Genomic DNA, 57,671 nt, shown 5'->3' on the forward strand with positions numbered 1-57,671 from the left:
CAGCAAGTGTTGGGTGGACCCCGGCAACGAACAATCCGACCCAAACCAACAAACCTGGCACCACATATGGCGATGCCGCACCGATCCCCATCCGCTGGAATCCCAAGACCCCGAGAACGCCAACGGCTGCGATAGCAAGGCCGCCTAATTGCAGAGTTTCGGTGTAAAAGACGGCGATGATCAAAATCGCAATGATGTCGTCGATGATCGCTAGAGCGAGTAGGAACACTCGCACATTGACCGGGATTCTTCGTCCAAGCAGGGCGAGGACGCCAACAGCAAAGGCGATGTCCGTCGCGGTCGGCACGGCCCAGCCGTGTCCCCGAGCAGCATCATTGTTGAGGCTTAGATAGATAAGCGCGGGAACGAGGACGCCACCGGCCGAAGCAATCAGCGGCAGAACGGCCTGGTCAAAGCGGCTCAGTGCGCCCTCATGAACCTCCCGCCGAATCTCCATGCCCACAACAAGGAAGAAGACGGTCATCAATGCGTCATTCACCCAGAAATGCAGCGACTGGGAAAAGACGTACTCACCAAGGCCAATGGTGACAGGGAGAGTCCAAAAGAGGTGGTAACTCGGGGCCGCGGTCGAATTCGCCCAGATCAAGGCCGCGGCTGCTGCAACGAGAAGCACCGCGCCGCTTACTGCCTCAATATGCAGAAATCGGTTAAGTGTGTTCGCAGCCTGTTCTGCCAATCGCTGAGCTGTCGGAAGATCGCCGAATTTAGGATCGTGGTTCATAGGCGCAGATCGTCCGCGTGGCGGCCCGACCATCGCGTTACCTGACGCCGCCCCAATGCAGCGAACACCCATGCGTCCCTATACAGGGTAATGGTGGCAATTCAACGTCGGGACGAGACCCTGGAACAAGGGCCAGCGGCAGATGGCTGTAAACTGCCGAGGGTCTTCATTTTGACTGTGCTCTAGATGCCTTGGCTGGCTCAGTGGCGCGCGACAATTCGCCGGCCAATTTTCGATAGGCTTCCATAGCCGTCAGCTTCAGGTCGCGCGAGAGTCGAATGGCAGATAGCAGGCAGAATTGGCGATGATTGCTCTGTGCCGGCTCCGGCAAACGGAAACGATCAACAAAATCGACCAAGTGTAGGTTGATGGCCGCTATCTCTCCTTCAACGAGCTCGATTTGCCGGTTGAGCACGGCCACAGCTTCACTGGGCGGAAGCAACCGCAATGCCGCCATCTTTACGCTGAACTCGTCCCGGACAGGCACATGGGTCGGACCTTTTCTCGCCCACTCCTTGAGAGCTTCGAGGCCGCGCTCCGTAACCTCGTAGACCTTCTTGTCCGGTTTGCTTTCCTGCGCAATGTCCTCGAACGTGACATAGCCGTGTTCCGCTAGCAGCTGCAGCGTCGGATAGACTTGGCTGTGCTTGGCCTCCCACATGTAATTGCGCGGGGGGCCCATCAATTGAGTCAGCTCATAACCGGTATGAGGATGGTGGGCCAAGCTCGTCAGAATGACATAACCAAGCGTCGGAATTGCTGGAGGAGTTGCCGCAGGGGCCTTCCGTTTTACGGTCGTCTTCTTCTTCGCCATCGCTAGTTCCAAGCTCGCCTAATCTCCAAGCACAATCACGCTCTTACGGAGCATTCAGTGACCTTGCCCTGACCCTGCATAGTCTGGAGGGCGAGCTTTTACCATCGGCAACATTTGACATATGCACATTCGCCTGTTACTCACATATGTAATATATGACATATGGAGGAAATCGATGCTTCCCGGCGTCGAATGCCCACTAAGCCCCGTTGCGCAGCCGGCGTTCGGGTTATTGCGAGGGCCTCTGAAGAATGAGTGGCATGCCCGCAGAGGGACGTTCCGGAGAGCAGCGCGCCCGGCCAATTCTCAAAAATGCAGGGCAGGGGCATGCCTCTTGGAAAGCCTCGGTCGCTGCCGAAACACCACCTCTAGCGCCGCAGCCCATTGACCGGTGCGGCCAGACGGTCTCCGGCGAGCAGTTCAATTCAGGAGGAATGTCCGTGGAAACGATCGATACGCCCGTCTTGATAGTCGGCGGAGGGCCGGTCGGCTTGTCGCTTGCAATCGATCTCGGTTGGCGCGGTGTCGAAGCGCTGCTCATAGAGCAGGAGCGGCCGACGGCCCGGATGGTTCATCCTCGCATGGACAATGTCGGCATTCGCACTATGGAATTCTGCCGACGCTGGGGAATTGTCGAGGCCATCGAAATGGCCGGGTTTCCTCGCGATCTGCCGGTCAGCATCGTCTATGCGACGGGGGTCCTCGGCCACGAACTGGCGCGCGATGTCTACCCTGATAAAGCGCACGCGGTCCCGCCACCGTTTAGCCCGCAAAAGCACGAGCTATGCCCTCAAAATTTTTTCGACCCCGTACTCCAGAACGCAGCTTCGAGCTACTCGACCAACCAGTTGCTGTATCAGCACCGCCTAGAGGAATTCGAGGACAAGGGCGACCACGTCATCGCTCACGTGCGCCCGCTGCTTGGTGGCGAACCACTATGCGTGCGTGCGCAGTACCTTGCCGCCTGCGATGGGGCAAGCAGCACAGTCGCACAGCGACTCTCGCTTGGTCCGACAAACAGCAAGGTATTGAGTTGTAGCACGAACATCTTCGTTCGGTGTCCGGCTCTGGCGCAGAAGACGCTCGCCCAACGGGCGTATCGGTACGTGTTAGTCGGGCCTGAGGGGGTTTGGGGAAGCTTCGTCAATATAGACGGGCGCGATACCTGGCGGCTTCAACTGCTCGGCGACGAGACCTGGCCCAATTGGAGCGAGGCGCAGATCAACACTTTTGTGCGACGAGGAATCGGAGCCGATGTTGACTACGAGGTGCTCTCTTGGTTGCCGTGGTCCCGTCGTGAGATCACTGCGCCGAAGTTCAGCTCCGGGCGCTGCTTCCTCGTCGGCGATTCGGCCCATCAGCTCTCTCCGACCGGCGGATACGGCATGAATACGGGCATTGCCGAGGCGGTTGATCTGTCATGGAAGATCGCAGCTGTGTTGGAGGGGTGGGGCGGCCCCACACTCCTGGAAAGCTACGACACAGAGCGGCGCCCGATCGCCATGCGCAACGTGTCGCAGGCGTCCGCGAACCTAGCCGCGATGCGCTCGGTTCCTCCAGAGCCGATGCTGCTCGACCAAGGCCCTGCGGGCGAGACGGCGCGGCGCGCAACAGGAGCCTATACCCAGCAGGCCATGCAGCGGGAATGGAGGTCGTTCGGAATTCATCTTGGGGCGGTCTATCGCAATTCGCCGATCGTCGTCGCTGAATCGTTCGAACGAGCCGAGCCCGATGTCGCGAACTTCGTGCAAGTAGCCGAGGCCGGCGGCCGCGCACCTCATGTTTGGCTCTCGCCGGGCCACTCCACGTTAGACTTATTCGGTCGTGGGTTCGTGCTGCTGGAGTTCGCATCGGAGGTGGGTGCTGCTGTGGGCGGTCTGACCCGTGCGGCGCACGCGGTTGGGCTGCCAATCCGTCATCAGCTCATCCCGGAGCCAAACACCATCGCCGTCTACGGGCGCCGCTACGCTTTGGTCCGCCCGGACGGACACATCAGCTGGATTGGGGACGCTATTCCTGAAGAGCCGGCGCGGCTCATTGATCGCATCCGCGGCGCGGGCGGCGTGCAGGGCACGTCGGCATTAAGAACGCTTCCCTTGAGCATGGGCAGCGTGGCCTCATGAGTCTGACCGGCAAAACCCTGTTCATTACCGGCGCAAGCCGAGGCATTGGGCTCGCCATTGCGCTGCGAGCCGCGCAAGACGGCGCCAACGTTGCAATTGCAGCCAAGACTGTCGAGGCGCACCGGCATCTTCCCGGCACGATCTATTCTGCCGCCGAAGCCATCGAGCGAGCTGGGGGCAGGGCGTTGCCGCTGGCCGTCGACGTCCGTGATGAATCCTCCGTCGAGGCCGGCGTTGCCCAAGCGGCAAAGACGTTCGGCGGCATCGACATTTGCATCAATAATGCATCAGCGATCCATCTGGCCGGCACCCTACAAACGGATATCCGGCGCTTCGACTTGATGGCTCAAGTCAACGCACGCGGGACCTTCATCACTACCAAGGCATGCCTTCCGCACCTGATGAAGGCAGCTAATCCGCATGTCTTGATGATATCTCCGCCGCTTGACATGACGCCCAAGTGGTTCGCGCCGCACACCGCCTACACCATGGCGAAGTTCGGCATGAGCATGTGCGTGCTCGGCATGAGCGCGGAATTTGCCGATCGCGGTATTGCTGTCAATGCTCTCTGGCCCCGAACCGCCATTGCGACGGCTGCCATCCAATTTGCATTGCTCGGAGAGAACGGAATGCGTCATTGCCGCAAGCCGGAGAGCATGGCCGACGCAGCCCATGCCATCCTCTCAAAGCCTGCGCGCGCCTTCACGGGCAACTTTCTGATTGACGACACGGTGCTCTATGACGAGGGGGTGCGCGAGTTTACGCATTATAGCGTGGATCCGGCGCTGCCTTTGATGGGAGACATGTTCGTTCCGGGCGACTTGCCGGCCCCACCCGGCGTGCAGATCAGCTCCGCTATCGATACCGCACGGAGCTAATGCCGGCGTGCCGGAAAGTCTTTTGCGCCAGCGCATCCAATGGAGTTGCGAATGAGTAATTCCTCTATCTCGCTCGATGATCGTTATTCCAAGCGCGGCGGAACAGTTCTCCTCGGCGGAGTGCAGGCGCTCGTCCGCCTGATGCTATTACAGGCCGAGCGAGATCGGATGAATGGCTTGTCGAGCGCGGGTTTCGTCAGCGGTTATCGGGGTTCACCCCTTGGTACGCTCGATGCCGCGTTTGCCTCTGCGAAGCGGCTAACGAGCGACCAAAAGATTGTGGTGCAGCCGGCGGTCAATGAAGAACTCGCGGCCACCGCCGTGGCCGGTACGCAGCAGATCCATCAATCACCCGGCGCCCGGGTCGATGGTGTTTTTGCGTTGTGGTACGGCAAGGGCCCTGGACTGGATCGCGCGGCGGACGCGATTAGGCACGGCAACTCGCAAGGTTCTTCGCCGAACGGCGGGGTGGTCGTCGCCGTGGGTGACGATCATCTGGCAAAATCCTCAACGGTCGCCTGCTACAGCGACGAGACTGTCGCCAGTCTCCTCCTCCCGCTGCTCTACCCGGCTGATCCCGGCGAGATCGTCAGCTATGGACTCCACGGCTTTGCCATGTCGCGGCTGACGGGATCTTGGGTTGCGCTAAAAGTGCTGACGGAAGTGGCCGACAGTACACGCACCGTGCCGGCCGCAGAATTAGGTAATTTGCCCGTTCGGCCCGACGTCACTGTGCCGGACATTGGCCTGCATAACCGCTGGCCTGACTTGCCGCTCGATCAGGAACGGCGGCAGCATGAATTCCGTTTGCCGGCTGCGCTTGCTTATGTCCGGGCAAACGGTCTCGATCGCGTCGCGGTGAGGCCTAAGGACGCGCGGGTCGGTTTCGTCGCGGCCGGCAAATCTTGGAATGATTTGCGCGAAGCACTCGACCTGCTGGGCCTTCACGATTCACGGCTGATCGAGCTCGGGCTGGCTCTCTACAAGCCGGCGATGATCTGGCCGCTAGAGCCTCAGGGCCTCACAGCCTTTGCCGAAGGCCTGCAGGAGCTCGTCATCGTGGAGGAGAAGGCGCCGCTGATCGAGCGCCAAGTAAAGTCTATACTCTACGGCCGGTCACAGGCTCCCTCGGTTTGGGGCAAATGTGGACCGGAGCAACACCCGATGTTTTCTGCAACGGGCGATCTAACGCCCGAGCAGATTGCTGTCCAGATCGCGGCGGTCATCGCAAGGATATCCGGTGATCAGGTCGTAGCAGCACGAGGCGAACGCTTGCGCCGGCACACGAACCAACGCGGATTTGCAGATGTGCCCGCATCCCGGCGTCCATTCTTCTGTTCCGGGTGTCCGCATAACCGGTCGACAGCCGTGCCAGATGGCAGTCGAGCTCTCGCTGGGATTGGCTGCCACGGTTTAGCCGCGCGCAATCGCCCTGACACGTTCAGCTATTCCCAGATGGGCGGCGAGGGAATCCACTGGCTCGGCCTCGCTCCGTTCACCGACGAATCGCATGTGTTTTCGAATATGGGCGATGGCACGTATTTCCATTCAGGCCTGCTCGCAATCCGCCAGGCGGTCTCTGCTAAGCTGAACATCACCTACAAGCTGCTCTACAACAGTGCTGTCGCGATGACAGGCGGTCAAGCAGTCGATGGCGACCTTTCCCTCGAGCGGCTTCTGCGCCAGCTCCGGGCCGAGGGCGTCAGCACAATAATTTTGGTCACCGATGATCTGGCGTCCTATCGTGAGCATGCCGAGGTCCACTCCCTGGCGGGAGAGGTGGTGGATCGCGACGAACTTGATGCCGTACAGCTCAAATTGCGAGCCCAACCGGGTGTAAGCATCATCGTATATGACCAGATGTGTGCTACCGAGCGCCGGCGGAAACGCAAACGTGGCCAACTGAAGGAAACCAGCCGCCGCGTCTTCATCAATCAGCTGGTCTGCGAAGGCTGCGGCGATTGCTCGATCAAGTCAAACTGCCTATCCGTGGAGCCGGTCGACACTCCACTAGGTACGAAGCGAAGAATCAATCAATCGAGCTGCAACACCGATCTCAGTTGCATTCGAGGCTTCTGTCCCAGTTTCGTAACTGTCGAGGGTGCCCGTGTGAACCGCGGGCCAAAACCGCAGCTTACGATCGACCAACCATTGCTGCCCCTGGTGAGCGCTGCGCCGCCGCAACACAGCCGCATTCTTCTTGCCGGCGTAGGTGGGACCGGAATCGTGACGACGAGCGCGGTGCTGGCAATGGCCGGACACCTGGCAGGTCGAGGGGCCGCGGTGCTGGACCAGATCGGAATGGCTCAGAAGGGCGGGGCGGTTACAAGTCACGTTCATCTTGGCGGCCCCATTCATGCTTTGCGGATTCCAGCGGAGCACTGTGACCTTCTCCTGGCTTGCGACCAGATCGTCGGCAATGCATCGGACGTGATGGCATCTCTCAACCGAGGGCGGAGCCGCGTCCTCGCCAATGCTGACGTGTCCATCACTGGAGATTTCGTCACTAATCGTCAGGCCGTCGTGAATTCGAGTTTGCTGACGAGACGGCTGAGCACACAAGTTGAACCGGAACATTTCGCGGTGTTTCCCTTCACGGCTTTGGCACAATCTTTGTTCGGCGATTCGATCGCCGCCAATTTCATGATGATCGGGTGCGCTTATCAGAAAGGCTGGCTTGGCCTTAACCTTGAGGACCTCCACCAGGCGATCGAACTCAATGGCGCCGCCAAGGAGGCAAATCTCGCTGCGCTTGAGTGGGGGCGTCGGTTAGCTTCCGACCCTCAATTCGTCTTTGTTGCAGCAGGCCTGGCCGAAAAGACTGAGCAGCGCACCCCTGAGGCGGAGATCCAAGATCTTACGACATTTCTTCGCAACTATCAGAGCAATGACTACAGCCAGCGTTTCCTTGATGTCATCAACCACATCCGTGAGGCGGAGACTAAGGTTCATACTGGCCATTCGCTAACGCTGGCTGCTGCGCGATCCCTGTTCAAGCTGATGGCCTACAAGGATGAGTACGAGGTTGCCAGACTCTATACGAGCGGAGAGTTCGAGCGGGCAGTCCGATCTCAGTTTGATAGCTTCGCAAAGCTGTCAATCTATCTTGCACCGCCTTTTCTGTCTCGCCGCGACAAGACAACGGGAGAGCCGCGCAAGATCCGGTTCGGAGCTTGGATCTTGCCCGTCTTCAGAATCTTGGCGGCCTTGAAGATCTTGCGCGGAACACCCTTCGACGTCTTCGGAAGGAGCGCCGAGCGCCGCACCGAGCGTGCTCTGATCGCCGAATTCATCGATGCCTTGAACCGCTTACCCCGTCGATTGTCAGCGGCATCGCTTCCACAGGCTGTCGCCATTGCTGAGCTACCGCTCGAGGTGCGTGGCTTCGGCCACGTGAAGCAAAAGGCGATCGAATTGTTCCGGCGGCGCCTTGGGGAGGCGCTCGCAGGTTACGAAAATGCGGCGCCTCACTTGGACGCTAGCGCGCGCACTACGCTAAAGGCATGAAAACCGAGGTGACAAATGACGAAGCGTTTCCCTGACGATCCGATTTATCATGGCTTCGACGCTCCTGGCCGTGTAGAGGCACACGTGTTCGATCTTGACGTTGAAGGACGCATTCCAACCGATCTCGACGGCACCTTTTTCGTGTAGCTCCCGAACCACAATGGCCGCCGAGCTTGGCCGTGACATCTTTTTTAACGGCGATGGCATGGTTGGCGCCTTCCGTTTCAAGGATGGTCATGTCGACTTTACGTCGAAATATGTCCTGACCGACAAGTTCGTTGCGGAGCGGGCGGCGCGCCGCGCCCTCTACGGCGCCTACCGCAATCCGTTCACTGACGATCCATCGGTTGCCGGTACTATCCGAAGCACGGCCAATACCAACGTCGTCGTTCACCATGGGCTGTTGCTCGCGCTGAAGGAGGACGGACCGCCGGTCGCGATGCGGCCAGATACGCTTGAAACGATCGGTAACTACCGTTTTGACGGAAAGATGACCAGTCAGACATTTACGGCTCACCCCAAGATCGATCCGACCAATGGCGAGCTGATTGGCTTTGGTTATGCCGCCAAGGGTGTGACGACCACCGATATCGCCTATTACGTCATCGATCGCGGCGGACACGTGGTGCATGAAGCTTGGTTTAATGCGCCGCGGGCAGCGATGATACACGACTTCGCCGTGACGGAAAACTATGTCGTCTTTCCCGTGAGCTCGCTGACGTCGGACATCGAACGCCTGAAGCAGGGCGAACCGGCCTTTGCCTGGCAGCCGAATGTGGACCAAATCTATGGGGTTCTGCCCCGCCGCGGCAGCGGAAAAGATATTCGTTGGTTTACAGTGCCGACGAACGGCTTCCAGGGCCACACCATCAATGCATGGGACGAAGGACACAAAGTCTATCTCGACCTGCCCGTCGTCAATGACAACGTGTTCTGGTTCTTCCCAGAATATAGTGGGCACGTGCCTGATCCCCGGTCCCTGCGTCAAGCCATGACGAGATGGACATTTGATCTATCTAGCAACAGCCCCGTTCCTCAGGCCGAGATCTTTACCCAAACGATGGGCGAGTTCCCCCATGTGGACGAGCGTTACGCCACGCGGCCCTATCGTCATGCCTTTCTCGCCCTTATCGACCCCTTCGCTCCGTATGACGCGGATCGCTGTGGCCCGCCCTCGGTCAACGCTTTCCTCAACGGCCTCGCTCACCTGGATATAGCGACCGGAAAGAGCGAGCGCTGGCTACCCGGTCCCACCTCGTCTGTCCAAGAACCGGTGTTTGCTCCCCGATCCCCTAATGCGCCGGAGGGAGACGGCTACGTCATTGCGCTCGTCAACAGGCTCGACGAAAGGCGGAGCGGCCTCGTCATCTTGGACACTCAACATTTTGCAGATGGCCCGGTCGCAGTCGCTCACTTACCGCTGCGGCTACGCAACGGCTTGCACGGCAACTCGGTGCCTTCAAGCGAGCTCACTGCACCAAACTGACACGGCTCCACTACGGACAGCAACCAGCTGACCTCAGCCACAGGCAACCACAAGAGGATGTAACATCTCTTGTGGTGACCTGCCTGTGGCTGATTTCGCTCGTGAGGCGACCGTCGCGCCAGGGACGGCGATCTTGGACGGCCTTGCATGTTGCCGCTTCAGCATGACGGGCGTTTGATCATTCACGAACAAGCGCCCGCGCTCAACTCCAGACAAATGCTGCATGGCGCCATATGTAATAGTTGACATATCGTCGAGCCCTGATAACCTAGAACTATAAGTCAAAAGTGTCATATGAGGAATCTGTCCCCATGAGCGTCCAATCGCTACCCGCCGACCTGCACAAGGCAACCTCCGCGCTGCCTTCGCCGCGCGTTTCGGAGATCGTTCTGCAAACTGCACAGTACGAGCTGATGCGCGACTGGTACTCATCTGTGCTGGGATTGAGCTGGAGCATCACAAATCCTGGCGGTGCCCCGGAAAACCGGCGCCGTTTCGCCGGCTCGCCCAAACAGACCCGAGCTAGCGACGTGCGATCCTGTTTCATGTTCTTGGACCGCTCGCCGGTTCATGGGCAGGTCCTGGCGCTATTCGAGCTGCCAGAGCTATCCGACTCGCCCAGCCGCGATCCCGGCTTGAATCACTTTCAATTTCGTCACGCAAATCTGGCGGCGCTGCTGGATCGCGTGGAATTGTTGCTCGGCGCTGGTCTGCAAGCCCACCGCGCTTCCAACCACGGTCCAGTGACAAGCTATTATTTCTCAGATCCAGACCAGAACGTCGTTGAGCTTTGCTGCAACAATTTTGACGACGCCGAGAAACTCAAGGCCTTCATCGACTCTGACGCTTTCAAGAACAATCCCTCTGGCATTGATGTCGACCCGAAGGATTTCTTGGCGCGCTTCCGCGCCGGCGAGCCATTAGACCAGCTGCTTAAGATCTGAGGGCCCATGCAGCGGGATAGGCTAGAACGAGCGGCGGATATCCTCGAGGCTCAAGCGACGGTCTTGAGCTTCATGGAGCATTTTGACTATGGCAATGCCGAGGCCGCTGCAGGGCTCTTCACAGAAGATGGTGTCTGGCACCGCGGCGATGGCCTTGTACGCGGCAAGGGCATGCTTGTTGATCTTATCAATCGCCGCGATCGCAACCTGGTCGTCCGACACCTGATCTCCAACATCAGATCGGAATGGCTGAACGAAGATCGCATTCTTATTCACGCGTACGTAACTCTGCTCAGCCAGCGCAGTGAGACCACTCCTCAACAGTTTCCTCTGCCATTTGATGGCGTAGCAGGATTTGGCCGTTACGAAGACGAGCTGCATCGGAGCGACGGGCGCTGGTTGATCGCAAGAAAGAAAACGGTGACCGAACTCAAGAAAAAATAAAACATGAGCTGAAAAGGGGAGGAAGATGATGACGAGCGTTAATACGCCTGCGCTGCCGGCCGTTGGCGACCTGTCGCCGCAGGTTCAGCTACGTGGAATAGAGGCAACAAAGGTCGTGCTCGGTTCCGGAATTGGCATGTTGACCAATTTCGGGCCGATCGTAATCTATACTTTCGGAACATTCCTGCTGCCAATTGTCAACGATACGGGCTGGTCGAGGGCCAGCGTGGCTGCCGCTCTTGCGCCAGCTGCTCTCTGCTCCGGCTTCTCGCAGCCAATCGTCGGGTGGCTGGTCGACCGATATGGGCCGCGCGTCTTTGCAGGCTTTTCTTTCGCTTTGTTTGCGCTCGGCCTGATTGCACTCGGTCAACTTCCACGTGATCCCTTAAGTTTTGCAATCTTTATGGGCCTGCTCGGACTCCTTGGCGCGGGGCAAGGGATCACGGCTTTCACCTACATAGTCACTCGGACTTTTTCGACCTTTCGTGGGTTTGCGCTCGGCATCATTAATGCAGCCTCGGCCGCCGGCATCATGTTAATGCCCGCGATCGCCACCTTTTCCATTGCAGAATACGGCTGGCGCAACAGCTACGCAGCGATCGGCGCTGGGGTCGCAATCCTTGGCGCAGTAGCCGTCATCTGGCTCATTCCCGGCAAGGAGCGCTTTCAGAAGTCCGCCGCTTCCGCGCAATCCTCCAAGCTTGTCTTCGGTGAGCTTTTGTCTGCTCCAATTTTTTGGATGCTTGCGTTGGCATTCCTACTGATGACGCTCGCCATTCAAGGTATGATTGTCCACATGACACCGTTGTTGATCGATCGCGGCTTTCGGCCCGTCGATGCGGCGGCTGTGATGGCGACATACGGCATGACGATGCTGGTAGCCCGCTTCTTGCTCGGGTCCATGCTTGATCGATGGTCTCCACGGTTGGTAGCGGTCGTTGGTTGCCTCGGTCCTGTGGCTGCCGGACTGCTGTTGGTCTCGACACGGCAGACTTCTATGGTTTATTTGGCCGCAGCTCTTCTTGCGCTTGGAGCGGGAGCAGAGTCGGATCTCATCCCATACACTGTCGCACGGCAATTCGGCGTTGCCCAGCTGGGGCAAAAGATCGGGCTGTTTATCGTCGTGTTCGCCATTGGCGTAGCCATTGGCCCGCTGATGTTTTCCGCGGTTCAAGCCTTGCGGGGAAACTACGACATCGCGCTCATCGCCAGTAGCGCCCTGATGCTGGCGGCGTCAGTCATCTTTGCTTTGATCCCATCCGCCTCGTTAAGCCAAAACGGCGAAAAGAGCGGCTGAGTCAGCCTTCATCAGCGCCTCAAAAAAAGAAGGTATCTCAATGAAAGTAGCTCGATTTGCTCGGAATGGCTCGGTCAGCATCGGCCTTGTGAAGGGCGACGGCATCATCTCCCTGTCGCCGTTTGATAAAGGCCTATCTGATATCGATGAAGTAGTGGCTGCGGAAGGCTGGGCTCGCGCAGAAAAGCTTATGACACGCGAGCCTGACCTGAAGATTGGTGACGTTGAGTTTCTTCCTCCCCTGTCTGCTAGGGCCAGGGTGTTCTGCGTTGGCTTCAACTATAAAGCTCACGTAGACGAGACCGGAAACGAGGCGCCTGCTTACCCGACTTTTTTCCAGCGAACGCACGAGAGCTTCGTTGGGAATCGCCAGCTGCTGCTTCGGCCTAAAGTGTCTGAGCGCCTCGATTACGAGGGGGAGCTTGCTCTCATCATCGGCCGGACGTGCCACAGAGTGGAGGAGGGAAGGGCGCTCGACTACGTCGGCGGGTACACCTGTCTAAACGAGGGCAGTGTCCGAGATTACCAAAAACACTCTGCCACTGGCATGACGGGCAAGAATTTCGATTCGAGCGGATCCATAGGACCCTGGATCGTGGCGGCGACTGACGTCCCGCATCCGGACCGCCTCGCGCTTTCCACGCGCTTAAACGGCGAGGTGGTTCAACAGGCATCGACGAGCCAGCTGATCTATGGGTTACCGCGGCTTATAAGCTATCTGTCCAGTGTTCTCAGGCTCCTGCCAGGCGATATCATCGCGACCGGTACTCCAGCAGGAGTTGGGTCGCGTCGCGTTCCGCCGCGTTGGCTGCGCGCTGGCGACCGGGTCGAGGTGGAGATCTCAGGCGTCGGAATTTTGGAAAACGCGGTGATCGACGAACCGACGTGAAAGCTCGCCCGAAAGCGGCCGCTTAAAACCTTCCCGATAGGCGGACCCAACAATCTGCTTTCAACAACGGCCCGCGGTTAAGCGCGCCAATACGACCTTACCAATTCAGCGCACGGAGGTGTTCATGCCCGCAGCCATGATGAAAGCTGTTCAAGTCGAAAAGCCGGGAGGACCCGAGGTCCTCAAATACATCGATCTGCCAATTCCCACACCGGCGGCTGGGCAAGTCCTCATTCGGACCGACACCATCGGGGTCGGGAAATACGATGCGCTGGTCAGGACTGGACGCTACCCGTGGCCCGTGGAGTATCCGGAGGTGCCGGGGATCAGTGTAACCGGCTATGTTGAGCGGGTGGGAGATGGTGTTGAAGGCTTCTCCCCGGGCCAGCCCGTTCTCGCATGGAAGTTTTCTCGCCGATGTTACGCCGAATATGTCGCCTGCGATGTCCACGAGATCACGAAGCTGCCTGAAGGCATAGACATTGAGGGCGCGGTCGCAATTCCCGACTATCAGGTCGCATGGGGCATGTTGAATGACGCTGCAGATCTGCGCCGGGTAAAGGTCGCCTCCATCAACGGAGCTACTGGCGGCGTCGGCTGCGCCATGATCGATCTTTGCCGCGCTGCTGGGATACAGCTGATAGCTGTCTGCCGGGCCCCGAACAAGGCAGCGTTCGCCTTGGAGCGGGGTGCAAGCTATGCGATCGACAGCAGCTCTGAAGCGGTTGGTGCCCGGATCTTGGATATCACCAAAGGTACGGGCGTCGACTTGATGTTCGACCAATTGGTCGGTCCGGATTTCCGCGACAACATCAAGCTCGTTGCTCCCTTGGGACAGATCGTCACGTTCAATGCGCTGTCGGGACTTCCATCGTCCGACCTATTCGCGGACTTGCGCAAGAACATGGACCGCAGCATCTCAGTGCGTGCTTATAGCGTTCACGTCTACGATCCATTTCCTCAAGAGCGCGTACGGATTGCGTCAGAGGTCTTCAAACTCGTGGAAGCAAGAGCCATCAATCCGTCCGTGACGGTGCGATTGCCGCTTAGGGAGGCTGTGCAAGCGCATCGAATGCTTGATGGCCGGGAAGTTATGGGCAAGCTGGTGTTAAAGCCGTAGCGAGGGATGCATCACCGCACACCCGAGACGCCGTGATTCGCCGCCTTCCATTTCCTGTCGATGGCAAGGAGATGCGGCGCAATCGACGACACGACAATTCTATACATAGGCATACCGCCACCAAGATGCGTCCCGGACTTAATGATGAATTAGCGAGAGCGCGATAGGTTCTCGGAAACTTATGCGAAATGTGGGGTACGCATGCGAATCGGAAAGCTCTTTGCGCTGTCGATGCTGACGGTGACCACGTTTGCGGTTATTCTCGGCGCCGAGGTTCTGCTTCCGCAGACGCGCATCTTCGTTAGTCGCTCCGAATCCATCAAAATGGTCGAGGCTTTCGGCGCGGTGCTGATGGTCAGTCAACACCTGGCGGGCCTTCGTACACCCTACATCACGATCTTTCAGGAAACGCCCGCCACGCCGACCCAGATCGAAGCGATGGGCAAGGCGTCGAGCGCCGCCGATGCGGCCTTCGACCTGGCCCGCAACAGTTTGCTGGCCCTTGATGGTGGCGAACCGATGATCCAAAGCCTGGACCGTACCGGGCGCCGTTTCAAGGATGTTCATGCGGCGGCCGATCGGGCCGTGCGCGTATCCCTCGGATCGCGCGATAGTGCGGTGGTCAAAGAACTCCTTCCCACTGTTGCCGAGATGATCGGCGCGATCGAGCCGATCCTGAATCGGCTGGAGGGGCAGGTGGTCAGCGCCGATTCTTCACTTGCAACGCTGCTGAGCCTGGCGCGAACCGCGCAGGATTTGCGGGTGACCGCCGGCAGCCACGCCTCGCCACTGTCGCCGGCCTTGAGCGCCTCGCGTCCGCTCACTCCCGCTGAATTTGCGCTGATGGATCGTATGCAGGGCCGCTTAGATGCCGACCGAGAACGCATCGAGGGCACGATCGACCAGCTCGGCAATCCGCCCCGCCTTGCCACGGCCATGAAAGCGGCCGTCGAAGCCTATTTCGGAAAGGCGATTCCGGTCGTCGAGAAGGAAATGCCGGCGGCCAGAGGCGACGGCAAATACAGTCTCAGTCCCTCCGACATGGCCAAGGTCATTGTGCCCGCTATCCAGATGTTCTTCGGCGTCCGCGATGCCGCCTTGGCCGAAGCTGCCGAGCGCGCCTCGGCGGTCCGTGACGGCGCGCTGGGGATGCTGGTGCTTGCAGGAGTTGCAGTGCTGGCCCTGCTCGGTACGCTCGCTGGCGTGACCATAATGCTGCGCCGACGCGTGGTGACGCCGCTAGGCCAGCTTGCGGAGGTGATCGGCACTCTTGCGGCCGGAAACCATGACGTCGAGATCCCATCGACCGGCCGGAATGATGAAGTCGGCCAAGTTGCCGGCTCGCTACAGCATTTCAAAGACAAGCTAGTCGCCCAAAAGGCTGCCGACGCCGCGGCCGCCAGCGAAGCCGAGGGCAAACTCAAACGCGGCCAACGCTTGGACCAGATTGCGCGCGAATTCGAGGCCATGATCGGCGATGTGATCAGGACCGTTTCGTCCGCCTCCGCGGCGTTGGAAGCGTCGGCCGGTATGCTGACTAGCACGGCCGAGCAATCCAAACAGATCACGGCTGCCGTGGCTGGCTCCTCCGAACAAGCTTCGACCAACGTGCAGACCGTGGCGGCGGCCGCCGAGGAGATGTCGTCGTCCGTCGACGAGATTGGTCGCCAAGTGCAAGATTCAGCCCGCATTGCTGGCGAAGCGGTGCTGCAGGCGGGACGGACCAACGAGCATGTCGCCGAACTCGCCAAGGCGGCCCGTCGGATCGGCGACGTAGTCGAACTCATTAGCCAGATCGCAAGCCAAACCAACCTATTGGCCCTCAACGCCACTATAGAAGCGGCACGCGCCGGGGAGGCCGGCCGCGGGTTCGCGGTGGTGGCGTCGGAGGTCAAGGCTCTGGCCGAGCAGACGGCCAAAGCAACCGACGAAATCGGTCAGCAGATAACAGGCATTCAGAGCGCAACCCAGGACTCGGTCGGCGCGATCAAGTCGATCGGAGACACCATCGGCCGCATGTCAGAAATCGCCTCCACGATCGCGGCGGCGGTTGAGGAGCAGGGCGCGGCAACGCGCGAAATCTCCCGCAACGTGCAGCAGGCGGCGCATGGTACCCGACAGGTTTCGGCCAGCATCGTTGATGTACAGAGGGGCGCCAGCGAGACCGAAACGGCGTCATTCAACGTGCTCGCCGCCGCGAAGTCACTGTCCGGCGAAAGCAACCGGCTAGAGACCGAGGTCGCCACATTCCTGGAAGCGATCCGCGCAGCCTAACGGGCCTAACACGGATCACCTGTCCTCGCCGGAACTCTCCGGGCTGAACGTCTCATTGCTCGTCTTGAACGGGCACTCACCACAAGGTCACCTGGACACACCGTCGATAGTCATGTCGGGATAGCACTCAATATGTTTGCCTCGAGTTCGTTGCGGAAACCCCGCAGACTCTGATCGTCCGCTGGATAACAATTGAGTGACAGGTCAGCACCCACACTAGTCACGACCGCCGCCTCACAAACTTTGCTGGCGGTGCAGCTGTGAGCCGTGTCGTGGAAACGTTGCGATCACGACGTGGCTGGGCAGCCTCCTACTTCCTTTTGGTAAACTCAGGCGGCGACGACATTCTCTTTTTCGCCCGTCGATCGGCTACTAATTCAGCAGCCTGCTAGGCGTTTTCGGGACACATCACTGCGCTAATGACGGCGATCAGCTCCTTGCGGAATTGCTTGTCGTCTTTAGCAACCGGCGCAAATCGCGCGATGAATTGCCGGTTAGCCATGGACATCGACATCGCGCCGAGGGCGGCAAAGAATCGCAAGTTCGGATCGACTTTCCGGCTGTTGCCACTCCGATTGACTGCTGCGATCAAGGGTACCAAGGTTTCTCGGAGTGGCTTAGTTAGGGCATTGTGAAAGAACTCAAATCGCTCGCTCTGGTCGATCCCGGCAACCTCGTTGATGACAAATCGCGCAAATTGCGGCTTACGCTGGCCCACATTGATCAATTGTTCAATCGTAAGCTCTAGGCGCTCCCTCGAAGACACTTCTGCCCCATCCGATCGCACGGATGCGAGCAGAGCCATCGCCTCCCCCGAAAACGACTCGATTACGGCCTTCCATAGTTCGAGTTTTGATCCGTAGTGGTAAGAGATCAGGGCGACATCAACTTTCGCGGCAGCAGCGATTGAGCGGAGGTTTGCCTTTTCGAAACCGTGCTCGGCAAATGCGTCGAGCGCTGCATCGAGAAGGTTGTCGGCCTCTAGTTCTGAGCCCTTCCGTGGTCGACCGCGCGTTCTCACGGCTTTTCGAGACATCCCTCCTCCTCCATCGACCATTCCGACCTCTTGACGTTTAGAACGATGCAACTAAATATTCAACGCCTGTTGAATATTACGCCTTGGAGTTCTTTGGCGGGGCGCTCAGACAACTTGAAACTTTGAGTTAAATCAGCATGTTGCAAATGCCCAGCGAAGAAGGGGACCTAATGCCGCGGCTGGCCAACAGGGCGCAATTCCGCACGTCGCTCGCGCTCGTCGCGACCGTGCTTACAGCGTTCCCGAACTCGATGGCGCGAGCGGGTGACAAGTCTTCGGCGCTGTTGCGCGTGACCGTCGCCACCGCCCGCCGGCAACACATCACGCCAGACCTTCCCCTCACTGGGACGATCCAGGCTCGCATCCTTTCGAACATTGCATTTCAGACCAGTGGACGAGTTGTCCGTCGCGACGTCGAGGTTGGGCAGTATGTCAAAGCAGGTCAAACTCTCGCGCATCTTGAACGGACCGAGCAGCAGACCGATGTTACCAGTGCTGAAGCAGCGCTGAATGCTGCGAATGCGCAGTTGCTGGAAGCCCAACGAAATTTCGAGCGACAACAGTCTCTGCTTAGCAGTGGCTCTACCACACGTGAGCGATTCGATCAGGCGTTAGCCACGCTTCGAACAGATGAGGCGCAGGTCAACAGCGCACAAGCTGCCCTGAATACGGCACGCGAGCGGCTAACCTACACGGAATTGAAGGCAGGACGGGACGGCATCATTGTCTCACGTAGTATCGAAGTCGGCCAGGTTGTGCAGGCCGGACAGACGGCTTTCGCCCTTGCCGAGGATGGCCCGCGGGATGCGGTATTCCAAGTTCCCGAGATTCTTGTCACCAATCCGCCAAACGACAGGACTGTCGACATCACCTCGCAATCGATGCCGAATGTAACTGTTGCCGGCTCTGTGCGCGAGATCTCGCCGATTTTGGATCAGGCCACCGGCACCGTTACGCTCAAGGTCGCGGTCGAACGAGCGCCGGCCGATTTGACACTCGGTTCGGCCGTCGTCGGTAGAGCCCGTTGGGAGTTATCGCCTGCCTTTGTCATTCCATCGAGCGCGCTGTTTGCAGCCAACGGTAAGCCCGCAGTCTGGATATTGGATAGCGAGAACAAGGCCCGGCTTCGCGGGGTCGTCGTGCAGGAATATCTCACTGGAGCGGTCGCGTTGGCCGCCGGATTGGAAGAAGGCGAGCGTGTCGTAACTTCCAGCGTACAACTGCTGTATCCAGGGAAGGTTGTCGCGGTCGCCTACGGAGCCGAGCCATGACGTCGCCCGCACCCACGGTCTTGCGGCTGCTACTTTTCGCCTGCGCCGCGGCGCTTTCCGGGTGCGAGGAGAAGAGCCTCGAATCGCCCGTCATTCGTCCCGTGCTCACCATGGTTGTGCAACCGGCCTCGTAGAGGATCGACACCTTCACCGGAACGGTGCAGCCTCGGTACCAGGCCGAGCTTGGCTTTCAAACAATGGGGCGAATGAGCTCGCGCGACGTCAATGTGGGAGATCTCGTTGCCAAGGGGCAAAGACTCGGGTCCCTTGATTCGACCGTCGCGCAGCTCGCGATCGTCTCAAGCCAGGCCGATCTGGCCAACGCTCGAGCGGTCCTTGCCAATGCCGAGGCCACTCTGGAACGAAAGCACAAACTGTTCAGCACGGGCAGCGGGACACAGGCGGACCTCGATGCGGCAACAGCAGCCCAGCAGAGCGCCCAATCACGCGCCACGCAAGCTGAGGCGAGTCTGCAGAAGGCGACCGAACAACTCGGCTACACGACCCTAAACAGCAGCTATGACGGTGTCGTCGTCTCCTGGTCCACGGAAATCGGCCAGGTCGTCTCGGTAGGCCAGACGGTTGTCACCATCGCTCGCCCAACTTTTCGCGACGGTGTGTTCGACATACCGGACGACCGAATTGGCCAATTCATCGAAGGTTCATCCTCTCGGGCATCGCTCCTCGTCCAGGATAGCATCGCAGCCAAGGCGGTCGTCCGTGAGATCGCGCCGCAGTCGGACTCCTCGACCAGAACTCGGCGCATTCGGTTCACCATCGAAGATCCACCTGAAGCGTTTCGGCTGGGAACCACGATCCGCCTCGCGGCTGCACAGGAGGGCCAAATGGAGATTCCGGTTAGTGCTCTTTTGAAAATCGAAGGTCAGGACGCCGTCTGGATCGTGGGAGCAAACAAGAGGGCTCTAGCACGTCCTGTGATGCTCGGCGCCCACAGGGGAGACCGCGTGGCAGTTACATCCGGCTTGTCGATTGGCGATCGCGTCATCACTGCCGGCGTGCATTCCCTCTCCGAAGGACAACTCGTCAAACTTTTGCAAGAGAATCAGTCGTGACCTCCTTCAATCTATCTGAATGGGCCCTAAAGCATCGCTCGTTCGTTTGGTTCCTGATGATAGCGTCCGCGATAGCGGGCCTGCTCGCCTACCGCAGCCTCGGTCGCGAGGAAGATCCTCCGTTCACCATCAAGACTATGGTGATCCAGCAACAATGGCCCGGCGCGACGGTTGACGACATGCTCAATCAAGTGACCGACCGGATTGAAAAGGAGGTGAAACAGATCGGCGCGGTCGACTACGTCAAGAGCTACACGACGCCCGGTCAGACCACGATTTTGGTCAATCTGAAGGACACCACCAAGCCAAAGGACGTGCCGTGGCTATTCTATGAGGTCCGCAAACATGTTCAGGACATCCAGTACACCCTGCCTTCAGGCGTAGGCGCAGCCTCCTTCAACGACGAATTTGGCGATGTCTTCGGCAACATCTACGCGTTTACGTCCGACGGACTCAGCCCACGGCAATTGCGCGACTATGTCGAGCGGGTGCGCTCGGAACTTCTCACCGTGCCAAGCATCGGCAAGATCACGGTGATCGGAGCACAAGATGAGGTCATCTATCTCGACATCTCCACGCGCAAGCTGGCGGCACTCGGTCTTAATATGCAGTCGCTCATCAAGACACTGCAAAATCAAAACACAGTGCAGCCGTCAGGCGTCGTACAAGCGGGCCCAGAACAAGTTTCGCTGCGCGTAAGCGGTCAATTCGCTTCGGAAGAGGCCCTTCGAAGCACCAACCTGCGCATCGACAACCGCTTCCTTCCGCTTAGCGACGTCGCGACCATCACCCGTGGATATCGCGATCCACCCGATCCGCTATTTCGTGTCGATGGAAAGCCTGCGATCGGGCTCGGCATCGCGATGATGGCCTCTAGCAATGTGCTTCAATTTGGTGAGGCGCTGAGAGCAAAGATGCGCGACATCTTGGCCACGCTTCCGGTAGGCGTCGAACTCCACCTGGTTTCCGATCAGCCGAAGATAGTTGAGCAGGCAGTCGGCGGCTTCACCGAAGCGCTCGTTGAGGCCATAGCCATCGTGTTGGTGGTAAGCCTGATCAGTCTTGGAGTGAGGGCAGGGCTGGTGGTCTCGTTCTCAATTCCGCTCGTGCTGGCGGTCGTGTTCGTCATCATGCAGTATTTTGGAGTAACGCTGCAGCGCATTTCCCTAGGTGCGCTGATCATCGCGCTTGGACTGCTCGTCGATGATGCAATGATAACAGTCGAGATGATGGTGCACCGCCTTGAGCGCGGGGACAATCTCTATAACGCAGTGACCTTTGCTTACACCTCGACCGCATTTCCGATGCTAACCGGAACCCTGGTAACTGTCGCAGGCTTTATCCCGATTGGGTTCAACGGCTCATCGGCTGGCGAATACACCTACACTCTGTTCCTCGTAATCGCAGCATCGCTACTAACCAGCTGGGTGGTAGCCGTTCTGTTCGCTCCACTGATCGGCGTCATGGTCCTTCCAAAAACCATGAAACATCACGACCATATCGGTGTCGGCCGGCTATCCCGCTACTTTGTCGTTCTACTGGAGGCCGCGATGCGCTTCCGCTGGGTCACAATCGGCGGAAGCCTCGGTCTGCTCGCGGTGGCAATCGTCGGTATGGGATTTGTGCAGCAGCAGTTCTTCCCGTCGTCAGACCGGTCCGAGCTGCTCGTCGACTTGACGCTTCCGCAGGGCAGCACGATCCTTGAGACCAAGAAGCAGATCGACCAGTTCGAAAAAGGGCTGGCCTCCGATCCTGACGTCGAAAGCTGGAGCTCTTATGTTGGGCAAGGTGCGATCCGCTTCTATCTGCCACTCGACCAGCAGATGGCCTTTAACTATTTCGGCCAGGTGGTCGTCGTAGCCAAGTCACTTGAAGCTCGCAATCGGATCGAAAGCAGATTGCGAAAGACCGCGGCCGATCAATTCATCGGGATCGACGTCTTCATCCACCCGCTCGACCTTGGACCTCCGGTTGGACGTCCGCTGCAATACCGCCTCAGCGGGCCGGACATCCAGCAATTGCGCGCCAAGGCACTGGAGATCGCCAAAATCATGAGCGACAACCCGCATCTTGACCCTCCGACATTTGATTGGAACGAGCCAGGCAAGGTCGTTCAAGTCGAAATAGCGCAAGACAAGGCGAGGCAGCTCGGGCTCGACTCCGTCGATGTTGCCTCGATACTGAACGGCCTTGTCGGCGGGACGTCCATTACACAGATGCGCGATAGCATTTATCAGGTCAACATCGTTGGGCGCGCCGCAAACGACGAACGCAGCCGAATCGAAACGCTGCAGTCGTTGCAGATCCCGACTGGCAATGGACAGGTGGTCCCGTTGCTCTCGTTCGCAACACTTCGCTATGACCTGGAGCAGCCCATTATTTGGCGACGCGACCGTGTCCCAACAATCACGATTCGAGGCACCATCCACGATGGCACGCAACCGGCAACTGTCGTCCAACAGCTTGCGCCGGCTATCGAGACCTTCGCCGCGAACCTGCCGGCGTCGATGAAGATCGCAACCGGAGGCGCCGTCGAGGAGAGCTCAAAGGGTCAGGGTCCAATCGTTGCGGTCGTGCCTGTGATGCTGCTTGCGATGGCGTTCTTCATTATGGTCCAGCTGCAAAGCTTTGCGAAGCTGTTCCTTGTCGTAAGCGTGGCTCCCCTCGGCTTGATCGGCGTTGTGTTCGCTCTCCTCGTATCCGGAAAACCGATGGGTTTTGTCGCGATTCTCGGTACGTTAGCCCTTATCGGGATCATCATTCGCAATTCGATTATCTTGATGGCGCAGATCGACGAAATGCTTGACGAGGGTCACGATCAATGGTCGGCAGTCGTGCTGGCAACACAGCATCGCATGCGGCCAATCCTGCTGACGGCCGCCGCAGCAAGCCTCGGCATGCTTCCGATCGCGCCGCAGGTCTTCTGGGGTCCTATGGCGCTATCGATGATCGGTGGCATCATGGCTGCGACCTTCCTGACTCTCTTTTTCTTGCCGGCGCTTTACATCGCCTGGTTCCGTGTAGAAGCCCCACTAAAGGACTCTTCTTCGCGCCAGGAGGAGCCCAGCAGGCTCGCCAGGGCCAGCTCACCATAGGGAAGCCCGAGCGCGATGCCACAAGGCCTTTGGCGTCCTGCTTGGTAACCGCCACGCTCCGCGCCGGTTTGTACCGGGAGTTCGTGATGCCTTTCCCTGCACCGGATCCGACCGTAGAGCTCTTCGGGCTTGGCGATCCGGTGCACGACGATCGGCGATTGCCGGCAGCGTCGCACGACGTTCACCGCGCTTTCACAATCCACGAGCGTCGTGAAATGATGTCACCGCCGTAGCTGTCGAGCTACCGAGTGATGGTCCTTAGGAGAATCAAACAATCGATCGCGAGACCGAGCACCAGAACGACGTTAAAAAAGCTCGCCACATCATCGTCCTGAATGTCTCTCCCGTAGCGTCCACGGCTATCGAAAGCGCAGCGCCACTGAATTGATCAGGAGCGTGGCACATTGGTCTCGTCTCAGAATGCCGGTGACGCGTCGAACTCGGCCCAGCTACAGTCGACGTGGCTCGGACGTGCGTTTCCGACCGTGCTTATGAAAGCGCACGGCGCAACATGGGTATGGTCGAGAACAAGACCACTGCTAGCAATGTCGTAGACCTTCTTATCAGGTCTGCTCTCCTGCCAGACGTTGTCGAATGCGACGACATCAGCCGTCCCAATCGGCGTATTCTCGTGGGCACAACAAAAGCCCCAAGCTTCAAATCTGGCGCTCTTTGCGGTTCTGCATAGTTGCCGGCCACGCGCATCCATACGTCAGATTTGACATATATGTTCATGCCTGCTAGCCAGTAAGTAATAAATGACATATGGAGGAAGGCCGTGAATTGCCGCTCGGGGGTGGACGCACCTGACCTGTTCGGAATGACGTCCGAACTCTGCACCAAACGCTCTGACCGGTGCTGGGTATCCTCAATTGCTGATCAACGGTGAAGCCATTTTCGCAAGCAGCTGCGCTTTGTGCAGATGCCATTGGTAATTGGCCGCGATGGCTAGTTGAAGCAACGGGCAATCGTCCCGTCTAGAGCTCTCATCCATGATGCTCTCGATGGATAGCAAAGCACTCTGTGAGGCGCGCGCCGGCAGCTCAAGAGTTTCGATGGCAGTGGGGAGCGAGCGTCGCGGCTCTCCATAGCTGTCGGATGCCTTCATCATGCCTGCATCGGTGCGGAGCTGCAATTCACGAGGGCCGACTATCATACGGGAGGAAAAAATGGCGCAGATTAACTCGTTGGGGTCAAAGATTTCATTAGTGACAGGGCACATGGCTGGGATGATAGACCAGCCCGCACTTCCGATTTGGGTCGGTGTTCTGATCTCGGAATATGCGTTTTCACCGGCGCGAGCGGGGGCGCTTCCGACCCTCTTTCTAGGAGCCATGGTCTTTGCAAGCGTTACACTATCGCCATTCTTCCATCGCGCTCCGGGGCGCTGGATGCCGACGCTGGGCTTCGGCATCAGTGCCGGGACCTTCTATGTGATGGCCGGCTTCACCGAATTTAGCATTCTGGCAGTTGGCCACTTCGTCGCTGGATTGGCGACAGGAGTCGCACGGATAACCCACATCGTGTCTTTGCAATGGGGGGGTTAACGCTTGGAGTCTTCGCGGTAATATTGCTCGGCGCATCGGCGACTCTCATCACGAAATTCGGTCCACCAGCCATCTTTGAGGTCTTTGCCGCAGTTACGGCCGTGGCAGCCGCAATAGCGACTTTCTTCTTTCCCTCTGCTTCCATCAGCGAAGACCTCGTCAGGGATGCCGCTGGATTCACACGCCCTGTGTGGTTCATTATCACTGGAATCGTCCTGATGTCGCTCGTCCAGGCAATGATATTCAGTTTCCTACAACCGATGGGCACCGATCGCGGACTGTCGCCTGTCCAGATCCAAAGCGTTCTGGTCACGTTAGGTCTGGTGGCTATGACACCGACCCTGCTCGCCGCGTTTCTCCAAAAGCGGCTTCCGCCGATGCGGGTCGCGATGACTGGAACCCTGCTGCAGGGAGCGGTAGCTGTCCTAATCTCTTGCTCTAGCGGTTTCTTGCCGTATGCGGTCGGAGCGGTCGTTTTCCCGTTCATAATGTTGTTCACGCATACTTTTGTCTTCGGGCATCTCGCGCGCCTTGATCTCACCGGGCGCGCGGTTGCTGCGACCCCAGCCATGTTGGTCGGCAACATGATTGGACCGCTCCTGGGCGGGACATTGGTCCAGACGACTGGCTATCTTGGTCTCGGGTCGGCGGCAGCGGCCGTCGATCTCATTGCTCTCTGCTGCTTCATTGCTGCATCACAGAGAGCCACATCCGCTATCCAGCCGTTGCCGCAGCTAAACCAGTAGGCAGATCTCTTGGCTTGCCGGAGCCTGACGAGAGCCAACGCTACGCGCGGATTCGAAATGCTGAAAGACGTTGAGATGCCGATCTAGTTTCTGCGAGCAGCCAAGTTCTCATTCGCTTTTATCCAATTCGACGCAACCCCTTTGGCAAATTCCCCAGGTGCCTGGCACCGGTGCGAGCGAGAGATGTCGAAAGAGGTATAGGGGCCGGGCTCAAAGAGGCCTCTCCGCCAATACGTTCTCGCGGGGACGCTCTCTCGCCGCTGTTACGCCGAATAGGGTGATTGCGTCAGGCACAATCACGACCCTTTCCGCGACATGCACATAAGGCGCAGTCGCCATGATCGCTTTTGCCGAGAGGGCGGCATTCAGCTGATAATGATCCGCCGGCTCCGGAGACGGCATGGTTCGAATTGGAGCAGGGTTGCGAGCTTTGCTATCGACAACAACATCTCGGATGTCAGTCTCGGTTCTTCGAGTTGACCAAAGGTGTGAGCATTAATCTGATGTTTGACCATTTCGTTGTTCGGTTTTCGCGACGACACTCGCTGGTCGCATCGTTAAGTCAGATATTAACGTTCAACACAAGTCCGGACGTTCTTTCCTCGGAGCTGCGCAAGAACATCGACGGAGGCACCTCCGTCTAAGCTCGCATGAAGTGCGAAGTCTACGATCCTTTCGCCGAATAAAGTGACCGCATCGCCAGGGAAGTCTCATCGCCTAGGCGGCCATCGCGCCATCCGTGATCACGTCGATGCCGACTAAGGTTCGATAGGGCAATCGTGGTAACTTCTTCCTACCTTCTTGTTTGCCGCTACTGCTCGGCGGTTGCCACGGCGAATTCTTCGCGTTCATACCTTTCAATCAGGCAATCGGCGAGCGCGGTACACACCTCGCCGCCCCGCATTCGGGAATTCCGCTTTGCTGAGCAGAAACAGAAAAACATAAGGTTGGTCCACCGGCAGGTAATATGTAAGGATTGCCATATGCGATAACCTGATGTATTCTTACTATAAGTCAAAACTGACATATAGGAGGATCCGTCCGATGGGCTTAGTCCGCCTGTTCGAGCAGTCGAAGGCTCCGTCAGGCTCAAGTCGGAGCGTCCGGATTGTGTGTGCTGGTCTTAAGGATCAGCCAACATTTGGTTCGCTTGACCGAGTAGCTCATTTCGAGCGACGTCCCGATTGGTCGCCTGTTTCCGCGCGCTTTCGATTTTTCTCACTCAAGTCGATGCACAGCCGCCGGCAAGCTCCTCCCGCAGCTTGCGCAGGGCCCCGGCACGAGTTGTCGCGGCACCGCATTTTGCAAGAGCGCCGCCTAGGTGCTCAATCGCCTTTGCAAAATCAGTTTGAAGTTCGTGTCTGCGCTACTGGTTGCGCGCATTGGGGAAACGCCGGTCGACTCCCTGCGTATGCGATGCGGCTCTTTGTACAAGCCGAGCTCCGCGCCAAGCCGCGAAGTCATGGAATGGCGGAGTAACGATCATGAAGAAGGGCTACAAGTGGATCAACAGGAGGATCGAGCAACTCGATCCGCACGTCGATTATGCTGAAATTTGGCGGCTATCCAGCTGTTACGGCCTGACGGATTTCATACAGAATTTTTCGTATTGTTTCACATTTCCCAACTTCGTAGTGACTGAGTGGGGCGCTCGGGCCGTTTGGCGCGAGGATGGCGGAAAGCTTCTTTATAGAGCCACTCATCGCGCCGAACAGACCGGAATCAACAACACAACCTGGTGGTATTACGGTCCTCAGGACGATCGCACCATCAAATCCGTCGAAAACATCAACAAGCTCCACGCCCATTATGCCAAACAGTACCCGGGCGATTTTTCTGATCACGAAGATTAGATCTACACGCTTGCCTTCACGGCGATCGCCATGGATCTGGCATTCAAGGCGATGGGATTGAAGGGCTTCAACGAGAAGCAAAAATAGCAGCTCACAAGTTTTGGGGTGAGATGGCAAAGCTATTCGTCGCCGAAGGTGGCGTACCTTTACACGGGTATCCTAAGGACTGGGACGGTCTCGTTGCATTTTGCCGGGATTTCGAAAGCAGGGAGCGATCAGTGACCGAGAGAGGGAATCTGATCGTCAACGCGCTCTTCGATCAGTTCAGCTATCGCTATTTTCCGCCAGGCTTGCGGTGGTTGGGTCACCAGATGTTGCGATCAATGGCGCTGCCTTCGACGCTGAAGGCGCATGGCATTCCGCCGGCGCATCCCTTGGCTCAAGTACTCATACCGCGATCGTTGGGCTGCGTGGCCTGGATTGCAAAGACGCTCCTTCCTGATCCGCGGATCAGCTACATGGAACAAAGGAGCAGTATGCCGGCGGAAAACAGGAAGAAGCTGCGTAATCGGATCAATGTCCTTGATGAACAGTTTCCATCCTACTTTATCGGACGTCATGCCGAGGATCAGGCATGGGCTGGCTGTCCCTATCATGCTGCGCTGAAGTGCACCTGGACAATCCGCCCCCGCCGTTCAGGTGAGGGCTCTTGAGAAGCAGTCGAGCGTGCTCGACGCCAATTGACCCGGGACATTTTGGAGAATGAAAGAAATGGTTAGCGACAACATCGTGGCAGGCTCGGTGCTGACTGGGCAATTCTTCACGGGCGAATGGTCATCTAGCAAATCCGCCTTTGAGGCAGTCGAACCTGCGACCGGTGCGGTGATTGGTAAGGTTGGTCTTGCAAGCGCGGTCGACATTGGGAGCGCTTCTGCGAATGCACGGCAGGCGCAGGTCTCGTGGGCCGCGACGGCGCCAGATGCACGCGAAAACATACTTCTAAAGGCGTGCGAAGTCGGCGAGCGTTATAGGGATGACATCGTCACCTGGATCATGCGAGAGAGCGGCGCGGTCCGCTTGAAGGCTGAGATCGAGCTCGCAGGTACGCTCAAAGCAATCCGGCTTGCGGCTGCGATGCCCTCGCAAGCTCAAGGGAACGTGCTTCCAAGCCCGGGAGGGCGCATCAGCTTCGTGCGGCGACGCCCACTCGGGGTGATCGGCGTGATATCACCCTTCAATTTCCCGCTCTACCTTGCCGAGCGCGCCATTGCGCCGGCCCTGGCCGTCGGAAACGCGGTGGTAGTCAAGCCGGATCTGCGGACTGCTATTTGTGGTGGCTTCGTTATTGCGCGCCTCTTCGAATTGGCGGGTGTGCCGAAAGGCGTTCTTCAGGTGCTGCCCGGTCGAGAGGATGCTGGTGAGGCTCTGTGCAAGGACCCCAATGTGGCGATGATCCAATTTACCGGGTCGAGCAGGGCGGGGCGAATGGTCGGACAGGTGGCTGGACAGCATCTCAAGAAGGTGTCCCTCGAACTTGGCGGCAAGAACTCACTTATCATCCTAGACGACGCAGATCTGGATACCGCCGTTCGTGCCGCCGCCTTTTCGGCGTTCTTTCATCAAGGACAAGTTTGCATGAGCGCTGGACGCATTCTCGTGCAGAGAAACATCTTCGACGCTTTCAGCGATGCGCTCGTCAGATATGCGAAGACTTTGAAAGTTGGCAACCCTCTCGACCCTTCCGTTGCCCTCGGTCCGATGATCAATCAGCATCAGCTAAATCATGCACTAACCCTGATTGACCGCTCCGTCACCGAGGGAGCTCGGCTGCTAACGGGAGGCAAGGCGGAGGGCCTGTTTCTTCAGCCCTCCGTGCTGGCGGAGATCTCACCCACCAATCCGGCCTATCGTGACGAGCTCTTCGCTCCGGTCGCGGTGCTTGTCCCATTTGAGACGGATGTACAGGCCGGGCAAATGGCGAATGATACCGAATATGGGCTCTCTGCTGTGATCATCTCGCGCAACATCGGCAGGGCAATGGCAATTGGCGAGCAATTACGAACGGGTTTGCTACACATCAATGATCAGACGATCAACGACGATGTGGTCAATCCCTTCGGCGGCTCCGGCACATCGGGCAATGGCACATCGATCGGCGGTATCGCTAACTGGGAAGAGTTCACTCAATGGCAATGGGTGACGATCAAAGCTGAGCTGCAGCCCTATTCACTCTAAACTCGACACTCGATCACTGACTGAATGACCAATGCGCCCGTGGCGCTGATTGTTTCTCTAAGTTCCCGGCGGAGTGTTCACCAAGCTCCCTCCCACTTGGCCGTACTCTACTACCAAGAGTACGGCCTCTCTTTTCGGATCAAGGCAAGATCTGTTCGAAGGCTATCGAGTTGATCCGGACTCGTAAAGCTCGATCAACGTCTGTCTTCGACACACGCAAATCTTTTTTGGGTAGATTGGCCAAAGCCTTGGCCATCCCGATCTTAGCTTTGAGCAATAGCAGGAAGCGCTCGCTCGCGGCGGCTTGACCTGCCACTGAATTTTCATCCAGCAGCAGTTAGAGTCTCGGAGTTCGCGCCAAGTGAGGCTGCTGCGCGCGCGTGGAGAAAGAGTGCGGTTGCTACGATTAGGTGAAGCCCAAAGCGGAAACGCCAATGGTATCGCTATAGCGCACCGAAACCTGATCTCGCCCTGCACGCTTGGCGCGATACAAAGCTTCGTCTGCAAGGCCAAGTACTTTCGACAATCCCTCGCTTCCCTTGGAAACCGCCAGCCCAATGCTAACCGTGACCTTGGTCAAGGCACCATTTCGGGCAACTTCTCTCTGCCCGCAAGCCTGCCGCAACTGCTCAGCGAGTAAAACTGCATCGCTCGGAGATACGCCCAACAGCAGCGCCGCGAATTCTTCGCCTCCATGCCTGCCAATCACGAGGCTATGCTCCTTCGCGAACGACTTGAGCACGTCCCCGATTTCAACCAGCACCGCATCACCGAAATCATGACCGTATTGATCATTTATGCCCTTGAACCGATCGATATCCATCATCAAGCCTATAGCGGGAAGGTGACGATCGTATGCCTCTGCGAGAGCCTTGGCTGCAACCTCGTTAAATCCTCTTCGATTCAAGAGACCGGTGAGTTGGTCAACTCTCGAAAGTCTTAGGAGCTCGGCCTGGGTCGCGATCAACTTTTGCTGCAGCAGGTTGCTGCGCAGGCTCATGGCGCCTCCAATTCCAATGGAGGCGAGCGTACCAAGCAGAGCGACGCAACCTGTCGCATAAAGGCTGCTCACGTTGCCCTCCGGTCCGAACAGATAGGCGTATGCTAGCCAAACCAGCGGAACAGTTAAGACAAGCCCGATCGCAACGTCGCGAACCGTCCGACGGTACACATCTCCCAACGTCATTAAGGGATCATTCATCAATCGCGCTCCGTGACTTTTTGAAAGCCTAGGAGGGATCGACTGGTCGTCATCTTAAAATGCTTGGGGACTTAACAGCGTTACTAACAGGAGGTTAAATTCGGAGCCAGAAATAGGCATTGACGCTCTCCTGTCGAGTCGCCTGCCGGCACGCGCCCGGCGCAGGCCCGCTGCCACGACCGGTATGCGCAACATGCATGGGCTAATTTCCACTATTGGCAGGCCTCTAGACCGCCTGCAGCTTCCTTGAAGCCAGAAACTGCGTGAATCGCAAAGCCGAGCCATCGTCTGCCGAGCAGACGCGTCTCTAAATTCAAGCCTTGGCGCCGCTCTCGCGCGTTTGCAGCGCATGGTAGCGCAACTTCTTCCGTGTCTCGTCGAGGCGATCGCCGCGCAGCACGGCTTCGCGGATCTTCTCCTCTGCGGCTGCGATCTGTCCGGCGACTTCGATCACCTCTTGGACGCGGCTCGCCGGGATGCAGATCACGCCGTCGCCATCCCCGACCAGCCAATCGCCAGGCGCGATGCGGATACCGGCAATTTGCACGGTCACATTGTAGGCGTCGGCAGTGACGCGATCCTTGCCAGTCCGCATCGTGTTGGCCCGGGCATAGATCGGATAGTCGAGTTCGATGCTGCGGTCGATATCGCGGCAGACGCCGTCAATGACGGTGCCGCCGATGCCGCGGCGGTCGGCGACCAGGGTCAGAATGTCGCCCCAGACCGTGGCGTCCATGCGACCGTCATTGTCGATGACGACGATCTGGCCGGGCTGCACATCATCGATATAGTCGCCGACCGAACCGCCGCTCTGGCCGGTCGGTAGCATTCGGATCGTAAAGGCCGGGCCGGCAAGACGCATCGAGCGCGCAAACGGCATGATCCCGAGACACTGCCCCTCGATGCCCAGTCGATCCAGTGCATCTGACAGGGTCGTCACCCCGAATGTCTTGAGGTTTTCAGCCGCGTCCTGTGTCATTTGCTGCGCTACCCTTTCAGCATATCTTCGTAGTTCCCGGCCATGACGTTGCCGATCGCTTCGCCGCGATCGATGGCTGCCGCCATCGCCCGCTCGCGCCCAAAAATGTCCTCGGCTCCGTAGCGATGATCTCCTCGGCGCGGAGTTGGTCGACGAACACCACGCCGCTGCCATCGGCTAGGACATAGTCTCCCGGCTTGACGGCGACGTTGCCGAACGTGATCGGCTCCTGGAACGAATGCTCCGCGATCCGGCCGCGAGCGGTCACGGGTACGGCTGCGCGCGCAAAGACCGGAAGCCCGAGCGCGCGACTTTCATCAAGGTCTCGGCAGGCGCCGTCAATCAGAATAGCGGAAACGCCCTTCTTGACGGCGCCGAGGCTGAGCAGGCCGCCCCAGCCAGACACATCGGTCCGTCCGCGATGCTCGACGACGATGATGTCGCCACGTTCTGCCGCCATCACCGCTCCCGCGCCGAGGTGGCGTTTCGGGAGGTTCGGCAGAGGTGCGCCGAGCTTCGTCGTAACGGCTCGTCCGGCGACTCGCGTCGGGCCGGTGAGGGCCGAGACTCCGATGACAGCGCCCGGCAAGTTGAGCTTGTCGAGCGCGTCGGACACCGCGCAGGTGTCGAGTTCCATCAGTCTGGCGACAATGTCAGATGTCGTTGAGGTGGTCACTCGAGAACCGCCATGGCATCGCATTGGACCAGCATGTTGGCCGGCAGATGATCGTTCTGGAATGTATGCCGTGCAGGTCGCGAAGCTGCATCGGGGAACGCTTCCAGCCAATGCTTGTTGACGGCCGGTCGGGCTTCCGGAACCTTGACGTAAACCGTCATCTTGACGATGCGATCCATCGCACCTCCGGCTGCCGCCATGATGCGCTTGAGATTGTCGAACATCAGTTCAACCTGTTTCTCGACCTCGTCAGGAATCTTTCCTGCCGCGAGATCCAACCCATAGACACCGCCGGTCATGACGATATTGCCGACGCGAGACGCTGCGGGTATCGGCTGAGCGCCATGGCTGAAGCCTTCGATTTCGATGCTGCGGCGTGCAGTCATTGCTGCTCCTCCCCAACCGGTCAGACGTCAAGCCGCGCGAACAGACGGCGCGCGTTGCCTTCGAAAATGCCCTTCTTGTCAGCTTCGCTGATCTCGGTGATCGATTCGATTACCGGCCTGATGTCGTCATAGGGCTTGCCCGAATTTGGATCGATGCCGCCGCCGCTGCCCGGCCGCTCGGTGCCGAAGACGCACCGATCGGCGCCGACCACGTCGAACAGCAGCTCCAGCGATTTCTTGTAGTGCAGTACCGTATCGAACCAGAAGCGCTTGAGCGTCTCGTCGAAAGTCTCGGCCTTCGCCCCCGAGGCGGCGGCGAACATTTGGCGATTCGAGCGCCAGCGACCGACTTGATACGGCACGGAGCCGCCGCCATGGCTGATCAGCAGCTTCAAGCTGGGAAAGCGCTTGAACACGTCGGACCGGGAGATCGAGGTGATGGCAAGGCTCTCTTCCGTGATGAAGTGCTCGTCATACGTTTCGCGGCCGCAGCAGGCGCAGCTGTGGATGTGACCAGGGATATCGTGCTCGCAGAGGAATTCGTATAGGGGATACCAATAGGAATCGCCCATCGGCGGCGACTTGCCGGCCCCCTCCGAAGGATCGGGATTGATCAACACGCCCAGAAAGCCGAGATCGTTGATGCACCGCTTGATCTCGTCGAACATCTTTTCAACCGGCACGCCCGTCGCTTGAGGCAGGCCGCCCACGCCGCGGAAGCGCTTGGGGTGCAACTTGATCGTGCGTGCGATCATGTCGTTGTTGTCCTGCGCCCAGCTGACGATGTCGTCCCAGCGGTTCTCGCCATGCAGCATCATGAAAGGCCGGGGTGAGAGAACCTGGATGTCGGTGCCGACGCCGTCCATGATCTGCACGTTCTGGGCTGCTGATTTCTCAAGCTCTGCATCCGGGATCTTGGCGTGATAGATGCCGTATTGGCCGCGCGCGACCTGGAGATTTCCGCGATGGGCGTAGAAGCTCGGCGGCGCGACGAGATGCGCGTGGGCGTCGATGATCATGCGGACATTTCTCCCTGGATGGATAGCGCGGGTCTTGCGACCACTAAATCTTCCACATGGTATAATTAAAAAGCGACCGTCGCAAGCCCTGGGAATTGCGTCGAGGCGATTGCCATTCGCGATCGCTCGTAGCAATATAGTCCATCTGGTAAAATTAAAAGAGAGGAAATGTCCAATGGCGAAAATCGTTCTCGGCCTCGCCGCGTCGCACACCCCCATGCTCGCGCTGGAGGGAAAGCGTTGGAGCGAGCGCGCGGCTGACGATCTCAAGAACAAAGCTCTCAATCTCTCCGATGGCCGCTATGTGTCCTACGACGAGCTCGCCCGCGAAAACGGCGCTCCTTATGCGGCGCTGGCGACCGAGGCGAAGTTCCTGGAGATCGAGGCCGCATCGCAGAAGGCTCTGGATTACATGGCCGACCGCCTGGCGCAGGTTGCACCCGACGTCGTGCTGATCGTGGGGGACGATCAGGCCGAATTGTTCAGCCTATCCAACATGCCCGCAATCTCCATCTTCTATGGAGAGGAGATCCTGACGCATGAGCGCCATCTCACGCCGCAGACGCCGAATTGGATCGGCACGGTCATGAAGGGATATGCCATGGATGCAGTCCATACGTTTCCGGGCTGTCCAGAGCTCGCCCGCGAGCTGATCCATGGTCTGATCGAGAACGACGTGGACATCGGAGCAGCAGCGAAGGTGGATGACCCGCACAAGGCCGGATTCGGCCATGCCTACGGCTTCATCATCGAGCGGCTGTTCAAGGGAAAGTCCATTCCGGTTCTGCCGGTCCTGCTGAACACCTACTTTCCGCCCAATGCCCCGACGGCACGACGCGCCTATGGCGTCGGACAGGCGATCGCGAGCCTCATTTCACGGTCGAAGTTGGATGCCCGAGTGGCCGTGGTGGCCAGCGGCGGCCTGAGCCATTTTGTCGTGGACGAGAAGCTCGATCGCAAGGTGCTCGATGCGATCAAGCGCAAGGACGTGTCCGTCCTCAAGTCGCTGACCAGGGGAGAGTTGAACTCCGGCTCTTCGGAACTCCTGAATTGGGTGATGGTCGCGGGCATGTCCGAGCATCTCGACAACGACTGGACGGAATACTATCCAGGCTATAGGACCCCGGCCGGTACAGGCACGGGTATCGGCTTCGCCGTCTGGTCCTAAATTTCCCGGCACAGCGAGCGACTGCCGCCGGCGAGGCGACTTGCCGGCGGAGTTCACGCCTGTGTCGCTCCGGTCTGTGTGTTCCGCTTGTGCGCGTCGGGCGCGGTGTTGACAAACCGGTCGCTCCGGCGGATAGGCTTCGTGCGGACATGGCATGCCACGCGGAGCTGTTTTGGCGACGGATCTGACCAAGGAAACCCTCGACGAGGTCGTGAATCAGCGCCGGCGCCAGCAGCGTTCCCTCGACACAAGGGAACGGATCCTGGAGGCCGCTTTCGAGGAATTCGCCGAGCGTGGCTTTGAGGGAGCGTCGACACGGACGGTTGCAGCCAAGGCCGGCGTTCAGCATCCGCTCGTGACTTATCATTTCAAGAACAAGGACGGGCTTTGGCGCGCCGTCCTATCAACGACGAGCGTGAATTTCAGCCGGCACTTCCAAGACTACCTTGCCGGCGTCTCTAAGCAGGACGAGGTGGGACAGCTCAGGGTTCTCCAGGAGCAGTTCATCCGCTTCGCCGCTGCCAATCCGAACTTCCATTGGCTGATGTCACACGAGGGAAAGCGCGAGAGCGAACGGCTGACCTGGCTAGTCGAAGATCGGGTCCGCAACTATTTCAACGTCGTCGCGAAGCTCATCCGTGCGGCTCAAAAGCAAGACCGTTACGTCGAGGGCGATCCCTATCATCTCCAGTATCTGTTCATCGGTGCGGTAACGCGTATCTTCATGCTTTCGGCCGAGGTCCAGCAGGTGATGGGCCACTCGCCTTTTTCAAAGAAATTCGTTGATGAGCACATCCGCACCTGCTGCGCGCTGTTTTTCCGCGAGCCGGCAGAGCAACCTCGCCGGCGTAAGCTCGCTCCGCGAAACAAAGACGCAAAACGCGTTACCAAGCGAGCGGCAAGCTCCTGAAGCCGCGCACCATCAGGTGACGAACACGAACTGCGCGGGCGAGGTCAATCTCGAAGTCCCCGAAAGTGCTCAGCACTTTCGGCAGAATGGTGCGGAGCATGGCGCGTGTCGCGGGGGCGCCGAGGCAAATATGCGGCCCCGAACCGAAGCCGAAATGGCGAACCTTGCCCCGGTCGACATTGAAGGTCTCGGCATTTGTAATTGCGCTCTCATCGCGATTGGCGGAGCCGTAAAGCAACACCACCCGGCTGCCTGCTGGAATGTCGGTTTCGCTGAGGGCGACCGGGCTGGAAGTGATCCGCGCGAAACACTGTGTCGAGGTATCCCAGCGCACACCCTCTTCGATGGTAGCTTCGACCAAGCTCTGATCGGCCAGGATGCGCGATCGCTGCTCGGGGTGGCGCCAGAGCGCATGGACCAGGTTGGGTAGAAAGTGGCCGATGGAGGCATTGCCGGCCAGGAGCACGGTCATCATGTTTGCGACGATCTCGGTATCCGTGAGGGGCGCTCCATCCTGTTGAGCAGCGATCAGGACCGAGAAGAGATCGTCCCCACGTTCGACACGCCGGCGTTCCAACTCCTCGGACAGCAGCGCAATGACCTTGGCGCGTTCTTCCTCGGAGAGCGCAGGCCCCGCGGGGCCGGAATTCCCGCGAAATAAACGCTCCGACAGCTCGGCTGCGCGCTGCGCCGAATCGGGTCCCAGCCCCAGCATCCTGCCTAGCGCGCCGAACAGCACCGGGCGGCTCACTTCGGCGACAAAGTCGCATCGGCGCCGGGTGCCAAGCGCTTCCAGGCCCTTAGCGAGAGTATCGCGGATCCAGGGCAGAACCAGCTCGATACGCGCCGGGCTCAGTCCCCGCATGATGATCCGGCGAAGCTCGTCATGCCGTGGCGGGTCGATCGAGCCGAGCGTCTTGCCCACGCGCAGCGGAGAATCGCTGAGGGCGTTCCCGGCGGAGGACGAGAGCAGGACGGGATTGTTCAGTGCATAGGCGATATCCGCATAGCGGCTCACGAACCAGAGCTTTGTGGTAGGGCAATGATAGACCGGACATTCGGAGCGCAGGCGACGATAGGTCGGATAGGGGTCATCGAGAAACCCATTGCCGGTGAGGTCGAACTCGCTCACCTCGTTCACCAGCGGATCGTCAGCTTGTAAAAGCCGCGTACCATCATGTGAGCGACGCGTTCGGCGTTCGCGACGTCGAGCTCATAGTCGCCGAGCGCCGGCAGCAGAGGGGTCATGACCGTTCGCATCATGGCCCGTGCTGCGGGCGCCCCAAGGCAGATATGGGGGCCGGAGCCGAAGCCAAAATGCCGGGTCTTTGGCCGGCTGATGTCAAAGCGGTCCGGATCCGGGATAGCGCGTTCGTCGCGATTGGCGGCCGCGAAACAGACCACGAGCCGGCTGTCTGCCGGAATTGCGATTCCGTGCAGCTTGACCTCCTTCGTGGTCTGCCGTCCGAAAGCCTGGGTTGACGTATCCCAGCGAACGCCTTCGTTCACGGCGGCATCCAGCAGGGCCGGATCGGCCTGCAACTTGCGACGCTCGTCCGGATTGGTCCAGAGCGCGTAGATCAAGTTAGAGAAATAATGCCCGATGGACGCGTTGCCCGCGAGCAGGACGGTCGACATGTTGCCCAGAATCTCGCCGTCGGAAAGTGGTGCTCCCCCCTCCTGTGCGTCGAGCAGGAACGAGAACAGATCGTCACTGCGGTCCTTGCGACGTCGCTCGAGCTGCTCGGTGAGCAGTTCAAACACCCCTTCCATCAAGCCCGGCCTCGCAGCCGGGCCCATCGGTCCCGTATCGGTATGAAAGATGTCCCGCGACAAATCCGCCGCCCGGTCCGCAGCTTCGCCGTCCAACCCGAGCATCCGCCCGAGTGCGCCATAGAGGATGGGCCTGCTGATATCTGCCATGAAGTCGCACTCACGACGGGTGCCGAACTTGTGCAGCAGTCGATCGACGTCGCGCTGAATGGCGGGCAGCATGGATTCGATGCGCGCGGGCGTGAAGCCCTTCATCACCACACGGCGAAGTTCGTCATGACGCGGCGGATCGGTCGATCCGAGCGTCCTGCCCACCCGCAAGGGTGAATCGACCAGCGCATTGCCACGCGCCGAAGAGAAGACCTCGTAGTCGTTGAGGATGCGCGCCACGTCCTCGTTTCGCGTGATGATGTAGAACCCGCTCCCTTCGTGCAGATAGACCGGATGGTCGTCGCGCAACACCTTGTAGGTGGGATAGGGGTCGTCCACGAAGTTCCGCTCCTCGGGATCGAAACGAAAGGCCATGTGGTTCTCCCAGGAAATTATTATTACGCTAAATCTACCATATGGACAGTATAATGAGCAAGCCTTCGGCTACGCGGCGCGACCGGGTTTGCGGATGCCGACATATTGTTCGAGGGCACCGCGATCCGCCGCAATAGCGCTGCTTTCTCCGTTGCGAACGGCAATGCCGCGCTCCAGGATGATCGCCTGCCGCGCCAGCCTGAGCGCGAAGCCTGCGTGCTGCTCGATCAGAATGACCGCCATGCTCTCGGTCTCGGTGATCGCGGTGATGCAGCGCGCGACGTCCTGCGCGACGACGGGGGCGAGGCCTTCGAGCGGCTCGTCGAGCAGCAGCAAGCGCGGGTTCGTCACCAGGGCTCGACCGATCGCCAGCATCTGCTGTTCGCCGCCCGACAGCTGATCTCCGAAATTGGTGCGACGTGCCTTCAGACTTGGAAACATCTCGAAGATGCGCTCGATTGTCCAAGGTCCGTTCGTCGCGGCAATCTGCAGGTTCTCCTCGACAGTGAGGGGGGCGAATATCTCGCGGCCTTGCGGCACCCACCCGATGCCCAGTCGGCATCGCCGGTGTGGCGCTAGGTCGGCGATCTCGTTGCCGCGAAAACGAATTCGCCCCGAGCGGGGCGTGAGATGACCCGCAAGGGCGAGCATCAGGGTTGATTTTCCGGCCCCGTTTCGGCCCAGAACCGCAAGAGAGCCGCCGGCCTCAATCGCGAAGGACAGTCCGCTGATGACGATTCCTTCACCATAGCCCACGTTGAGCTGGTCGACCTCGAGCAGCGGCTCAGTCACGGTCATCTCCGAGATAAATCCGCCGCACCTCCGGGTCGGTCGCGATCTCGCCGGGCTTGCCTTGGCGAAATACCGAACCGGCGACGAGAACGGTGATCGTGTCGGCAAAACGAAAGACCAGATCCATGTCGTGCTCGATGAAGAGAACGGCGATCTGATCGGGGAGGGATTCGATAGCCTGCATCAGCTCAAAGCTCTCGCCGGCGGGAACTCCCGCCGCCGGCTCGTCCAACAGCAGCACGCGGGGACGGCCGGCGAGGGCGAGAGCAATCTCCACAAGGCGCTGGCGACCGTAAGATAGTTCGGCAGTCCGCCGCAGGCAGTCGCGGTCAAGCCCGACCGAACGCGCCAACTCATACGCCTCGTCCGTGGTGTCGGGCTGCCGATGTAAGGCCTGAAGAGGCCTGCCAAGCCGTCCGCGGCGCCGGGCGACCGCGAGCATGATCGATTCCAGCGGCGTCAGATGCGGGAACAGGGCGTTAATCTGGAAAGTCCGCCCCAATCCGCGTGCGACACGCTGATCGGTGCTCAATCGATCGATTGGCTCGCCCTCCAGCAGAATGCTGCCGCTGCTCGGGGCCAGCACGCCGGTGAGCAGGTTGATCAGCGTGCTCTTGCCGGCGCCGTTCGGCCCGATCAGGGCATGTCGACCGCCTGCCTTTAGCACGAGGCTGACGGCATTGGTGACCTTCAAGGCGCCAAATTGCTTGCAAAGGTCGCGTGTCTGGAGCGCGGCAACCGTCATCTCGCTCGCCTCCAGCGCACGATCTTGCTCCGAACCAGGCTCACGACGCCGAGTAGGCCGCCTCTAGCCGTCAACACGATCGCGATCAGCACCAGGCCGAGCCAGAACATCCAATATACAGGATTGACCGTCGACAGCAGGTCGCGCATCCAGATGAACGCGGCAGCCCCAATGAAGCCGCCGATAAGCGTGCCAATTCCGCCGACGATCAGCATGACGAGGGCCGACACCGATCGTTCGAAGCTCAACGTTTCCAGTGCGACGATCTGTGTGGTCTGCGCCAGCAGCGCGCCTCGCCGCCGATATCGTGAAAGCGATCATCTTGCGCCGTGTGATGGAGACGCCGAGCATCGGAACGCGGGTCTGGTTCTCGCGAATGGCCTGCAGCGCGAGACCCTCCGGCGAGTGGACATAACGCCGGGCGACAAGATAAAGCGTCAATGCGCTGCAATAGGCATACCAGAACGCGGTTCGGCCGAAGAGATCGAACTCGAACAGCCCGAGCAGCGGCCACATCTCGATTCCCTGGAGACCGCTGTCGCCGCCGGTGAGCCAAGGCAGGCGGCTTGCGCCTTCATAGAGCAGAAGCCCGATGCAAAGCGTCACCATGAGCACTGCGGCGCCGCGGACTTTTGCAATCAGCGTGCTGAAGGCGAAGCCGAGAGCGCCGGTCACGAGCCCGGCAGCAAGAACGCCGGAGATCGGCTCGCCCCAGCCATGCGCAGCGAGCAATCCCGCCGTGTAGGCGCCGAGTCCGAAAAAGGCGGCATGTCCGAAGGACGGAATCCCGCCATAGCCGAGCAACAGATCGAGCGACATCGCAAACAGGCCGCCGATTAGGATCTGTGTGAGAAGGACGAGCTTGCCGGGAAAGAGGACATAGCAGGCCGCTGCAGCGATCCAAAAGACCAGCTCGACCAAGGTCCATCTGGCGCGAAAGCGCACCGCAGTTCGCGCGAGGTCGAGAGTGATGTCGCTCATTGCGGACGGCCGGCTAGGCCTTGCGGGCGCACCGTCAGGACGGAAAGCGCCGTTGCATAGATGATAAACGCGCCGATCTCCGGAAGCAGATATTTCCCGGCCACGTCAAGGACCCCGAACATGAGGCAGGCGGCAAACGTTCCGCGCAAGGAGCCGAGCCCGCCGACGCTGACCACGATCAGCAACTCCGTCAGAAATTTGATGGGGAAGTTCGGGTCGAGGCCAAGGAGCTTCACGCTGAGCGCGCCGCCTAGTCCAGCAAGCGCGGAGCCGAGAGCGAAGGCGAGGGCGTACAGTCTTGCGACGTCGATGCCGCAGGATGCCGTCATCCGCCGGTTGAAAACGGCCGCCCTTATCCTGGCGCCAAAATTCGTATGATCGATCAGAACAAGCAGCGACAGAAGAAGTGCCGTGCCGAAGCCGATCAGAAAAAGCCGGTAGCGGCTGACCTCGACAGCGCCGATGCGGACGTTTCCGTCCAGCCATGAAGGCACCGCGATCGCCATCTGCTCTGGACCGACCAGATAGGTGGCTGCGGCAATCGACACGTAGACGACGCCGATCGTCAGCAGGACCTGTTCCAGCTCCGAGGCCTCGTACAGTCTCCGGAAAAGGCTGCGCTCGAGGATCGCACCCACGGCGGCCGCGATGGCGGCAGCCGCTGCCACCGCCGCAAGGAACGGCCACCCGGCCTTGCCGATCAGCAATGCCGCCGTGTAGCCTCCAACCATGGCCAGCGCCGCATGCGCCATATTGGCGAAGCCCATCAGCCCGAGCGTGATGGAGAGGCCACCAGCCATCAGAAACAGCACGAACCCATAAGCGATGCCGCCGATCAGAACGTTGACGAAGCCGACCATGATCTAGCGCGCCGATCCAGGATCCTTGACGTCGGGAATGGTCGCAAACTCCAAATTGACCATCTGTCCGTCCCGATTCTCGACCCTTCGGAAGTAGATGTTCTGCACGATCTCACGGGTCGACGGGTCGATCGCAATCGGGCCGCGCGGGCTTTCGAATCTTGTTTGCTTCAGAAGCTCGATCGTGCGCTCGGGATTGAGATCGCCCTTCTGCGCATCAACGACCGTATAGATGGCACGCAGGACGTCGTAGCTGACGACCGGTATGAAACCGAGCGGCCGGCCCTGCGCGACCGCGTTGAACGCGGCTGCGAACTCTCGGTTGACCTCCGAATCATGCGTCGGGGTGTAATGGAAGGCCGTAACAACTCCGAGAGCGGCCTCGCCCGCGGCAGGTAGTGACGATTCGTCCGTGATGTCCCCGATGCCGATGATCTTGGCCGGATCCAGCCCTGCCTCCTTGAACTGGCGGAGAAAGATCGGCGTCAATTCGCCGGCAGCCATGAACACGAAGATGCCATCCGGGTTCGCGTCCTTGATGCGCTGGATATAGGCGGAGAAGTCCGTGGCCTTGAGCGGCGCCCGCACAGATCCGGCAATCACGCCGCCGGCCGCTTTGTATTCACGGACGAACATCGCCTCCGCATCGAGGCCCGGCTCGTATTCATGCACGAACGTATATACGGATTTCAGCTTTTGCTTGGCGGCGTAGAGCGCGAGCTGCTGCGCCATTTCGGTGGTCGTGAAGCCGAACCGAACGGCGAAGGGATGCTTGGCGAGGATGCCCGAAGTTGCCGAGTTGACGATGAGGAGGGGCACCTTGGCGCTGGTCGATAGCGGCGCAACAGCCATTGTGTTGGGCGTGTAGTCCATTCCTGCGAGGAAATCGACATTCTCGCTGACGATCAGCTCCTGGGCCAGGCGGCGGGCCACGTCAGGTGCGGGTCCCGTCGTGTCGCGCTTGATGATCTCGATCCTGCGACCGGCGACCGTAGTGCCGAACTTGCGGAAAAACACCTGGATCGCGGCATCGGACGCGGCGCCGGCCGCGGCGCCCGGCCCGGTATAGCTCATCAGCCAGCCGATCTTCAGCGGACGGTCGTCGGCCTTTGCCTGAATGCTGACGGCCAACATGGCCGCGGCCACGATTGCGATCCTGGCGATCATGCCGCTTATCCTCCCTTAGACTGATCATGCGGGGTCTCTCCCGGACCCTTGATACAAATTAGACCATATGGAAAATATATGCAAGATAGCGCGAGGCCGGTGGGGCTGCCCTAGCAGGACACGGTCTGACAGAAGCGAGCACAAGGGAGGGGAGATGAACGCAGATATCGGAGTTACGATCGCGAAAGCCCGCGAGCATTCGATTGGCGATCTCTTGCGCCGCTCGGCTGCCCGCGAGCCGAGCAAGCTAGCCTTGAGCTGCGGCGCGGTGCGCTGGACGTTTGCCGAACTGGACGCGATCTGCAATCGACTGGCGCGTGGCCTACCCGGCCTCGGCGTCGGGAAGGGCGACCGTCTCGCCGTGCTGTCGCGCAACTCGCATGCCTTTGCGGCGCTGCGCTTCGCGGTAGCGCGGATCGGCGCGGTGCTGGTGCCGATCAACTTCATGCTCAATCCCGACGAGATCAATTTCATCCTGAAAAGCTCCGGCGCCAGGCTGCTCGCGACCGGCCCCGATTTCGTCGAGGCCGCACGCGCCGCGAGCAGTAAGGGCTGCGCGGTGGAGAAGCTCATCTGGTTGCCGGGCGAGGATCCCGCTGCGCAGCCGGCGGGCCTCACCAGCTTCGACGATCTTCTCGATGCCGACAGCTCGTTGTTTGAGGCCTCCGTCGACAGCCGCGATCTCGCACAGATTGTTTACACCTCGGGCACGGAATCCCTGCCCAAGGGTGCGATGCTGAGCCATGAAGCCGTGATGTGGCAGTATGTGAGCTGCATCATCGACGGCGGCATGAGCGCCGACGATAAAGTGCTGCACGCGCTGCCGCTCTATCATTGCGCTCAGCTCGACGTCTTCCTCGGCCCGCAAGTCTATCTCGGCGCCTCCGGCGTGATCACGGGCAAGCCGACCGCAGACAACATTCTGGCGCTGATCCAGGCGCACGGGATCACCTGCTTCTTCGCGCCGCCGACGATCTGGATCGCGATGCTGCGCTCGCCAAATTTCGACAAGAGCGATCTGTCGTCGCTGCAAAAGGGCTATTACGGCGCTTCGATCATGCCGGTGGAGGTGCTGCTCGAGCTCCAGCGCCGCCTGCCCAACGTCAAGTTCTGGAACTTTTACGGTCAGACCGAGATCGCGCCGCTTGCGACCGTGCTGACGCCCGAGGACCAGCTCCGCAAGGCGGGCTCCGCCGGCAAACCCGCCATCAACGTCGAGACCCGCGTCGTCAACACGGCAATGGAGGACGTTGGCGTCGGCGAGATCGGCGAAATCGTACACCGCTCGCCGCATCTGTTGTCGGGCTATTACAACGATCCCGTGAAGACCGCGGCGGCTTTCGCTGGCGGCTGGTTCCACTCCGGCGACCTCGCCACCGTCGATGCCGAGGGCTACATCACCGTTGTCGACCGCGTGAAGGACATGATCAAGTCCGGCGGCGAGAATGTCGCCAGCCGCGAGGTCGAGGAGATGATCTACAAGATCCCGGCGATCTCCGAGGTCGCCGTCGTGGGCCTGCCCGATCCGCACTGGATCGAGGCCGTAACCGCGATTGTCGTGGTTAAGAGCGGCGAGAAGCTCGACGAGGATGCCGTCATCACGCATTGTGCGGGATCGATGGCGCATTTCAAGGTGCCCAAGCGCGTGATCTTTGTCGACAGCCTGCCGAAGAATCCGTCCGGCAAGCTGCTCAAGCGGGAATTGCGCCAGCGTTTCATCGGCGGCGAGACGCTCGACAAGGCGATCCAGAAAAACTTCGGGGCTTGAGGCGGCCACCCAGCCGCTCGCGGCAGGTTGGGGCCTTCGCCAGGGTTTATTGAGGTCTGTTAATGCGACACGGTCAGAAGAAGATTCCGAGCACGATTCTCATTTTCGGTGCAGCGGCTCATATCGGCGGCCCACTTGCGCACTTCTTGCGCGAGGAGGCGCCGCAGATCAAGCTGCGCCTCGTAACAAGCAATCCCGCCAATTGTGACGTCCTTCGCCGCGAGCACCCGCATGCGGAGGTCGTCATTGCCAGCTATTTTGATCTCGCATCGCTTGAGAAGGCGGTCGACGGAATGGAAGGAATCTTCGTACTGACCAGAAGCGGCACGAACGAGGCCGACGCGATGACAAATCTCGTTGTCCTGCTCAAGAAGGCAAGGTCCGCCGTTCACGTTATACGTCTTGTCGGCCTACAACCCGAAGCGAATCGAAGGCGAATTCCTCAGTCTCTCCGCGAGCATGGTCTTGGTTTACCCATCCAACACCCCATCGCAAAAGAAATCCTCGACGAAAGCGGTCTGCCTGTCACCTACCTGAACATCGGCGCAACCTTCATGGACAACTTCTACTGGATGAAGGACGGCTTGAGGAAGGAGCGAAAGCTGATCTGGCCCGAACGCTTGATTCCCTATATCGATCCACGCGACATTGCGGAAGTGGCCGGACGTCTTTTCCTGTCGAGCAATCATCGGCACATTGGTCAATTTCACACTCTGAACAACGGACAGGACATACTGAGGTTCAGCGACGTCGCCGATCTCATGACCAAGGTTTTTCAGGAAAGAATTGTTCACGACGGCAGCAGAGCGGGCTTCTTCGAGGCGTACCGGGAGCTCGGAGAGATCCGGCTGCACTATCTCTGGGATTTCTTCCAGTACGAAGAACAGAACGAGGTGGTTTGGGCGCGCAATGACTTCGTTGAGCGCACCCTAGGACGGATGCCCGTCTCCTTGAGCGAATGGCTGGCCGAACATCGGCAAGCCTTGCTGTTCGGAATATAGGCCTAAAGCGCCCTCGCGCGATGGAGATCTAGGGATCATTGCCCAGCGGGACCTCCGCTATATCGTACTCATGAAACGCTTTAAGTGGCGCGCAACTGGACACCCGGTTTGCCTGAGGCTGATTGCTGCTACCATCCATTTGGAGGGGCGAAGACATGCTGCGATGAGCGAAGCTGCATCGTGGGAGCGTGCCGCCGGGATAATTCGACGCCAATCGATCCCCTGAGAGCCTTCGGGAAGCACCGCCATGGCTGGTTAGGAGCTCGGCATCAGGATCGGCGCGGCGCGACCGGTATCTTGCGCCCGCGCCCCCAGACAACAAAGACGCTAAGGGCCAGCAAGATGAAGTTGAGAGGCGTGAGCTCGGCCTCGCCGCGAGAGACATGAAAAACGATAGCGAAGACCTGCAACACGGAGCAGCCAAGCGCGGCAAGCACTGTCAGCCGCGGCATAATCCGGGTTAACGCAGGCACGAGAACGCCAATTCCTCCGGCGAGGTCGATCAGTCCGATGACCCGGACAAATGCTTCAGAGTGCTGACCTGTCCATGGCATCATTGCCGCTAACTGCGGAATCGGCATGAACAGCTTCGCGAGCCCGGACGAAGCGAACACGCAAAAGAGGAGGGCTTGAGCGATCCAAAGGCTCACGCATAGGGGACGTTCCCGCGGGGCGGCTTGGGCGGTGGCGGTGGACATGGCAGGCACTCCGACGATCACAGGGCTGTCACCATGTTTGGTCGCTTCACGATTTTGGATCATTATCTGTTTTGGGATGGATTCATTTCCTATATGTTGATGATCTGAATGGATACGCTGGTCAGCATGAAGGTCTTTTGCCTGGTTGCCGAGCTCAAGAGCTTTGCAGCCGCGGCAGAGCGGCTGGGCATCTCGCCCGCCATGGCGAGTAAGCATGTGATGCAGCTTGAGAAGCGTCTGGGCTCACGGCTGCTCAACCGCACGAGCCGACGCGTCAGCCTGAGCGAAAGCGGCGCATTATATTTCGAGCAGACGCGTCAAATGCTCGAGTCCCTGGATGAGGTAGAGGCGGCCGTCAGCAACGTGACCGTAGTTCCTCGCGGCACATTGCGGCTAACCGCACCGGTCTGGATGGCCAATCCGAAGTTTTCGAAAGTCTTGGCAGACTATCAGGCTCGCTATCCACAGGTGCGGCTGAACATCGATCTCAGTGGACGATTGGTCAATCTGGTCGAGGAAGGTTTTGACCTGGCCTTGCGTGCGACGGGCACGCCTGACGAGGCATTGATCGCGCGGCCGATCACAAGGGTCCCATTTTATATGGTTGCCACGCCCGCTTATCTCGATCGCGCAAAGCGCCCGAAGAATCTGGCTGAATTGTCCGGACACAGCCTCTTGCACTATGCGCTGCACTCTCCAGGCGAGAGTATCACCATCCAGGGCGAAAGTGGGACGCAGACTATCAAATTCAACCCCGTTTTGCTCAGCGGCAACGAGACTCTGCTGCACCTGGCCGCCCTGGAAGGCATGGGGCTCGCGGTGCTGCCCAAATGGCTGATCAGCGAGGATCTCGCCGCCGGGCGCCTGGAACAAGTGCTGCCGGAGCAGAGCATCTTCGAAAGCCAATTGTTCGCGGTTTATCCGACGCGCAAATACCTCTCAGCCAAGGTCCGGACATTTATCGACTTCATCGCTGCTGATAAGCGACTGAGATAGCCGGGCCAAAAGCGTGACTGCTGCGGCATCAACTTTACTTACGTCATCGTGAATGTGTGGCTGCTTTCTCGATGTGCTGCCAGAATGCCTCCGCCGCCTGGGCGAGCCGCAGTTTAGGCCGGAATACGTGGATCTCGATCGGCACGTACCACTGCTGCCCGCCTGCCGCGACAATCTCGCCAGAGGCAAGCTGATCACTGATCAGGCTTTCCGGCAGCCACGCCATGCCCCGGCCTGCCTGAACCATCGTGACCAAAAGCTTCGCCAGATGCGACGTGAATGTTGTGTGAAGATGAGCTTGCAAGGGGGAGGTGGCACGCACCGCTTCCAGGATCCGTCCCATCCCTGATTCTGAACGGAAGCTCAAGAACTGTACAGGCGCGCCCTCCGTTCCCGGAAGCTTGAAGCGAGGCTTGCGGTTGCGGCGCGAAACCGGCACCGATGCGGGGATCAGCCGATCGTCACCAACATGCAGCGAGCGAAAATGCGACGGCGTCAACGCCGTCGTGGCGGCCGGATGATAATGGCAAAGCAAAAAATGGGCATCGCTCGCCAAGAGGATCCGTTCGCAGCCTTCCATATGATTGGCAACGAGCTGTACGTTGGGCACGAATGGTAGCTCGGTCTCGATGCGACGCAGCCAATCCGGAAAGAACGTCAGCGACAGCGCATTGGTCGAGGCGAACTTCAGTACGTCCGAGGCACCGCGCGCCCGCTCCTGCGCCTCGAGCCGGCCGGCACTCAATCTGCGCACGATATCGTCAGCAGTGTGACGAAAGGCTTCACCAGCGGGCGTCAGATTGACGCTGTGCGTGGTGCGATCGAGCAGCGATGCGCCAGCCCAGACCTCGAGCGCCTGTATCCTCCGGCTGAGCGCCGGCTGGGAACAGTTTCGCTCCTCTGCGGCCCGTGAAAAACTGCGCGCTGTCGCAACCGCGATGAAATCGTATAACCAGTTGATCTCCATGGAGAGCTCTCGTTTATGCAGGCCTTGCATAACGATATCAGCATCCGGCATTGGATTTCTAGTCGCGCGCGCGTCACGGTGGCCGGAAAGAAGCTTTGGAGGAAGGCGGGATGGCCGCGCGCACGTTGTATGACAAGCTGGTGGACTCCCATGTGGTCCGCAATCTGGATGATGCCGGGCTCGTCCTGCTGTACGTCGACCGAACCGTCCTCAACGAGTATACCAGCCCCCAGGCGTTTGCCGGCCTGCGCGCCGCGGGGCGGAAAGTTTGGAATCCCAAAGCGGCGCTGATGGTGGTCGATCACGTCAACCCTACAGCCGCACAACGCACCCGCGCCATGCCGGATAGCGGCGCCGCGCGCCAAGTTGACTACTTCGCTGAAAACGCCCGGGATTTCGGCATCGAATATTTCGATATTCTCGATCCGCGCCAAGGCATCGAGCACGTCGTCGCCCCCGAGCAGGGCCTCGTCATGCCAGGTATGGTCATCGCCGCCGGCGACAGCCACAGCACCGCCTATGGCGCCTTCGGCGCGCTCGGCTATGGCATCGGGACCTCCGATATCGAGCACTATCTTGCAACCTCGACGGTGCGCTACCGACGCCTCAAAACGATGCGCATCCACCTCACCGGAGACGTCCCGTTCGGGGTCACGCCGAAAGATATCGTCATGGAGATCATCCGGCGGATCGGCGCCGACGGGGCTACTGGCTATGCCGTTGAGTTCACTGGCCCCGTCGTCTCAAACATGAGCGTCGAAGGCCGCATCGTCATGTCCATCATGATCGTCGAAGCGGGCGCGCGTGGTGTCGTGGTCGCCCCGGACCAGAAGGTGCTGGACTATTTAAAGGGCCGGCCGCGCGCGCCAAAGGGCGAGATGTGGGAGCGAGCGGCCAAGAAATGGCTGACGCTCGCCTCGGACCCCGATGCCCGGTTCGACCGCGAGGTTGCGCTCGATGTCGCGGATGTCGCCCCTCTCGTCACCTGGGGAACCAGCCCCGACCAGGCAATTGCAGTGACCGATATTATCCCCGATCCTGCGCAACAGGTGGCGCCTGAACGCAAGGCCGCGGCCCTTCGCGCCCTGAGCTATATGGGGCTTCGAGCCGGTGATCCCATTCAATCCGTCCCGATCGATTTTGCGTTCATCGGCTCCTGCACGAATTCGCGCATCGAGGATTTGCGCGACGCGGCCGAGGTCTTTCGTGGCCGCCGTGTTGCGGCCGGTGTACGGGCAATCGTAGTGCCGGGATCGACCCACGTCAGAGCGCAAGCCGAGGCTGAAGGCCTTGCAAAAGTGTTCACGGATGCCGGCGTCGAATGGCGGCAATCCGGCTGCTCGATGTGCCTTGCCATGAATGACGATGTGCTCAAGCCCGGAGAGCGGTGTGCGTCCTCGACCAACCGAAATTTCGAAGGCCGCCAGGGACCAGGCGCCCGCACGCATCTCATGAGTCCGGCAATGGTGGCCGCGGCCGCGGTCACCGGCCACATCGCTGACGTTCGTTCACTGCTGGGAGTTGCAGGCCAATGATGCCATTCGATCAAGTTTCAGGCGTCGCTGCACCCATGATGTCGCCAAACATCGACACCGACGTGATCATGCCCAAAATGTTTCTTAAGGGCGTGGACCGGAGCGGGCTGGGCGAGGGCGCCTTCAATCTGCTGCGCTTCTCCGCCGGTAAACCCAATCCCGAGTTTATTCTCAATCAGGACGGTTATCGCAACGCTTGCTTCCTCGTGGTCGGCCCAAATTTCGGCTGCGGTTCGAGCCGCGAGCACGCGGTGTGGGGGCTTCAACAGCTCGGCATCCGGGCATTGATCGGCACCAGCTTCGCCGGGATATTCAATGACAATTGCGGCAACAACGGCCTGTTGACGATCTCGCTCGAACCCGATCTCGTAGCTGAGATCGCTAACGCTGTGGCACATCGTGAGCGCAACGACGTCTTCGTTGATCTTGCAGCGCAGACGATCCGCTTCGACCGTGGCCGCCGCCCGATCAAATTCGACATCGAGCCGACGAGGAAAGAGGCGTTCCTGACGGGCCGGGATTTCGTCGCATCAACCCTGGTCCTTGCTGACGACATCCGCGCTTTCGAAGCACGCCATGCTGCGGAGAATCCCTGGATCTTCTGACTGGCAAGCCAGTCCTCGCGGCCAGCAGACTGGCCGCAGCCCGGATGACGAAAATAACAAAATTGGAGGGAACTTTGGTTGACACGACTTTTCGTCCGGCCGCGCCGGAGGCAATCCCTTCGACGAAGCTCAACGGCGTCAAGATCGGCCCGTTGCCAATCAGCATATACGTCGGAGCGGCCATCGTCTGTGCTGCCGCGGTTTACTCTGGAAAGCTCCCGAACGATGTGATCGGCGGTCTCCTGGTCCTCATGCTGCTCGGCTTTCTGCTGGGCAAGCTTGGCCAGACGATACCGGTTCTCAAGCAGATCGGTGGGACCGCGATCCTATGCCTGTTCGTTCCGGCAGCACTGGTAAGCTATGGCTTGATGCCGGATGCCGCCCTTAAAGCAATCACCACGACGTTCCGGACCGCCAATTTTCAATACTTCTTCATCGCCTGTCTCGTCGCAGGCTCAATCCTCGGAATGCCCTACCGCGTCTTGGTTCAAGGCTTCATCCGCATGTTCGTTCCGCTTCTGATCGGGACCATTGCCGCCGTCTCGGCCGGCATTCTGGTCGGGCTGGCATTCGGGTATACTCCCAAGGACACGTTCTTCTTCATCATCATTCCGATCGTCGGCGGCGGCCTTGCCGAGGGCGTATTGCCGCTCTCCATTGCTTATTCCGAGATCTTGCAGCGGCCGCAAGCCGATCTTGTCGCACACATGGTGCCTGCGGCATTGCTCGGCAACGTGGTCGCAATCGTTTGCGCCGGGCTTCTTGCGCGCCTTGGCGAGAGACGGCGCGATCTGAGCGGGCAGGGCATGCTGGTCAAGACCGGCGACAATGACATCCTAGGCGACGTGCGGCCCGATCGGCCTATTGATCTCGGATTGCTGGGAGCAGGTATGGTGCTGTCCTGCGGTCTATTCGTGCTTGGCATGACCCTAGCGCCATTTACAGGGATACCTGGACCGATCATGATGATCATCGCGGCGGTCGCGTTGAAGCTGACCAAGATCCTACCGAACGAGATGGAGCTCGGCGCCTACCAGATCAACAAGTTCATGTCGACCAACCTGACCTTTGCGATCCTCGTCGCCATGGGCGCATTGCTGGTCAAATGGGAACAACTCGTCGCCTCCTTCAACCCGGGATACATCATGATCTGCACCGCGACCGTGCTGGCCATGATTGCCTCCGGCTTTTATGTCGGCAAGTGGCTAAACATGTATCCGGTCGAGGCTGCGATCGTCACCGCCTGCCATTCGGGACTGGGCGGCACCGGGGATGTTGCCATCCTTGGCGCCGCCGATCGCATGGGCCTCATGGCATTCGCCCAGATCGCCACTCGTGTCGGCGGGGCGATCATGATTGTGATCGCGACCCTGCTGCTGAAGTCGCTATCCTGATCTGGCGTGTTGGAGATGCAACAAATGGATCGGCGCGACTTTACAAAGGCCCTATTGGCCATGTCCGCCAGCGCTGGCATGTCAGGTGCAGCGGTCGCGGAGCAGGAGCCAAGCGGCGGCGTCCCTTCGCTTGCCGTGCGCGTCAACGACAAGATCAGGCTGGGTGGCCAACGCAACTTCGACAGAGGACCGGTGACCTCGCGGCAGAACATGCAGTGGCACCAGCGGTGGGGCATTCGCTATCTCGATGTCTCGCTGGAGACGAGAAACGCCGCTCCGGACGTCTTTGGAAGCGATACGCCCGACGAGGGTGCGCTTGCTCGCGCTCAGGCGCTCGGCACGGGCATGGGAGGCGCGCGGCTTCAGCCCACCACGCGCTGGAGCCTCGAAGGCATGATGCGCATCGCCGACACGCTGCAGAAAAACGATCTCATCTGGGAGAGCATCCGGATGGATTCGGCGTACATCGCGATGGCGCCGGGGCCGGAACGCGACCGTTATCTGGATCTGATTTGCGAAAACGTCCAAACCGCCGGCCGCGCCGGGGTCAAGATCATCAGCTATCATTGGAATTTGACCCCGATCCGGCGCAATCGCAAAGTTCAGGGCCGTGGTGGGTCGGAATACGACGCGTTCAAGCTAGAAGACAATTGGCGCGACCTCCCGCCGACCCCTGCAGGCCGTGTCTCAGCGGACGACTATTGGGAGCGCCTGCATGTTTGGGCGTCCCGCGTCATCCCCGTGGCCGCGGAGAGCGGGGTCAAAATGGCTTGCCACCCCTACGATCCGGGCGGCCTGCCTCTCGGCTATCTCGGTGTCGACAGCTTCGATGCCGGCGATTATGCGAACGCGCTGCTCAAATACGAGAAGCTGTACGATTCACCTCATAATGGCTTTCAATACGATACCGGGGTCTCACGGGAATCGATGCCTGAAGGGGTTGATCAGCTTGCGCTGTTATACGGTTTGATCAAGAGAAAGAAGATTCATCAGATCCACTTCCGCAATGTCCGCGCCAGCCAGAACGACTTCGTCGAGGTCTATCATGACGAGGGCGATGTGGACTTGTTCAACATCATTCGCCTGCTTCGCGACAGCGGCGGCTCACTGCTGGCCGATCATAGTCCGCGTCATCAGGATGATCCCTCTTACGTGATAGGCTTTGCGTTCGCAAACGGCTACATTCTCGGCCTCCTGCGCGCTGCCCATGAAGAGGCGCTCAAGTCCATCGCACGATAGCCCGTTATGGAACCAGATCGGATGAAGAAAATGAACAGGCTGCTAAAGCTCAATCCCAACAGGTTCACAATGAAGTCGGTGCTCGCAATCTCGATCCTTTCGGCCTTGGCATTATCCGAGGCCTTCGCGCAGAACACCGCGCTGCCGACTGGCCCCCAATGGGGCGATCAAAACCTATCGGCTTTTTATCGTTGGACCGATCCGCTGCCCACAAGGCCGGGCGTGATGCTGCGTGAAGAGCCAATGAAGGCCCAGCCGGAGATCACGAAAGCGGCTCTCGCCGAACGCATTCTCTACAGTTCGACGGATGTACGTTGGCACGCCGGGATCGTACCGGTGAGCGGGACACTGTATCTGCCGGTTGGAGAACCGCCGGCCGGAGGCTGGCCCCTCGTGGCCTGGGCTCATGGCACGCTGGGCGTTGCGGACGTGTGCGCGCCGTCCTGGGCCGGGCACAAGCCGCGCGATGCAACCTACATCCAAAAATGGCTAGAGAATGGGTTTGCGGTCGTTGCCACCGATTACCAGGGTCTCGGCGGTCCCGGCCCGCATCCTTACCTGATCTGGGAAGCTGAAGGGCATTCCGTGCTCGATGCCGTCCGGGCAGCGCGCGCCGCCCATGGCGACAAGCTCGCTCCCAAGGTCTTCATCAGTGGTCAGTCGCAAGGCTCAGGCGCAGCTTTGGGCGCAACAACGGTCGCACCGAACTATGCGCCAGATGTACCCTTGCTCGCCACAGTCGCCACAGGGGTCGTGTCGACCTTTCCCGACGGCCCTTACCGGCCTGCGGAGGCATTCAAGGTTGGCTCGCCGATTTACCTCACCCTCATGATGCTCGGCGGTTCGCTTCCCGATGAGGCACCCCCCGTAGACAACCTCGTGACTGACAAGGGAAGGCTCGTCTTACGCGCAGCACGAGAAGGCTGCACCGGCGAGATGCGCGCGATCGCGCAGAAAGATACTGTCACCGCCGACAACGCCTATGTCCAACCGATCGCGAACATCGAAGCGAGCCTTGCGTCTCCGACCGACATGAAGCCCGTGCGGCTGCCGGTGCCCGTTCTGCTTGGCACGGGTCTGGCCGATTCAGTACTGCCGCCCCGTCGCCAATATGCAGCCGTGGCGGCCTTATGCTCGGCCGGAAACGAGGTCGTTTGGAACACCTATCCTGGTGCCACTCACAACGGGGGCCTGATTGCCGCTTTCCCGGACGCATTGGCGTTCTTCAAACAGACACTTGAAGGCAAAAAGACGCCAAGCAACTGCGCGCGCATTACCGAGCCGGGGCTTCCGACGACACCGGCGCCTGGTATACCCTTCAATGACTGACTAGCGGTTCTTTGCATCTTAGCGCATCGGTTTGCACGAACCGATGCGATCCAAGCCAGGCAGTCCTTTCTGAGAAGCTCTGGGCTGCCGGTTTGACCTGCGCCTTCGGCTAAATTGAGCCCCTTCCAAGTGCGCCAGGGGAGGCTTTCGTTGGGTTAGTCTCGTCGAGCGCGATCCTTTCGATTTCTAGCGCTCGCGCCCGTGACGACCGGCGGCTTATTTCTTGTTTCTTATCGGTCGGCATATGCCGCGACCGTCTCTCCGCTCTTGAGGTAGAAAGCCATGTCAGGAACTTTAGCCATCGTCGCGCGCTTTGTCGCGAAGGCGGGTTGTGAGGAGGAATTGAGGGCTACACTACTAGAGGCTGCGGCAATCGCCCTGGCGGAGGAGCCTGGCTGTCGTCGCTTCGAAATCCTGCAGGCGGTTAATCCTGATGGCGTGGTGCTGCCGGATACTTTCATGTCCAATGAACTCTTCGACGACTACGAGGCCGTCGAGGCGCACCGTAACTCCAGGCACGCTCCCGTCCGCAAGGCTCGGATCCGTGCTCTTGTGTCGAGCCAGACCCGGATCGAGATGGGCGCTGTGATTGATGAAGTCTGATGACGCTCCCCCGAGATCGAGCATCCAAAATGAGCCGCTTTGCAACGAGGCAAGCACAGGGTGCTTATGGCTAGGACAATGTGATGGAACATAGGGGTGTCGGCCGTTCAGGGCTGAGGATCCCAGCCCTGGCCTTTGGGACAGCGACTTTCGGCGGTGGGAACGAGTTCTTTCGCAAGTGGGGCACGACCGATCTATCGGAGGCCCGACGGCTCGTCGACATATGCCTCGATGCGGGGCTGAATCTCTTTGACACCGCCGACGTCTACTCGATGGGCGCGGCGGAAGAAATCCTCGGAAAGGCTCTGGGCTCACGCCGATCGCAGGCCCTGATCGCCACCAAGCTCGGCTACCGCTCGCATAGCGGGCCGAACGGAATGGGGGCGAGCCGGCAGCACATCATAATGGCGTGCGAGGCCTCGCTGAAGCGACTTGGCTGCGATCACCTCGACCTGCTGCAACTCCACGGCTATGACGAAAATACACCGATCGAGGAAACACTGCGCGCCTTCGAGGAACTGATCAAGGCCGGGAAGGTCCGCTATATTGGGGCGTCTAACTTCTCCGGATGGCAGCTGGCCAAGATGGCCACCACCGCTGACTGGCTTGGCTTGCCGCGCCCCATCTCGCATCAGGTCCACTATTCCTTGCTGTGCAGGGACTATGAACACGAATTGATGCCCGCGGGTTTCGATCAGGGCATAGGCGCCATCATATGGAGCCCGCTATCCGGCGGCAAGCTTAGCGGCAAGATCAGCCGTGACCGGCCGCCGCAGGCCGACAGCCGAGCGGCGAAATTCGGAGGCCTGACCGAGCGCGACGCCAAGCTCTTTGACATCGTGGATGCGCTCAACGATATCGCGCAGGAGCGCGGGACAAGCGCGTCTCAAGTTGCGATCAATTGGCTACTCGCCCGGCCAACCGTCTCAAGTGTCGTCATTGGCGCCCGCACGGCCGAACAGCTCGTTGAAAACATCGCAGCCCTCGACTGGCAACTTTCCATCAAGGAGGTGGAGCGCTTGAACCAAGTGAGCGCCTCGCCAGCACCCTATCCCTATTCACATCAGTCTATGTTCCCTGAATTACTTCGTCCGCTCAGCGGAATCTCTCGGTAATGCATGCAACTGGCAGGCTAGGGTCTCGCAATGTTTGGCACTTTCGAACAATGCTCGCCTGAACGGTCCATCCCTGCCGGGGCGCGGCGCTTGCAAAGGGAGACCAAATGTCCGACGCCATCCGCAGCTTTGACCATCCGCGGCTATCAACTCATGGAAATCACAACAGAGCCCTTCAGCTCGTCTCCGGGTTCCAGAATCACAGTTCCAGTGTCAGCACAACCGCGAGCGAACAGGTTGAACCCGTCCGCAACGTGGCTGACGGGCTCTGCGCATAGATGTGCGGCATCAGCGGGCCGATGCAGCACAAAATGCGAAAATGCAGGATCCCCTCGCATTTCAATCCGATCACCATTCGAGCGGTGAATAACGCAGAGCCCGCGCCATCCACTGCGATAAAGCGTCACCTCACCGGGCGGCAATGAATCTGCTGTGGGCCCGGCAGAATGGGCATCCGGCAGCGCGGCGAGATAGTCCGTCGTCACGGCCCAGTCGATCGGTGCGTCAAACTCTATGTTGTCATCGACTTGGTGCTCGAAATAGGGATGCAGGCCGATTCCACCCGGCATCGGCGTCTGCGCCTCGTTTCGAAGATTGAGACAAAATATGGCACGCGAGGGTTCAAGTTCGACCTTAAGAGTTGCGCTGAACGCCCAAGGCCAGTCGGCGCCTCCCTTGTGCGAGTATCGCATCGTCACCTGCGATGGCGTCAGCGAGATCGTCTCCCAAGGCATCCTGTGCGCATGCCCGTGCAACGTATGCGGCAGCGCGTCGGGATGGGCCGCAAGCTCGTACCGCTTACCCTGGAAGAGAAGAACCCCATCCCTCACGCGGTTGCTATAGGGGACGAGGGGATAGATACCACCCTTGGGCCAGCGCAGTAACTGAGCGGGCTCTACCCCGGCCGGGAACGGACGCAAGACCCGTCGCGGCAAGCCGCTACCCTTGCTGCTGCACAGCTCGAGAGAGGTCACGCGTCCGCCAGCGGACGCCGAGAAGCCAAGTCGAGCCGCACCGGCCGTCAAAAGCTGGTTGGTGATCATAGAACGCCATTCAAACCATTTGAGATGGACCGTTTGAGCGCCCGTTCACTGCCGCAGCTTAATGCTCAGCTGATTCGGCGACGAACGCCGCCAGCTCGGGCGTCGCAGGCATCCGCAGGATGTCCGACGATCCCATTTCGTGCACCTTGCCATCGCGCATATAAATGACGCGGTCCGCCACCTTGCGGGCAAAGGCCATTTCATGGGTCACCAGGATCATGGTCATGCCGTCGGCCGCGAGCTGCTCCATGACACGCAACACTTCTCCCGTAAGCTGCGGGTCGAGCGCTGAAGTCACTTCATCGAACAGCATCAACTTAGGCTCCATGGCAAGGCTGCGGGCAATGGCTACGCGCTGCTGTTGCCCGCCGGAAAGCTGTTCCGGATAGCAGTCCATCTTCTCCCGCAGCCCCACTTTGGCGATCACAGTATCCGCAATTTCGCGGGCCTGCCGCTGCTTCATGCCTTTTACCATGCGCGGGGCCAACATGATATTTTCGGCCACGGTCAGGTGCGGGAAGAGGTTATAGCTTTGAAAAACGATTCCGACATCGCGTCTCAAAGACTTCAAGTCGATGTCGTCATCATGGAGCTCGTGGCCGCAGATCAGCATCGAGCCGCCTTGGATGGTCTCCAGGCGATCCATGCAACGTAGCGCCGTGCTCTTGCCCGATCCGCTCTGGCCGATGATAGCGGCGACTTCGCCCCTGTTCACCTCAAAGGTGACACCTTTAAGGACTTCCAGCTCGCCAAAGCTCTTGCGCACGTCCTTTAATTCAACGATTGGCGACATTGAGTTTCCTTTCGAGGGCTCTGCTTTGAACCGACAGCGGATAGCAGATCGCAAAGTACATCAGGGCAGCGATGCCGAAGTAGAGAAAC

General features: G+C 59.5%; 52 protein-coding genes (2 of these 52 cut by a window edge). 31 read left to right on the forward strand and 21 right to left on the reverse strand.

Features of this window, described 5'->3' with window-relative positions; translation table 11 throughout:
* Nucleotides 1–742, reverse strand: the 5' portion of a protein-coding gene (gene nhaA, locus L6637_RS25470) for a Na+/H+ antiporter NhaA (protein ID WP_128929997.1). It extends 599 nt beyond the left edge of the window; 742 of the gene's 1,341 nt are visible here — the first part of the coding sequence; it begins with the start codon at nucleotides 740–742; the stop codon falls past the left edge of the window.
* 166 nt (nucleotides 743–908) lie between these two features.
* A complete protein-coding gene (locus L6637_RS25475; RefSeq protein WP_128929998.1) occupies nucleotides 909–1,556 on the reverse strand; it encodes a PadR family transcriptional regulator in 648 nt (215 codons plus the stop codon).
* Between the two features lie 440 nt (nucleotides 1,557–1,996).
* Between L6637_RS25475 and L6637_RS25480 the strand changes: the two genes are divergently transcribed.
* The 11 genes from L6637_RS25480 to L6637_RS25525 all read left to right on the forward strand — a co-directional run bounded on the left by L6637_RS25480 (nucleotide 1,997) and on the right by L6637_RS25525 (nucleotide 16,518).
* Complete coding sequence (locus L6637_RS25480) at nucleotides 1,997–3,679, forward strand: FAD-dependent oxidoreductase (protein ID WP_164933585.1); 1,683 nt, start codon at nucleotides 1,997–1,999, stop codon at nucleotides 3,677–3,679.
* Nucleotides 3,676–4,557: an SDR family oxidoreductase gene (locus tag L6637_RS25485; RefSeq protein ID WP_128930000.1), complete on the forward strand. Its 882-nt coding sequence runs from the start codon at nucleotides 3,676–3,678 to the stop codon at nucleotides 4,555–4,557. Before L6637_RS25480 ends, L6637_RS25485 begins: the two co-directional genes overlap by 4 nt.
* A 51-nt stretch (nucleotides 4,558–4,608) precedes the next feature.
* Complete coding sequence (locus L6637_RS25490; protein WP_164933586.1) at nucleotides 4,609–8,064, forward strand: indolepyruvate ferredoxin oxidoreductase family protein; 3,456 nt, start codon at nucleotides 4,609–4,611, stop codon at nucleotides 8,062–8,064.
* A 15-nt stretch (nucleotides 8,065–8,079) separates the two neighbouring features.
* Nucleotides 8,080–8,211 carry a hypothetical protein gene (locus L6637_RS42430; protein WP_276575769.1) on the forward strand — a complete coding sequence of 44 codons (132 nt, stop codon included), beginning with the start codon at nucleotides 8,080–8,082 and terminating at the stop codon, nucleotides 8,209–8,211.
* 13 nt (nucleotides 8,212–8,224) lie between these two features.
* Complete coding sequence (locus L6637_RS25495; RefSeq protein WP_206733113.1) at nucleotides 8,225–9,550, forward strand: carotenoid oxygenase family protein; 1,326 nt, start codon at nucleotides 8,225–8,227, stop codon at nucleotides 9,548–9,550.
* A gap of 311 nt (nucleotides 9,551–9,861) precedes the next feature.
* Nucleotides 9,862–10,494, forward strand: a complete 633-nt coding sequence (locus tag L6637_RS25500) for a VOC family protein (RefSeq protein ID WP_128930002.1) — start codon at nucleotides 9,862–9,864, stop codon at nucleotides 10,492–10,494.
* A 6-nt stretch (nucleotides 10,495–10,500) separates the two neighbouring features.
* Nucleotides 10,501–10,938 (forward strand): nuclear transport factor 2 family protein, encoded by a 438-nt coding sequence (locus L6637_RS25505; RefSeq protein WP_128930003.1) that lies wholly within the window; start codon nucleotides 10,501–10,503, stop codon nucleotides 10,936–10,938.
* A 25-nt stretch (nucleotides 10,939–10,963) separates the two neighbouring features.
* Nucleotides 10,964–12,235: an MFS transporter gene (locus L6637_RS25510; RefSeq protein ID WP_128930004.1), complete on the forward strand. Its 1,272-nt coding sequence runs from the start codon at nucleotides 10,964–10,966 to the stop codon at nucleotides 12,233–12,235.
* Between the two features lie 40 nt (nucleotides 12,236–12,275).
* Nucleotides 12,276–13,124: a fumarylacetoacetate hydrolase family protein gene (locus tag L6637_RS25515; RefSeq protein WP_128955136.1), complete on the forward strand. Its 849-nt coding sequence runs from the start codon at nucleotides 12,276–12,278 to the stop codon at nucleotides 13,122–13,124.
* Nucleotides 13,125–13,248: 124 nt separating this feature from the next.
* Nucleotides 13,249–14,244: a quinone oxidoreductase family protein gene (locus L6637_RS25520; protein ID WP_128930006.1), complete on the forward strand. Its 996-nt coding sequence runs from the start codon at nucleotides 13,249–13,251 to the stop codon at nucleotides 14,242–14,244.
* A gap of 201 nt (nucleotides 14,245–14,445) precedes the next feature.
* Nucleotides 14,446–16,518: a methyl-accepting chemotaxis protein gene (locus L6637_RS25525; RefSeq protein WP_128930007.1), complete on the forward strand. Its 2,073-nt coding sequence runs from the start codon at nucleotides 14,446–14,448 to the stop codon at nucleotides 16,516–16,518.
* 388 nt (nucleotides 16,519–16,906) lie between these two features.
* Here L6637_RS25525 and L6637_RS25530 read toward each other — a convergent pair whose 3' ends face one another.
* Complete coding sequence (locus L6637_RS25530; protein ID WP_164938227.1) at nucleotides 16,907–17,554, reverse strand: TetR/AcrR family transcriptional regulator; 648 nt, start codon at nucleotides 17,552–17,554, stop codon at nucleotides 16,907–16,909.
* Between the two features lie 170 nt (nucleotides 17,555–17,724).
* Here L6637_RS25530 and L6637_RS25535 point away from each other — a divergent pair, with 170 nt between their 5' ends.
* The 3 genes from L6637_RS25535 to L6637_RS25545 all read left to right on the forward strand — a co-directional run bounded on the left by L6637_RS25535 (nucleotide 17,725) and on the right by L6637_RS25545 (nucleotide 22,993).
* Nucleotides 17,725–18,825 carry an efflux RND transporter periplasmic adaptor subunit gene (locus L6637_RS25535; RefSeq protein ID WP_164935433.1) on the forward strand — a complete coding sequence of 367 codons (1,101 nt, stop codon included), beginning with the start codon at nucleotides 17,725–17,727 and terminating at the stop codon, nucleotides 18,823–18,825.
* Nucleotides 18,826–18,962: 137 nt separating this feature from the next.
* Nucleotides 18,963–19,898 (forward strand): efflux RND transporter periplasmic adaptor subunit, encoded by a 936-nt coding sequence (locus tag L6637_RS25540; protein ID WP_128930010.1) that lies wholly within the window; start codon nucleotides 18,963–18,965, stop codon nucleotides 19,896–19,898.
* Nucleotides 19,895–22,993 (forward strand): efflux RND transporter permease subunit, encoded by a 3,099-nt coding sequence (locus tag L6637_RS25545; protein ID WP_128930011.1) that lies wholly within the window; start codon nucleotides 19,895–19,897, stop codon nucleotides 22,991–22,993. Before L6637_RS25540 ends, L6637_RS25545 begins: the two co-directional genes overlap by 4 nt.
* Nucleotides 22,994–23,861: 868 nt before the next feature.
* Here the strand turns inward: L6637_RS25545 and L6637_RS25550 are convergent.
* On the reverse strand, nucleotides 23,862–24,104 hold the full coding sequence (locus tag L6637_RS25550) for a hypothetical protein (RefSeq protein WP_128930012.1): 243 nt from the start codon (nucleotides 24,102–24,104) through the stop codon (nucleotides 23,862–23,864).
* A gap of 58 nt (nucleotides 24,105–24,162) precedes the next feature.
* Here L6637_RS25550 and L6637_RS25555 point away from each other — a divergent pair, with 58 nt between their 5' ends.
* From L6637_RS25555 to L6637_RS25575, 5 genes are all read left to right on the forward strand, one after another.
* Entirely contained in the window at nucleotides 24,163–24,540 is a 378-nt protein-coding gene (locus L6637_RS25555) for a hypothetical protein (RefSeq protein WP_128930013.1), read from the forward strand.
* A 23-nt stretch (nucleotides 24,541–24,563) separates the two neighbouring features.
* Nucleotides 24,564–25,286, forward strand: coding sequence for an MFS transporter (locus L6637_RS25560; protein WP_128930014.1), 723 nt, complete (start codon nucleotides 24,564–24,566; stop codon nucleotides 25,284–25,286).
* A gap of 1,484 nt (nucleotides 25,287–26,770) precedes the next feature.
* Complete coding sequence (locus L6637_RS25565) at nucleotides 26,771–27,139, forward strand: hypothetical protein (RefSeq protein WP_128930015.1); 369 nt, start codon at nucleotides 26,771–26,773, stop codon at nucleotides 27,137–27,139.
* Between the two features lie 110 nt (nucleotides 27,140–27,249).
* Nucleotides 27,250–27,792 (forward strand): hypothetical protein, encoded by a 543-nt coding sequence (locus L6637_RS25570; RefSeq protein WP_128930016.1) that lies wholly within the window; start codon nucleotides 27,250–27,252, stop codon nucleotides 27,790–27,792.
* Between the two features lie 49 nt (nucleotides 27,793–27,841).
* Complete coding sequence (locus L6637_RS25575) at nucleotides 27,842–29,314, forward strand: benzaldehyde dehydrogenase (protein ID WP_232995548.1); 1,473 nt, start codon at nucleotides 27,842–27,844, stop codon at nucleotides 29,312–29,314.
* A 406-nt stretch (nucleotides 29,315–29,720) separates the two neighbouring features.
* Here L6637_RS25575 and L6637_RS25580 read toward each other — a convergent pair whose 3' ends face one another.
* From L6637_RS25580 to L6637_RS25600, 5 genes are all read right to left on the reverse strand, one after another.
* Nucleotides 29,721–30,515 (reverse strand): GGDEF domain-containing protein, encoded by a 795-nt coding sequence (locus tag L6637_RS25580; protein WP_128930017.1) that lies wholly within the window; start codon nucleotides 30,513–30,515, stop codon nucleotides 29,721–29,723.
* Between the two features lie 313 nt (nucleotides 30,516–30,828).
* Complete coding sequence (locus L6637_RS25585; RefSeq protein ID WP_128930018.1) at nucleotides 30,829–31,494, reverse strand: RraA family protein; 666 nt, start codon at nucleotides 31,492–31,494, stop codon at nucleotides 30,829–30,831.
* A 16-nt stretch (nucleotides 31,495–31,510) separates the two neighbouring features.
* The gene (locus L6637_RS25590; protein ID WP_206733112.1) at nucleotides 31,511–32,170 is read right to left on the reverse strand and encodes an RraA family protein; all 660 of its coding nucleotides are present in this window, start codon (nucleotides 32,168–32,170) and stop codon (nucleotides 31,511–31,513) included.
* A complete protein-coding gene (locus L6637_RS25595) occupies nucleotides 32,167–32,556 on the reverse strand; it encodes a RidA family protein (RefSeq protein ID WP_128930019.1) in 390 nt (129 codons plus the stop codon). The genes L6637_RS25590 and L6637_RS25595 overlap by 4 nt, the downstream gene beginning before the upstream one ends.
* A 20-nt stretch (nucleotides 32,557–32,576) precedes the next feature.
* On the reverse strand, nucleotides 32,577–33,575 hold the full coding sequence (locus tag L6637_RS25600) for an amidohydrolase family protein (protein ID WP_128930020.1): 999 nt from the start codon (nucleotides 33,573–33,575) through the stop codon (nucleotides 32,577–32,579).
* A 109-nt stretch (nucleotides 33,576–33,684) separates the two neighbouring features.
* Here L6637_RS25600 and L6637_RS25605 point away from each other — a divergent pair, with 109 nt between their 5' ends.
* Together L6637_RS25605 and L6637_RS25610 are read left to right on the forward strand one after the other, a co-directional pair.
* Entirely contained in the window at nucleotides 33,685–34,743 is a 1,059-nt protein-coding gene (locus L6637_RS25605; protein WP_164935432.1) for a DODA-type extradiol aromatic ring-opening family dioxygenase, read from the forward strand.
* Nucleotides 34,744–34,915: 172 nt separating this feature from the next.
* Nucleotides 34,916–35,653: a TetR/AcrR family transcriptional regulator gene (locus L6637_RS25610; protein WP_164933590.1), complete on the forward strand. Its 738-nt coding sequence runs from the start codon at nucleotides 34,916–34,918 to the stop codon at nucleotides 35,651–35,653.
* Here L6637_RS25610 and L6637_RS42620 read toward each other — a convergent pair.
* The 7 genes from L6637_RS42620 to L6637_RS25645 form a co-directional block, all read right to left on the reverse strand.
* A complete protein-coding gene (locus tag L6637_RS42620) occupies nucleotides 35,628–36,794 on the reverse strand; it encodes a cytochrome P450 (RefSeq protein ID WP_128930023.1) in 1,167 nt (388 codons plus the stop codon). The two genes, L6637_RS25610 and L6637_RS42620, sit on opposite strands and share 26 nt — an antisense overlap.
* Complete coding sequence (locus tag L6637_RS25620) at nucleotides 36,791–37,951, reverse strand: cytochrome P450 (protein WP_128930024.1); 1,161 nt, start codon at nucleotides 37,949–37,951, stop codon at nucleotides 36,791–36,793. Before L6637_RS25620 ends, L6637_RS42620 begins: the two co-directional genes overlap by 4 nt.
* Nucleotides 37,952–38,020: 69 nt before the next feature.
* Complete coding sequence (locus tag L6637_RS25625) at nucleotides 38,021–38,743, reverse strand: ABC transporter ATP-binding protein (protein ID WP_232995550.1); 723 nt, start codon at nucleotides 38,741–38,743, stop codon at nucleotides 38,021–38,023.
* Nucleotides 38,736–39,488, reverse strand: coding sequence for an ABC transporter ATP-binding protein (locus L6637_RS25630; protein WP_128930026.1), 753 nt, complete (start codon nucleotides 39,486–39,488; stop codon nucleotides 38,736–38,738). Before L6637_RS25630 ends, L6637_RS25625 begins: the two co-directional genes overlap by 8 nt.
* Nucleotides 39,489–39,551: 63 nt before the next feature.
* Nucleotides 39,552–40,469 (reverse strand): branched-chain amino acid ABC transporter permease, encoded by a 918-nt coding sequence (locus L6637_RS25635; protein WP_128930027.1) that lies wholly within the window; start codon nucleotides 40,467–40,469, stop codon nucleotides 39,552–39,554.
* The gene (locus L6637_RS25640; RefSeq protein WP_128930028.1) at nucleotides 40,466–41,329 is read right to left on the reverse strand and encodes a branched-chain amino acid ABC transporter permease; all 864 of its coding nucleotides are present in this window, start codon (nucleotides 41,327–41,329) and stop codon (nucleotides 40,466–40,468) included. Before L6637_RS25640 ends, L6637_RS25635 begins: the two co-directional genes overlap by 4 nt.
* Before the next feature lie 3 nt (nucleotides 41,330–41,332).
* Entirely contained in the window at nucleotides 41,333–42,496 is a 1,164-nt protein-coding gene (locus tag L6637_RS25645; RefSeq protein WP_128930029.1) for an ABC transporter substrate-binding protein, read from the reverse strand.
* Nucleotides 42,497–42,650: 154 nt separating this feature from the next.
* On the opposite strand from L6637_RS25645, the gene L6637_RS25650 reads away from it, so the two are divergent.
* Nucleotides 42,651–44,264 carry an acyl-CoA synthetase gene (locus L6637_RS25650; protein ID WP_128930030.1) on the forward strand — a complete coding sequence of 538 codons (1,614 nt, stop codon included), beginning with the start codon at nucleotides 42,651–42,653 and terminating at the stop codon, nucleotides 44,262–44,264.
* Between the two features lie 62 nt (nucleotides 44,265–44,326).
* On the forward strand, nucleotides 44,327–45,265 hold the full coding sequence (locus L6637_RS25655) for an SDR family oxidoreductase (protein ID WP_128955140.1): 939 nt from the start codon (nucleotides 44,327–44,329) through the stop codon (nucleotides 45,263–45,265).
* Between the two features lie 269 nt (nucleotides 45,266–45,534).
* Here the strand turns inward: L6637_RS25655 and L6637_RS25660 are convergent, their stop codons facing one another.
* Entirely contained in the window at nucleotides 45,535–45,963 is a 429-nt protein-coding gene (locus L6637_RS25660) for a DoxX family protein (RefSeq protein ID WP_128930032.1), read from the reverse strand.
* Between the two features lie 108 nt (nucleotides 45,964–46,071).
* Here L6637_RS25660 and L6637_RS25665 point away from each other — a divergent pair, with 108 nt between their 5' ends.
* Nucleotides 46,072–46,959, forward strand: coding sequence for a LysR family transcriptional regulator (locus L6637_RS25665; RefSeq protein ID WP_128930033.1), 888 nt, complete (start codon nucleotides 46,072–46,074; stop codon nucleotides 46,957–46,959).
* Between the two features lie 43 nt (nucleotides 46,960–47,002).
* On the opposite strand, the gene L6637_RS25670 is transcribed toward L6637_RS25665, so the two are convergent.
* Complete coding sequence (locus tag L6637_RS25670; RefSeq protein WP_237864940.1) at nucleotides 47,003–47,977, reverse strand: LysR family transcriptional regulator; 975 nt, start codon at nucleotides 47,975–47,977, stop codon at nucleotides 47,003–47,005.
* Nucleotides 47,978–48,036: 59 nt separating this feature from the next.
* Between L6637_RS25670 and leuC the strand changes: the two genes are divergently transcribed.
* From leuC to L6637_RS25705, 7 genes are all read left to right on the forward strand, one after another.
* Complete coding sequence (leuC, locus tag L6637_RS25675; protein WP_128930035.1) at nucleotides 48,037–49,461, forward strand: 3-isopropylmalate dehydratase large subunit; 1,425 nt, start codon at nucleotides 48,037–48,039, stop codon at nucleotides 49,459–49,461.
* Nucleotides 49,458–50,066 (forward strand): 3-isopropylmalate dehydratase small subunit, encoded by a 609-nt coding sequence (gene leuD, locus L6637_RS25680; RefSeq protein ID WP_128930036.1) that lies wholly within the window; start codon nucleotides 49,458–49,460, stop codon nucleotides 50,064–50,066. Before leuC ends, leuD begins: the two co-directional genes overlap by 4 nt.
* A 74-nt stretch (nucleotides 50,067–50,140) precedes the next feature.
* Nucleotides 50,141–51,460 carry a 2-hydroxycarboxylate transporter family protein gene (locus tag L6637_RS25685; RefSeq protein WP_237864939.1) on the forward strand — a complete coding sequence of 440 codons (1,320 nt, stop codon included), beginning with the start codon at nucleotides 50,141–50,143 and terminating at the stop codon, nucleotides 51,458–51,460.
* Between the two features lie 24 nt (nucleotides 51,461–51,484).
* Nucleotides 51,485–52,699 carry a mannonate dehydratase gene (locus L6637_RS25690; RefSeq protein WP_164933591.1) on the forward strand — a complete coding sequence of 405 codons (1,215 nt, stop codon included), beginning with the start codon at nucleotides 51,485–51,487 and terminating at the stop codon, nucleotides 52,697–52,699.
* A 21-nt stretch (nucleotides 52,700–52,720) separates the two neighbouring features.
* Nucleotides 52,721–54,028, forward strand: coding sequence for a lipase family protein (locus L6637_RS25695; protein WP_232995552.1), 1,308 nt, complete (start codon nucleotides 52,721–52,723; stop codon nucleotides 54,026–54,028).
* Nucleotides 54,029–54,310: 282 nt separating this feature from the next.
* A complete protein-coding gene (locus L6637_RS25700; RefSeq protein WP_128930039.1) occupies nucleotides 54,311–54,631 on the forward strand; it encodes a putative quinol monooxygenase in 321 nt (106 codons plus the stop codon).
* 83 nt (nucleotides 54,632–54,714) lie between these two features.
* Nucleotides 54,715–55,746 (forward strand): aldo/keto reductase, encoded by a 1,032-nt coding sequence (locus L6637_RS25705; RefSeq protein WP_128930040.1) that lies wholly within the window; start codon nucleotides 54,715–54,717, stop codon nucleotides 55,744–55,746.
* 146 nt (nucleotides 55,747–55,892) lie between these two features.
* Here the strand turns inward: L6637_RS25705 and L6637_RS25710 are convergent, their stop codons facing one another.
* The 3 genes in view from L6637_RS25710 to L6637_RS25720 are tightly spaced (at most 58 nt apart) and all read right to left on the reverse strand, a layout consistent with a single transcriptional unit that may run on beyond the window.
* Nucleotides 55,893–56,789, reverse strand: coding sequence for an aldose epimerase family protein (locus L6637_RS25710; RefSeq protein ID WP_128930041.1), 897 nt, complete (start codon nucleotides 56,787–56,789; stop codon nucleotides 55,893–55,895).
* 58 nt (nucleotides 56,790–56,847) lie between these two features.
* Nucleotides 56,848–57,582, reverse strand: coding sequence for an amino acid ABC transporter ATP-binding protein (locus L6637_RS25715; protein ID WP_128930042.1), 735 nt, complete (start codon nucleotides 57,580–57,582; stop codon nucleotides 56,848–56,850).
* Nucleotides 57,566–57,671 carry the 3' end of an amino acid ABC transporter permease gene (locus L6637_RS25720; protein WP_128930043.1) on the reverse strand. It continues 542 nt past the right edge of the window, so 106 of the gene's 648 nt are visible here — the last part of the coding sequence; the start codon falls outside the window, past its right edge; the stop codon is at nucleotides 57,566–57,568. Before L6637_RS25720 ends, L6637_RS25715 begins: the two co-directional genes overlap by 17 nt.

It is taken from the genome of Bradyrhizobium zhengyangense, assembly GCF_022012435.1.
GTDB lineage: Bacteria > Pseudomonadota > Alphaproteobacteria > Rhizobiales > Xanthobacteraceae > Bradyrhizobium > Bradyrhizobium zhengyangense.

Bases quoted from the DNA above. Each gene is read 5' to 3' on its own strand.
- L6637_RS25565 (WP_128930015.1), top strand. From the start codon at position 26,771: ATGAAGAAGGGCTACAAGTGGATCAACAGGAGGATCGAGCAACTCGAT.
- L6637_RS25700 (WP_128930039.1), top strand. From the start codon at position 54,311: ATGTCAGGAACTTTAGCCATCGTCGCGCGCTTTGTCGCGAAGGCGGGT.
- L6637_RS25510 (WP_128930004.1), top strand. From the start codon at position 10,964: ATGATGACGAGCGTTAATACGCCTGCGCTGCCGGCCGTTGGCGACCTG.
- L6637_RS25665 (WP_128930033.1), top strand. From the start codon at position 46,072: ATGGATACGCTGGTCAGCATGAAGGTCTTTTGCCTGGTTGCCGAGCTC.
- L6637_RS25670 (WP_237864940.1), bottom strand. From the start codon at position 47,977: ATGCCGGATGCTGATATCGTTATGCAAGGCCTGCATAAACGAGAGCTC.
- L6637_RS25630 (WP_128930026.1), bottom strand. From the start codon at position 39,488: ATGACGGTTGCCGCGCTCCAGACACGCGACCTTTGCAAGCAATTTGGC.
- L6637_RS25705 (WP_128930040.1), top strand. From the start codon at position 54,715: ATGGAACATAGGGGTGTCGGCCGTTCAGGGCTGAGGATCCCAGCCCTG.
- L6637_RS25695 (WP_232995552.1), top strand. From the start codon at position 52,721: ATGAAGAAAATGAACAGGCTGCTAAAGCTCAATCCCAACAGGTTCACA.
- L6637_RS25525 (WP_128930007.1), top strand. From the start codon at position 14,446: ATGCGAATCGGAAAGCTCTTTGCGCTGTCGATGCTGACGGTGACCACG.
- L6637_RS25495 (WP_206733113.1), top strand. From the start codon at position 8,225: ATGGCCGCCGAGCTTGGCCGTGACATCTTTTTTAACGGCGATGGCATG.
- L6637_RS25475 (WP_128929998.1), bottom strand. From the start codon at position 1,556: ATGGCGAAGAAGAAGACGACCGTAAAACGGAAGGCCCCTGCGGCAACT.
- L6637_RS25635 (WP_128930027.1), bottom strand. From the start codon at position 40,469: ATGAGCGACATCACTCTCGACCTCGCGCGAACTGCGGTGCGCTTTCGC.
- L6637_RS25580 (WP_128930017.1), bottom strand. From the start codon at position 30,515: ATGAATGATCCCTTAATGACGTTGGGAGATGTGTACCGTCGGACGGTT.
- L6637_RS25650 (WP_128930030.1), top strand. From the start codon at position 42,651: ATGAACGCAGATATCGGAGTTACGATCGCGAAAGCCCGCGAGCATTCG.
- L6637_RS25570 (WP_128930016.1), top strand. From the start codon at position 27,250: ATGGCAAAGCTATTCGTCGCCGAAGGTGGCGTACCTTTACACGGGTAT.
- L6637_RS25585 (WP_128930018.1), bottom strand. From the start codon at position 31,494: ATGACACAGGACGCGGCTGAAAACCTCAAGACATTCGGGGTGACGACC.
- L6637_RS25655 (WP_128955140.1), top strand. From the start codon at position 44,327: ATGCGACACGGTCAGAAGAAGATTCCGAGCACGATTCTCATTTTCGGT.
- L6637_RS25500 (WP_128930002.1), top strand. From the start codon at position 9,862: ATGAGCGTCCAATCGCTACCCGCCGACCTGCACAAGGCAACCTCCGCG.
- L6637_RS25535 (WP_164935433.1), top strand. From the start codon at position 17,725: ATGCCGCGGCTGGCCAACAGGGCGCAATTCCGCACGTCGCTCGCGCTC.
- L6637_RS25660 (WP_128930032.1), bottom strand. From the start codon at position 45,963: ATGTCCACCGCCACCGCCCAAGCCGCCCCGCGGGAACGTCCCCTATGC.
- L6637_RS25595 (WP_128930019.1), bottom strand. From the start codon at position 32,556: ATGACTGCACGCCGCAGCATCGAAATCGAAGGCTTCAGCCATGGCGCT.
- L6637_RS25490 (WP_164933586.1), top strand. From the start codon at position 4,609: ATGAGTAATTCCTCTATCTCGCTCGATGATCGTTATTCCAAGCGCGGC.
- L6637_RS25515 (WP_128955136.1), top strand. From the start codon at position 12,276: ATGAAAGTAGCTCGATTTGCTCGGAATGGCTCGGTCAGCATCGGCCTT.
- L6637_RS42430 (WP_276575769.1), top strand. From the start codon at position 8,080: ATGACGAAGCGTTTCCCTGACGATCCGATTTATCATGGCTTCGACGCT.
- L6637_RS25520 (WP_128930006.1), top strand. From the start codon at position 13,249: ATGCCCGCAGCCATGATGAAAGCTGTTCAAGTCGAAAAGCCGGGAGGA.
- L6637_RS25550 (WP_128930012.1), bottom strand. From the start codon at position 24,104: ATGATGAAGGCATCCGACAGCTATGGAGAGCCGCGACGCTCGCTCCCC.
- L6637_RS25710 (WP_128930041.1), bottom strand. From the start codon at position 56,789: ATGATCACCAACCAGCTTTTGACGGCCGGTGCGGCTCGACTTGGCTTC.
- L6637_RS25485 (WP_128930000.1), top strand. From the start codon at position 3,676: ATGAGTCTGACCGGCAAAACCCTGTTCATTACCGGCGCAAGCCGAGGC.
- leuC (WP_128930035.1), top strand. From the start codon at position 48,037: ATGGCCGCGCGCACGTTGTATGACAAGCTGGTGGACTCCCATGTGGTC.
- L6637_RS25620 (WP_128930024.1), bottom strand. From the start codon at position 37,951: ATGGCCTTTCGTTTCGATCCCGAGGAGCGGAACTTCGTGGACGACCCC.
- L6637_RS25505 (WP_128930003.1), top strand. From the start codon at position 10,501: ATGCAGCGGGATAGGCTAGAACGAGCGGCGGATATCCTCGAGGCTCAA.
- L6637_RS25530 (WP_164938227.1), bottom strand. From the start codon at position 17,554: ATGTCTCGAAAAGCCGTGAGAACGCGCGGTCGACCACGGAAGGGCTCA.
- leuD (WP_128930036.1), top strand. From the start codon at position 49,458: ATGATGCCATTCGATCAAGTTTCAGGCGTCGCTGCACCCATGATGTCG.
- L6637_RS25715 (WP_128930042.1), bottom strand. From the start codon at position 57,582: ATGTCGCCAATCGTTGAATTAAAGGACGTGCGCAAGAGCTTTGGCGAG.
- L6637_RS25575 (WP_232995548.1), top strand. From the start codon at position 27,842: ATGAAAGAAATGGTTAGCGACAACATCGTGGCAGGCTCGGTGCTGACT.
- L6637_RS25690 (WP_164933591.1), top strand. From the start codon at position 51,485: ATGGATCGGCGCGACTTTACAAAGGCCCTATTGGCCATGTCCGCCAGC.
- L6637_RS25645 (WP_128930029.1), bottom strand. From the start codon at position 42,496: ATGATCGCCAGGATCGCAATCGTGGCCGCGGCCATGTTGGCCGTCAGC.
- L6637_RS25640 (WP_128930028.1), bottom strand. From the start codon at position 41,329: ATGGTCGGCTTCGTCAACGTTCTGATCGGCGGCATCGCTTATGGGTTC.
- L6637_RS25600 (WP_128930020.1), bottom strand. From the start codon at position 33,575: ATGATCATCGACGCCCACGCGCATCTCGTCGCGCCGCCGAGCTTCTAC.
- L6637_RS25555 (WP_128930013.1), top strand. From the start codon at position 24,163: ATGGCGCAGATTAACTCGTTGGGGTCAAAGATTTCATTAGTGACAGGG.